Source organism: Oribacterium sp. P6A1, assembly GCF_000702885.1.
Classification (GTDB): domain Bacteria; phylum Bacillota; class Clostridia; order Lachnospirales; family Lachnospiraceae; genus Oribacterium.
The window spans coordinates 1-57,671 of record NZ_JNKO01000016.1 but is presented as its reverse complement, the minus strand read 5'-3'; the positions used below and the strand labels follow the sequence as shown (position 1 = coordinate 57,671).

The window sequence follows — 57,671 nt, the reverse complement described above, 5'->3', positions numbered from 1 at the left end:
ATCACCTGTAAATATCTCCACCGTCCTGGGAGCTTCAGTCGTTGCCTTATCCAGCTCCAGCTTATCCACTATATATTTTCCCATAGCTTCTCCAACATGATAATCATCATATCCGAAAAGATAATTAACTCCTGAAGTATTCATGGGTAAATGATCAAGGGCTATAATATAAATTCCGCTGTTTTTCACTTCAGTAAGGAGACTGCCCAGCTCGGATGATGTAACATCTACCGGAGCAACAAATATAATCTTCGCACCTTCATCCGCCAGCTCTCTGATATCCGAAATCTGCTGTGAAACAGCATCACCGCTGTCAGATTCATCAGCCTGTGTCATTTCCGCATATCTGAATTCAGTATTATACCCGGCATTGGTCATGGTGTCCTCAAAATATTTTTTAAGAAGAATCCATTTCTTACTGCTTTGGTCAGGAAATGAAAATCCTATAATCTCACCGCTCCCGCCTATAATATCAAGATCCTTTATCTCCTTTTCGGGAAATACAAATTCCGCTATAACCGTTTCTTCCTGAGTATCAGCTATTGTAACATTTTCAACCCTCTTTGTCGTTTCCCCGGCAGAAGTGGCTGTCTCCTCAGATCTGTCTTTTTTAAATTGATTTCCTATATTAATACATACAAAAACAAAGACTGCTATTGCAACGATTCCCGCCAGAAAAAAGCACAAAGGCTTAATAAAGGAGCCCTTAAAAAGCTTATGTAAAAAACTTTTCTTTTCCCCTATATTCTGATTTACATTACGTCTGTTCATCCGGATGGGATTATAACTTTCCCAGTGCATTTCGGAATGATCCTTTTCTGTTTTTTTTCCGGATTGCAACTTATTTTGAGTTTTATCGTTATCCAACTTTATCTCCCGTATCTATTCTGGTCAGTTGCTATGATTATATATCGGTTCCCTCAGAGCCCCAAGCTTACACATTTTTCATAAAACATTATAACAAAAGAGGGCGGTTGGATAACCGTCCTCATAAATACTTAAAGAATATGTCAGATTAGGAAAGCGCTGAACTCCCTGCTCCACGATACTTCCTCAATTCTTTGCTTTTTCAGAACCATCTTCGACCATATTTTTTGCTCCGGCCTTCTTTGCAAGCTGCCATACCAAAGACTCACCCTGGGCTATCTCAAGATCAACACCTGTCTTGTTTGGCTCACTGTCATTGAACTTATAATCCTTGCCGGGAAGTATCGCATTTAAGATGATACCAACGAGAGAACCTGTTGCGATTCCTGAGAAATTGATAGTCATTGCGCCAAGAGGAATGATGATCGCACCGGCTGTCGAATAGTTTACACCGATTGAAAGAACAAGAATGAGTGCTGCAATTATTACATTTCTTGTCTGAGAGAAGTCAACCTTGGTCTCAACCACATTACGGATACCTACTGCAGAAATCATACCGTAAAGTACCAGTGATATCCCGCCGACAGTAGCTGAAGGCATTACCTCGATAAGAGCTGCAAACTTAGGACAGAAGCTGAGTATGATGGCTATACATGCGGCAAGGCGTATTACCATAGGATCGTAAACCTTGGTAAGTGTAAGCACTCCTGTGTTCTCACCGTATGTTGTATTTGCAGGTGCGCCGAAAAGTGAAGCCAGAGCTGTTGCAGTTCCATCACCTGTCAGTGTTCTGTGGAGTCCGGGCTCCTTGATGAAATTCTCGCCTACGGTAGATGATATAGCAGATATGTCTCCGATATGCTCCATCATTGTGGCAAATGCTATAGGTACGATAGTTATCACTGAAGTGATAAGAAGTGAAGTATCAAGTGTTCCGTCTGTAAATAATGAGAATACTGTTCTGCTGTAGTTCACGGGCACTCCGAACCATGCAGCGTTCTGAACTTCAGAAAAATCGATAAATCCGCATACTGCCGCAACTAAGTAGGAACCCATTACGCCGAGAAGTATAGGTATGATTTTCACCATGCCTCTTCCCCATATATTACAAACTACAACTATTACGATAGCAACAAGAGCGATGGGCCAGTTGCTTGAACAGTTTTCGATAGCTGACTTTGAAAGGTTAAGACCTATGGCTATGATGATGGGGCCTGTAACCACAGGAGGGAAATACTGCATTACCCTTGACTCGCCAAATGCCTTGAATGCTGTTGCAAGAACAAGATAAACAAGTCCGGCACAGGCTACACCAAAGCAGGCATATCTCAGAAGATCAGGCTCTCCGTTGGGAGCGATAGCTGCATAGCCCGCAAGGAATGCGAAGGATGAACCTAAAAATGCAGGTACCTTCTTCTTGCTTATCAGGTGAAAAAGTAAAGTTCCCAGTCCTGCCCATAGCAATGTTGTTGAAACACTGAGTCCGGTCAAAAGAGGAACCAGAACTGTTGAACCAAACATAGCAAACATATGCTGAAAGCCAAGAATAAGTACCTTTCCTGTTCCCAACTGTCTGGCATCATAGATCCCTTCTTCACCAATCTTTATTCTTTCGTTACTCATTATAAACCCCTTCCTTGGTTTAAGGATTTGATTTAAGGCTGTAATATTTCTATGGAAATACAGCTTGCTTAAAACTTTGTGCTGTTACATTCATTCACAGAAAAAAAGCACGCATAGGAGGAAATAATCCCTCCCTGCGTGCTTTAATATCTATATCCTTTTCCAAATGAAAATACTCATCTCAAACTGAATCCCTTACATAATTTTTTATTATTTTATCATCGTTTTTTTCTTCGTCAATACCGAAAATTAAATATAGAGAATAGTGAAATTTAGTTTATGACCATATCTGATTTAATAAAAAATTTTTATTTCAGTAATTGCTTACAATTAAATATTTATATATACTATTCCATGCTTTATCTAGTTTTGAACGGAGAGAATATGGAAATAAGACAACTTAATTCATTTGTCAAAATAGTTGAAATGCAGAGCTTCAGTAAAGCTGCCGAGGCCCTGGGATATACTCAGGCTGCCGTGACCATACAGATCAGACAGCTGGAACAGGAATTCAATACCAAATTTTTCGACCGTGTCGGAAGACACGTGGTTCTTACTCCTCCGGGACGTGAGTTCCTTCAATATGCCAATGAGATACTGAGACGTGTGGATGATGTCCACACAGCTTTGGGCAATCCTCAAATGCAGGAGCATAAGCTTCGCATCGGATCTCTTGAGTCTCTTCTTACCTATAAGATTCCGAATGTTGTGAAGTATTTCTATGACAATCATCCGGAGATAACATTGGAAATAAAGACCGGCTCTCCCAAGGAACTTATTGATATGCTTGAGCATAACCTGATTGATATGGTCTATTTCCTGGACAGACGTGTATATGATTCCGATTGGATCAAAATACTCGAGGAACCTGAACCAATCATATTCGTTGCAAGCCCTGATCTTGAAATCCCGGGAGAGAATCGAAAAACAGGTCATGTTCACATGAGTGAACTCATCAAGGTACCTTTCTTCCTCACAGAGCAGAACTCCAACTACAGATACGCACTTGAGCAGGATCTTGCGGCAGACCGTATGCAGATCAGACCTTTCTTTGAAACAGGAAACACGGAAGTTCTTATCCGTCTCGTAAAGGAGAATAAAGGTGTTACCTTCCTGCCGGCCTTCTCGGTTCAGGAGTCCATCAAAAACAAAGAGCTTCGTGAAATAAATCCTGTGGACTTTGATATGACCATGTACCGTCAGATTTTTTATCATAAAGACAAGTGGGTCACAGAAGAAATGAAAGAACTTGAAAAGCTGGTCAAAAAAGGATTGCTTTAAAATCAAGAGTCATTCACACATATCAATTGTTTTCGATATGTGTGAACGACTCTTTTAGTTATACATAAAATCAATTCTCAACCGGATACATATTATGAGCCAATTAAATCTGCATCTGTATGTCAGAAATAAACGGCGAAAAACATGCATTTATAGAGGAGTATATTACGGCACTCAAATCTGTTTAATTCAGTGCCTGATAGTAGTACCATGTCTGCTTTCTGGTTGTTGCTGTCTCACTGACTCCGTCTGAGTTCCAAAGTCCGAAAGCATACCCCTGGGCCACCTCACTTGGAGCATCCACAAGCCGGCTTAACAGAAAGGCTTCCACATAAGGATTCTCCTTAACCTTTTCCCAGGCCTGCATAAGCGCCAGAGCCTGAGCATCCTCTCCCATTACCGAGCTGAAACCCTGTTCCGAAAGTATAAGGTGACGGACTGTTCCGTTTGGACTGAGCATACCCTCCTGCTGCATGTAATCTGTCAGTACATGCAGATTCTTGAGATTTACTATAGGTGAATTCATATCATCTGTTGCAAGATTGGAAGTATTCATAAAGTCAGGATTTGAAAGATCCTGGGGGTAAGGATGCCATGCGATTCCATAATCTGTATCAGCAAGATAGACATTAAGAAGATCAAGCACATCCCGGGATCCGTAATACATGCTCCCGCCATTCTGGGTCCAGTTATAGTCAAAAGGTATGAATACTCTTGCATCCGGATTATATGCCTTTATGGCATTGTAAAAAATACGGAAGCTGTCCGCATAGGCCTTAACATAAGTGTTGATATCATCAACTCCGAGATAGTTCCATTCTCTCTGATTATTAATCTCGTTACCTATGACCCAATTGGAAACACTATCCTTGTATCTGTAAGCAAGAGACTCTGCAACCTGCATGGTTCTGGCCACGCCTCCCTCAGTCAGAGTATTAAACTGATATAGATTTGATGCAGGTGTCTGAACGGGAACTATCTCGTCCCCCTCCTGAAAGTCATTCATAACTCCCATGGTAACAGTGAGGTCTGCAGCATTGTAAGCATCTATAAGCGCATCGTAAGCCTTCATCTGCTGCTCATTCTTTACAAAACTGGCGTTAAACTGGAAAATGACCTGTTTGCATCCGAGAGACACCATGTCATCTATCATATTTATATGTGAAGAATGTATACCCTTTATACTTTCAGGTGTATTGTAAAAAGCAAAAACATTGACTCCCATTGACATAGTCAGAACACCTGTCAAAGCCACAGTTATGAACTGTTTTATTCTCTTTAATTTCATTTGTTTCCTCTCATACATAAAAAAATATTTGCCCTCCATTACAGAATCTACTCTGTTGGACGAATGATAGTTGCATATCTCATACTTGATTATATTTTCAGTATATCTCATACTGCAAAATGTTTTATTACTATATCTGATTCAAAAAATTTACATTTTTTCTTTCAAAAACTCTCCAATAAAATACCGGGATTTATACCAAACAATCCCTTACCCGAAATTACCTTCAACTGTAACTATATTTGCTCCACAGTGCATTTTCCCGAAATTCCTTGCTTTTATAAGGCTCCTCGGATATAATTCTAAAGGTTAATGACATTTAAGAGCGGCTTCCGAGCCACTCTTTTTTTACATATTGATACAAGAAAAGGAGAAATTCATGATTGCAGCAAACAATATAACCTTTCGTGTAGGCAAGAAGGCACTCTTTGAAGATGTCAACATTAAGTTTACCGAAGGTAACTGCTACGGCATCATCGGTGCCAACGGTGCAGGAAAGTCAACCTTCCTTAAGATCCTCAGCGGTGCACTTGAGCCCACAAGCGGTGAGATCACGAAGACCCCGGGACAGCGCTTAAGTGTCCTTGAGCAGGACCAGTTCAAGTATGACGACTGCACAGTTATCGATACTGTTATCCGCGGTAACCAGCGCCTTTATGACATTATGAAGGAAAAGGATGCTATCTATGCAAAGCCTGACTTCTCAGACGAGGATGGTATGAGAGCAGCCGAGCTTGAGTCGGAGTTTGCACAGATGGACGGCTGGAACGCAGAGGCTGATGCAGAAACCATGCTTAACGGTCTCGGAATCGGTACAGATCTTCATTACAAGCTTATGAGTGAGCTCAAGGGCTCAGAGAAGGTTAAGGTTCTCCTTGCCAAGGCTCTCTTCGGAAACCCTGATATCCTTCTTCTGGACGAGCCTACCAACCACCTTGATCTCAACTCTATCGAGTGGCTTGAGGAGTTCCTTATAAACTTTGAGAACACAGTCATCGTTGTATCCCATGACCGTTACTTCCTTAATAAGGTATGTACCAACATCGCAGACATCGACTACGGAAAGATAACAGTCTTCGCAGGAAACTACGACTTCTGGTTTGAGTCTTCACAGCTTATCGTCCGTCAGCAGAAGGAAGCAAACCGCAAGAAGGAAGAGAAGATCAAGGAGCTGCAGGAATTCATCCAGCGTTTCTCTGCCAATGCTTCCAAGTCAAAGCAGGCAACATCCCGTAAGCGTGCTCTCGAGAAGATCGAGCTTGATACCATCAAGCCATCCTCAAGACAGTATCCTTACATCGTATTTAAGCCAAACAGAGAAATCGGAAACGATGTACTTGAAGTAAAGAATCTTTCAAAAACAATTAACGGCGTAAAGGTTCTCGATAACATTTCCTTCATCGTAAACCGTACCGATAAGATCGCTCTTGTAGGTCCTAACGAGCTTGCAAAGACAACTCTCATGCAGATTCTTTCCGGTGAGATGGAGCCTGACAGCGGTGACTACAAGTGGGGCGTAACCACAAGCCAGTCCTACTTCCCTAAGGACAACACACCTGAATTCAAGTCTGAGGATACCATCGTTGAATGGCTCACCCAGTACAGCCCTGACAAGGACACACAGTTTGTCCGCGGCTACCTCGGACGTATGCTTTTCAAGGGCGATGACGGTCTTAAAAAAGTAAACGTTCTCTCCGGTGGTGAGCGTGTAAGATGTATGCTCAGTAAGATGATGATCTCAGGTTCCAATGTTATCATCCTGGACGAGCCTACCGATCACCTTGACATGGAGTCTATCTCCGCTCTTAATGACGGTCTTAAGAACTTCCCGGGTGTCATCATCTTCTCATCCCGTGACCATCAGGTTGTTGAGACAACAGCCAACCGTATCTTTGAGATCATAGACGGCCACCTCATCGATAAGATGACAACCTATGACGAGTACCTTGCTTCTGACGAAGAGATCAAGAAGAGATTCACCTTCACTCTTTCCGAGGATGATGCAAGCGATAACTGATTTCTGTTTAAGGGTATAAAAAAACTCCGTTTCCCAAAGAACCGGCTAAAGCCTAAAGCTTATCCGACTCTCCGGAAACGGAGTTTTTATATTAGTGAGTATTTACCCTGTAAAATTCCTGTAGTACATTTACTTATCCAATCCGGCAATGCCCCATATATGCTGACAAAGCTTTTTCGGGGTAAATTTTTTCTGCTCTCTTAACTGTCAGATTCCAAGCTTTTCAAGAGCATATCTCTTCATTTCGTTCACCCAGTATATATAATACTGATAGTTGTAATGTATCTGCTTATCGATGCTCCACTCATCAGGAAGGTTTCCCGAACCATCACTCATTATATCCTGAACATCTATAAATCCCCAGCCGTTATTCGCGCACTTTAACTTCATGGCTTCATTAAGCGTGCGAACTTTATCATTATTATACTCTTTATTCTGGAAGCTCTTTGTCATATAAGTCGTACTGATGACTGTGATATCCGCCTCCGGATTTGCAGCCTTTATCTCCTGAAGCAGTCTCTCGTAATTATCCGCAGCCTGCACATCATTAAGATCCTTATATCCAAAGAAACTGTACACATGCTTTGCCCCTGTCATATTGACAGCCTCAGGAAGACGATATCTCTTACCCTGTATCATTGGATGGATATTTGAACCATCATTCGGAAGCAATGCCTTCTTTATACTGTAGCCTGCCACTGCAAGGGAAGTGAAGTTGTTGCACACCACATCTCCTGCTCCTGTAGACATATTGTACCGCTGAAAATTCTCAGCCACAGAATCACCTATGATCACCGAATTTTTGAAGAACTCATCCAGAATACCAAGATGTTCTGCATCAAGCTGGGAAACATCAAGATTTTTATAGTAATCCTCTGTATGACCCGTTTCTTCCTCTGCTGGAGAGCCTGCCAAAGGTCCTGATACAGTTTCTGTTACTGCCGTAGAAGAATCTGCGGAATTTACTGCAGTACTTTCCATTGCGGCAGTATAATCCGGATTTCCAACTGCAGGTCCCATCTGAACTGTTCCTTCTGTTATAGCTTCTACTCCGGAAGCCTTAACTCCTGCAAGTGCTGGCACACTCATATTTGCCGCCATCACCACTGTAAGTACAGCAGAATAAAATTTAAGTCTCTTACTCATATCAACCACCTTTAAATAGACATTTATAGCGGAATTATAACATTAATCGGGCTGATTTTTTATATCGGAGTAATTACAATTAATGTCATTATTTATAACAATTGTCATATCAGCCGATATATAAGTAGTATTTTTTGGTACAATTGATTTATATCAACCACAAAGGGGATCGTTATGAAAAAGTGTTTTAAGAATTGTCTCACTTCACTGTTGCTTACTGGCCTCATAAGCCTGTCCGGTTTTTCAGCATTTGCCGATGTAAACTCTTCAGCGCTTACTCCATCAGCCGCTGCAGGAGATATATCTGTTTCAGCTGCAGTAGCAGCTTCAAATCCCACAGGTACTTATTTTTATGCAGAAACTCCTACTTTGGAGCAGAATGACCTTCTGTACAAGTACTTCAAAAATTCCGTTATCGTAGGAGATTCCATAGGATGCGGCTGGGGACTTCAATGCTTAAAGAACTCTTCTGATCCGGTGATGGGTAATTTTCAGAGTCTTGCCTACCCCGGTTTCTGTGTACACTCCGCTTTTGATGCTTCCATAGAAGATGCCGGAACTCCCATGTATAAAGGTGCCAAGCGTCCTGTCTGGGAATCACTTCAGCTCATGGCAGCAGATCATCCGGGTGAAACAACCCATATCTATTTACACTTTGGATATAAAGACCAAAAGTGGAGCGATACTCCGGAGCTCTATGTAAAACTTATTCAGACGCTTCAACAGTATGTTCCTGATTCTGACGTAACCATCCTTGGCGCCAGCTACATGTATCCGGGAAAAAACGGAGCCCCCTATACCAGCGCCAACATAAAAGCTCTCAACATGAAAATGCAGAACTATGCCGCTGCTTATGGATGGGGATATATAAATCTGGGGGATCTTTTAGCCAACAGTAACGGTGATCTTGAACCTTCCTACTGCAGTGACGCTTTTATGCACCTCACTCCGGAAGCTTATGACATATGGAAAAAAGCAATGATTGGATATGCTTTTACAAGAATGTCAGCCGCAGGAATCTGCTGAACCGCTTATCCCCAGACTAAGATCAATCCGGTAATTGTCAGTCAATATTATCTCAGGCAGAACCTACTCTAAATTTAACCATAAGATAATGCAGGCGAAAATCGCCTGCATTATCTCATGATAAATGTTTATTTATAATATCGTTAAATATCTATAAATATCGAAAAATATCTATTTTTATTTTAAATCCTCAGTATATCACTTCAAATTTGTAATTCTCAGGTAGCGTCAATTTCGGATGCTTTTTCACATACTCAATAAGAAGATCCTGAACATTGTCTGCAGAAGAGAAAACCGTCTTTGAATTTCCGATCATTTCATATCCGCCGGTTCCTGTAGCTCTGTAATTTGATGTTACAAGTCTGTACTTCTTTCCGGGTACAAGTTCTGTTCCGTCAAGCATCCTCAAACGTACAACCCTGTCACCAACGGGTCTTCTCAAATCAAAAGCATAATCCAGTCCTGCGTAAAAATCATAGTTATAATGCTCTATCTTAGGCTTCATAAAAACATCGGAAATATATGGATTTCCATTCTCATCAAGTTCAAGATACTGAGCACATCTCTCCAATGCTTCTTTCAGTACATCTAATGTTATCTCTTTCACCTGGGAAGTATTTGAAAATGGATACGCTGCATAAATATCTCTTATGCTGACCTGTTTCTTGAAACCGATTTCCGTATTTCCTATACTTGTACAGGAAATATCAGCTGCAACGGATTCTAGCTGTACCTGATTAAAAAGAGCTGCAACCTTACTTCCGTGAAGGGCTATCTCCAGCTTGTTTTCCGGAACTATACATTCATCAAATTCACCTACAGGCTTATCAAGCCATTTCTCCACACTCTCCTCAAGAGGCATTATACTTTCAGCAACCTTTGCCGCTGTCTCTTCACCTGTCGCAACCAGCTTAGACCGGCACAAAAGTCTGTTATCTTCGTATTCTCCCTCAAGATGAATATACTGTTCCGCATTGGCCGGAGGCTGGACACTCCAGGTACCGGATAACTCTATTCCATCAACAGGCATATGCTGATGTCCTGTAAGAAGTATGTCAAATTTCAGCTTTTCAGCAATTTCACATGCAACATTTTCTCTTGTATCGGAAAGGCTTTCGTGAGTAACCAGATCTTTCTCATAGCCTCCGTGATAGATGCACACGGTTATATCACAGCCCTCAGCCTTCATCGCCTTATACATCTCACCGGCAGCTTCAATGGGATCTGAGATTCTTAATTCTGTAAGATGCTCCGGAAGCTCCCAGATATTAACATAGTCTGTGACTACTCCGGTCACTCCTACTCTGAGACCGTTTTTCAATGTACATATAACATATTTTTTATGACTGATCTCTCCCCTTAAGTCCAAAACATTGGCCATAAGAAGAGTTCCGTCCATAGCTCTGACATAATCTCTTATCACGTCATAACCGAAGTTGAAATCATGATTGCCCAAAGTATAAAAATCAAGTCCCATGGCATTAAATGCTGCGGCTACAGGATGCACAGAAAACTCATCCTTGTGTTCAAGGTAATAAGCAATCATTGGGGTACCCTGAAGGCTGTCTCCACCATCCATAACAAGAATATCCGAATCCTCTTCATCCCTCTTCCTCTGAAGTTCTGAAGCTATATTCAACAACCCGCAGGCTTTTTTCTCCCCCGTTGCATAGTCAACCGGCAGTACCTTTCCGTGGGTATCCGATGTATAGTAAATCTCAAATTTTTTCATAATAAGTAAAAATCTCTTTTCCGGTACGAGTTTCCCATAGACATCCTGAATGCCCCGGCTGGCTCAATACCTTATACAGTCTTCTGTAAAATATATCTTAAATTGTCAAAGGACGGAGAATAATCTCCGTCCTTTATCATAAACATTAACCTCTTGTCAGCTTGACACGAATCTTTGTACTGATCCACTCAACTATGAGAACCAGCACTACAAGTCCTATAAGTATGGAACCTGCCTCATTCCAACGATACGCATTCATGGCGAAGATAAGCGGTGCACCTATACCACCTGCTCCTACAAGTCCAAGAACTGTTGCATCACGAAGGTTTATATCGAAACGATAAATTGCTGTTGATGCAAAATTCGGCATAAGCTGTGGGAGTATTCCGTACAATATCTTCTGCCATGTGGAACATCCCATAGCATCAAGAGACTCAAGTATCTTTGTATCCAGATCCTCAATAGCCTCAATATACATTTTGGAAACCATACCTATGGATGTAACGGACATGGTCATAAGACCTGCAAAAGGTCCCGGGCCGGTGACTCTGATAAACATAAGGCCATAAACAAATGCCGGCACTGTACGAATGATCATAATGAGAATACGACCGATAAAGGCGATTGGCTTCGGTGCCAGGTTATTTGATGACAGAAAAGCCAACGGAACCGAAAAAATCGCTCCCACTACCGTACCCATAAATGCGATACATATAGTCTCAAGAAGAAGATATAAAACACCTTCCTTACCGAGATTGAAAAGCAGCTCAGTATCCGGGTGAACGATACCGTTAAGTATGCTGAGAGCCATCTTTCCGCCATTCTTGGTGGAACCTGATGTCTCCATGGCGCCTAAACTCCAGATGAGAAGCCCGATCACAACAACTGCGATGGCAACATGCCATACCCAGTCCTTAGGACGGCTCTCATATGCTTTTTTTATTCTTTCATTCATATGAGCACCTCCTTAAACAAGCTTCTTACGAGCCCAGCGGCTGACTGACTCGATGATAAATACAGTAACGAACAGTACAAGAAGAATCATTCCAACATTGGGATACTCTCTCCATCCAAGCTGCTCATTTAAAATAAGACCGATACCACCGGCTCCTACATATCCGAGGATTGCGGCATATCGAACATTACCCTCAAAATTATAAAGGCTGTTAGACATAAATGCAGGCATGACCTGAGGAACTATGGCATGAATAAAGGCCATAGTTTTTGTGAAGCCCATAGCTTCCATTGCCTCAAATGCTCCCATATCAACAGTCTCTATCTCCTCATACATTATCTTTCCGATATATGAAAAGGAGAATACAGCGATGGCGGTTGTTCCGGCTATAGTTCCCAGTCCGAATACAAAAGTTGCAATCAAAGCACTGACAAGAGTAGGCAGTGTACGTACTATACTGAACATAAGTCTCATGGCAGCCACCACCACACGATTCTTACAGACGTTTGTTGAAGCAAGCATCGCAAAAGGCAGGCAAAGCAAAGATCCTATGGCAGAGCCAAGAAGTGACATCTTAATAGTGTCCAGTATAGGAGTGACTATAGAACCAAAGTAAGATGGCTCAGGCGGGAACATTCGATTAAGAATTACGAAGAACTGATTTCCTCTGGTAGCCAGCGTCTTGGGATCAAATCCTGTTACATTGATGGAAACAATGCTCATGATCAGGATAATTATCACGTAGATAGGTGCTCTTGATCTCTTCTGCTGTACTTCTTTTCCGTTGTCCAGAGTGTATTTCTTGGGCGGGAAGATTTTGTCGTATATACTCATACCTCTTCCTCCTGTCCTCCCTGATAGATCTGATTGAGAATATCCTTATCTACTTTATCGGAAGGTCCGTCATAAACGATCTCACCTGCACGGATACCGATGACTCTTGTGCAATACTGAAGAGCCAGATCCACATGATGGATGTTGATGAGGATACTGATATTCATATCCTGATTAATGCGCTTGAAATCATTCATAACCTGATTTGCAGTTACAGGATCAAGGGCTGCTACAGGCTCATCCGCAAGAATAATCTGAGGGCTCTGTGCAAGAGTTCTTGCAAGGGCAACTCTCTGCTGCTGTCCTCCGGATAACTGGTCAGCACGTACAAATGCCTTATCAAGGATACCTACCTTATCCAGTGCCTCAAGGGCTTTCATCTTCTCTTCCTCATTGTAAATTCCGAAAAGAGAACGATACCATGGCATGTCAGGAACAAATGCTGTAAGAACATTTCTGATAACAGTAGTACGTGTAATAAGATTAAATGACTGGAAGATCATACCGATCTTTCTGCGGAAACGACGAAGGCTGTTGCCTGAAAGTGACATTACATCTGTTCCGTCTACTGTAAGACTTCCACTGGTAACATCATGCATACGGTTAATGGTTCGGATCAATGTAGACTTTCCGGCGCCTGACAGACCGATGATTGCTACAAACTCTCCCTGTCCGATTTCAAGATTTATATGCTTCAGACCCTCATAGCCATTAGGATATTTCTTCCCTACATCTTCAAACTTAATCATTACTTTTTCCTTTTCCTGTTTTTGATTATATATATGAGCAAAACTCAATGTTTCATGTGAATGTTTAATGGCTTAAGCATTCGCATACAATATTGAATTTAATATGCATTTCGGCTCAGTTCCTCTTCAGATAACCTGAAATGTTTATAGGCCTTTCATGTATGCAATAAATGTCTCATCATCTTAAGAGTAAAAGAAAGTCCGCATGAATGCAAGGCATTCAGCGGACTTTCCAAAATTGTTGTACCGCTATATCAGCGTGTTAATCAGTTCTGACCAAGACGAAGTTCCTTGATAAGATTCTGAGCATCACGTGCTGAATCGTAATCGGAATCCTGAGCCTCTACATAACCCTTATGGCTGTAGATATTGATAACTTCCTTACCCTCTTCTGTATTTCCGATATTGATCATGGCCTGCTTGAAAGCAGCCTTGAAATCCTCATCCATCATTACAGCTGATACCTTTGAACCTGAGATAGTATCATTGTAGATTCCCTCTGTTACACCGATGACATTTGTATCATCCCAGATGGAATTCTGCATTGAATACTCTTTGTTCCACTTCTCAACATAATCACGACGGGCATCTGCATATGTGCAAAGTACATCGATCTGTCCCTGAGCAAGACGGGCAAATGCAGTACCGTATGAATCACACTCTACAACATGTGCAAGATCTGTGATGTTCTTTCCAAAGTTCTTCTGAATCCAAAGTGCAGGATATACATAACCTGCCGGTGATGTAGGTCCCATAACACCCCAGTTAAGACCGTCAAGATCCTCCCAGGTAAGCTCTTCACCGTTGTTTACCTTGTCAGCTACAGCCTTACCAGCGTCTGAAGGGCCTGCAACTATAAGTGCACGATAGAATGTTACCTGATTCTCTGTAGGAGCTGTAGGCTTCTGATCATTCCAGTCCTTTGCACTGTCGCTATCGATAGAAAGTCCATCTCTTGTTGCTGTAAGAAGAACCTCAGCGTCATCATCATAAAGGATATATGTGTTTCCCGGAATGAATCCAACGTCAATTGTTCCTGCGGCAAGACCCTCACCTACAGCCTCAAAGCTTGTACCTACAGTTATGTTTACATCCTTGATGTTATAACCAAGTGTAAGCATCTCCTTCTTGATCATCTCCTTAAGTGGCTCTGTGGCAGTAACGATCTCTTCAGGCTCACGTGATGGTACGAATGCAACATTAAGAACGTCAACATCCTTAGCATCTGCGGATGCTGCTGTAGTCTCAGCAGACTCTCCTGCTGCAGCGCTTGTCTCTGATGCAGCTGCTGTTGTTGCTGCGGCTGTTGTTGCTGTTGAGCCTGATCCGCATCCTACAAGTGCTGCGGCTGCCATAACAGCGGAAAGAAGTACAGAAATGGATTTTCTCATGTTTTCCTCCTCGATTGAAGCCAAGGCTTCTTCGTAAAATTACAGCTATTGTGCTGTCTGTCTAAAAACCTAAGAAAGTATATCCGAGGTTTTCAAATGTGGCAAGTAATTACAGATAAATTATATAAAAAAATATTACCTTTGGAATAGTTTTTGGTTATGAAACTTACACAACAAAGTCCCCGCTGCACAAACTTCAGGGTACGCCTTGATTCAAAATCTTAAATCAATCCACTTTTATTGAATTATTAAATTTTATACCGTTTTTCAAGTTATCCACAGATTTTTACACTTTTCCACATTGGTTTTTCCTCAGCTATAATAAAAAAGACCCGATTCTTAATGAATCAGATCTTTTTGGCTATATTACTGGCTGATTTAAGTTTTTTATCAACATTTCCGCCATGTTATATCTTATTATCCTGGTGAAAAATCAAAAAGTTATCCACATTTTAAAGAATATCCTTATACCTTCCCAGGAAAAGCTTCATTCTTTCATTTTCGGAGTTAAATACTTCCTCTGCAGATCCCTGTTCCACTATAAATCCATCTGCCATAAATATAACCTTATCAGAAATATCCCTCGCAAAGGCCATCTCATGGGTAACTATCACCATGGCAATATGAAGTTCCTTTAGTGATTTGATCACCTTAAGTACTTCTCCTGTAAGCTCCGGATCCAGTGCACTGGTTGGCTCATCAAAGAAAAGCACCTTGGGATTAAGTGCAAGAGCTCTTGCTATGGCAACTCTCTGCTGCTGTCCTCCCGATAACTGATAAGGATAATAATCCGCCTTATCAAGAAGTCCCATCTTATCCAAAAGCTCCTTACCTGTCTTTTCAGCTTCGGCTTTGGATTTATTCTGAACCTTAATCACTGCATCCGTAACGTTTCTGAGTACATTCCAGTGTGGAAAAAGATTGAACTGCTGAAAAACAAGCCCGTACACAGATCTTATCTTCTTTATTGTCTTCTTGTCTGCATATACAGCATTTCCGTCATGATCGTTCTTCGCTACTACCACATCCTCATACTTAAGAATTCCTGCGTCCATTTTTTCCAAAAGTGTTGCACAGCGAAGAAGTGTGGACTTTCCCGAACCTGAAGGTCCTATTATGGAAACGATCTCTCCTTCCTCTACTTCGAGACTTATATCTCTGAGAACCTGGAGGTCTCCAAAGTTCTTCTTAACATTTTTCATTTCTAACAGATTCATCACTATCTCCGGTCTGATTTTTTATTTGTCACGATGTCCGGGGCACAGACATTAACCATTGCCCCGTGCGTAATTAAGAAATCCTGTATACCCTTTTTATTTGTAATAATCCAGTTTTTTCTCTGCTTTTTCCATTATGCAGGCAACTATAAAATTGAATACATAATAGAAAACGCCTGCCACTATTAACGGGGTCATTGAAGTCTGGCTGGACGACAGGGCCTTTGCCTTTGTGAACATTTCCATTACCGAAATAGAGAACGCCAGGGATGTATCCTTTACCAGAGTTATGACTTCATTGGTCACTGATGGAAGTATACGCTTGATTACCTGCGGCATGATAATGCTGAAAAACGTCTGACTCTTGTTATAGCCCAGTATTTCCGCAGCTTCATACTGCCCCACAGGCATAGACTGAATCCCGGATCTGTATATTTCTGCAAAATATGCTGCATAATTGATTATAAATCCGATATATACCGCCATATTTCTGTATGTCGGATTCAGCTTGATATTGAAAAGATAATAGGGACCGTAATATACCACAAAAAGCTGAAGCATAAGCGGCGTTCCTCGCATGATTGAAATATATACCTTGGTAATGCTGCTGATGGTACTGTTTTTTGACATCCTCCCCAGAGCCACAGCAAGTCCGAAAGGAAGGCTGAAAAGCAGCGTAATGGCAAAAATCTGAACCGATACTAAAAGTCCTTTAAATAATTCCAATATAATCTGTGAAATTGACACAGTGATTCCTCCGATAAATATATTTGAAAGTCCTTATTCTTTATAAAAGATCAGCATCTGCCGAAAACACTGAATCTATAGATCATCCGGATCTTTCCGCTAACTTTTTCTGATTATACAAAACGCTTTAGCTCAATGCAATGATAAATCATTAAATCAATCACGATAAAAAAACAGCTTTCGGAGCAGTTTGCAGTATCTTTACGATGACTGTAAAAAAACTGCATATCACTCCTAAAGCTGTTGTTTATATCAAAAAATAAATCTTATGTATTCTTCCGAATCCCCGGATCTATTCTTCATTATCTTTATCTTTATCTTCATCCACAAATTCAAGATTTCCCTGCATCCATATCTTGCCCTTGAATCTTCTTCCTACCGCGGGAACACCTTCAAGGTCGGATTCATTGATGGCAACATGGAAGATACAGTCATTGCAGTTTATCTTCATATCCACCACATTCTCATGGGTGTAAACATTTTCCTTCACCCTCAGGGATACGATCTCACCAAGTATGGAATAAATATCGCACTCTACACCCGTAGGCATAAAGCTTGTTTCCACTATGCTGTACAGATCCTCAGTCAAGAGACGATGCTGGGCCTCATTGTACATGTTGATATCTGTCTCTGTAAGTGTATTGATAGCCTCCTGATCACCCTGACGGGCCGCTTCAACCAGGCTTCTGCGTTCATTACTTTTACTCTTGCGGGTCTCCACATCCTCCTTCTTTTCTATAGGAAGAAGTATCTTGCCCTCGCTTGCAAGACCTGTAAGGAATGCCTGACGGGCTTTCACATGCATCTGCATCTTTACAAGCTCTCTGAGCTGAACCGAATTGGTCAGATAGAAAATAAGTGTTATACCGGATCTGAAATCCTCAAGAACTCCCGCATAGGTCTCTTTCTCAAGATGCCTTTCCACAGACCCTGCCTCTGTCAGGGTTCCGTCATAGGATCTCATATACGGGAAATAGTAATTCCTGTGAAATACACCATCAGCTGTCCTCTCACCCACAACAGCTATGCCCATGGAAGGAGCTACCGGCAGCTGATACTGTTCGATCACCGAACCATCTGTGCCGTTTATTACCAATGTCTTATTCTTTTCATTTACAGCACGTTCTATCAGCGGTTCCAGCTGCATGTCTGTTTGAATTTTTGAAAATCCGATTGTTCTCAGAAATTTATGCATGAATACCTCTTTACTGTCTATGCAAACCTCTGTGTTAAACCAACGAAAGTCAGGTGGATGCCCACCTGACTCCCGTATCTTACTATAACCACTTATTAAATGCAATCACTTATACAAGTCCCTGTGCGAGCATAGCATCTGCTACCTTCTCGAAACCTGCGATATTTGCACCTACTACGAAATTGCCTTCGTAGCCGTACTTCTTTGCTGCTGCTGCAACATTCTTGTAAATATTTGTCATGATATCCTTGAGCTTGCCATCAACCTCTTCAAAGGTCCAGCTGAGTCTTTCTGAGTTCTGGGACATCTCAAGAGCTGAAACTGCAACACCACCGGCATTTGAAGCCTTGGCAGGCATGTAAAGGATCTTGGCTGCAAGGTAAGCATCGATAGCATCTGAATCAGATGGCATATTTGCTCCCTCTGCAACAGCCCAGCAACCGTTTGCAAGAAGCTTCTTTGCGTCCTCTCCGTTGATCTCATTCTGTGTTGCGCAAGGAAGAGCGATATCGCACTTAACACCCCATGGTCTCTCACCCTCGTGATACTCTGATCCCGGTACACGCTTAGCATACTCGCTGATTCTTGCTCTCTCTACCTGCTTGATCTGGCAAAGAACATCGAAGTTGATTCCATTTGGATCGTAAACATATCCGTTTGAATCAGAACATGTTACAACCTTTGCGCCAAGCTCTGTTGCCTTCTGGATTGCATACTGTGCAACATTTCCTGAACCTGATACAGCGATAGTTGTTCCCTCAAGAGTCTTACCTGCTGCCTTTACCATCTCGTCTGTAATATATACAAGACCGTATCCTGTAGCCTCAGGTCTTGCAAGAGAACCACCGAAAGAAAGTCCCTTACCTGTAAGAACACCCTCATAAAGACCTGTAAGTCTCTTGTACTGTCCGTAAAGGTATCCAACCTCACGTCCGCCTACACCGATATCACCGGCAGGAACATCTGTATCCTTTCCGATATATTTGAAAAGCTCTGTCATGAAACTCTGGCAGAAACGCATAACCTCTGCATCTGACTTGCCATGAGGATCAAAGTCAGAACCACCCTTACCGCCGCCGATAGGAAGACCTGTAAGAGAATTCTTCAGAATCTGCTCCATACCGAGGAACTTAAGAATAGACTGTGTTACTGAAGGATGGAAACGAAGACCGCCCTTGTATGGTCCGATTGCTGAATTGAACTGCACTCTGTATCCGAGATTTACATGGTTTACACCCTTATCATCAGTCCAGGGTACTCTGAATGTGATGATTCTCTCAGGCTCTACAAATCTCTCAAGAAGAGCATTCTTTCTGTAAACATCCTCGTTCTTCTCTACGATAGGATCAAGAGAGCTGAGAATTCTCTCTGCAGCCTCAAGGAACTCCGGCTCATTTGGATGTTTAGCCTTTAAATTTTCAAATACTTCTGCAACATAAGACATAAGATTTTCCTCCTTCAGGAAACATTTCTTAAAAAAAAATCCGGATGCCAGGACAGACTACGCCCTCTTTCCTGAAAGGCGCCCCCATTGGCTCCGAATCTCTGTGTTTAACACAGCCACTATATCACGTCATAACTTTTGAGTAAATATAAAATATTAGATATGCCCATTTGATATATCTCTTCAGACATACGTCTGCTTTTTATTTATATATTCTCTTATGAAGTTGCTGCTCAGATTAAAAAGCAAAAGAAGAAGTGAAAGCCCTATGGACTCCCACCTCTTCTTTTATATGAACTTGCTGCCACAAGGTTCACGTTTTTTAAAAGATTCTGTTGTCTCTATTCTATCATCCGAGGGTCACAGATATTAACTATCCTGGTCACATTTCAGATCTTACTCAGTGTATTCCTTTACACAATCCATGATTTCCACAGGAGTTTTTTCATTCTTCTCATACTTCTTTCCGTAGAAAGCAAGCTTATACATTTCCTTGAGATCCGAAATCAACGGATAACGAGGGTTTGCGCCTGTACACTGATCATCAAAAGCATTGACACTCATCTCATCAAGAGTCTTAAGGAAATCCTCTTCTGTTACATTGTAATCCTGAATTCTTTCCTTAACACCAACCGTCTTCTTAAGTTCAGTTATCTTTTCACAGAGTTTGTCTACAGCCTTCCTGTCGTCCGCCTCGTTAATGCCTACAAAACGTGCACATTCAGCATATCTTCTAAGTGTATGAGGATACTCATACTGTGGGAATGTACCCATCTTTGGAGGCTGTTCTGAAGCGTTATATCTTATTACTTCGGTGAGAAGCAGAGCGTTTGCAAGACCGTGAGGAATGTGATGATATGCTCCCAGCTTATGGGCCATTGAGTGGCAGATTCCCAGGAATGCATTGGCAAAGGCCATACCTGCCATGCAGGATGCATTGGCCATCTCATCACGTGCCTTGATGTTTGTAGGCTCATTATAGGCTGTAGGCAGATAATCAAATACTCTCTTCATTGCCTGAAGTGCAAGACCATCTGTATAAGGTGTTGCCATCATACTTGCATATGCCTCAAGAGAATGTACCAGTACATCGATACCTGATGCTGCTGTGAGTCCTCTTGGCTGTGTCATCATGTTGTCTGTATCCACAATGGCGATATTAGGAAGAAGCTCATAGTCTGTGATAGGATACTTTGTTCCTGTCTCCTGATCTGTAATAACTGCGAAAGGCGTTACCTCCGAACCTGTTCCGGATGATGTAGGGATGGCTACGAAAAGGGCCTTTGTACCCATCTTGGGGAACTGGTATACCTTCTTTCTTATATCGATATAGCGCATAGCCATATCAGCAAACTTTACTTCAGGATGCTCATAGAGAACCCACATAATCTTTCCTGCGTCCATTGCGGAACCGCCGCCGAAAGCGATGATGGTGTCAGGATTGTAACGTGACATCTGCTCAGCACCCTCTACAGCATTTGCAAGGGTAGGATCCGGCTGTACATGTGAGAATACACGATAATCTATTCCCAGCTCATGGAGCTTGTCTGTAATAGGCTTTATATATCCTGCCGAATCAAGGAAGGAGTCTGTTACGATAAATACCTTCTTCTTGTCATACACATCCTTAAGCTCATTAAGAGCAACAGGCATGCATCCCTTCTTGAAATAAACCTTCTCAGGTGTTCTGAACCAAAGCATGTTCTCTCTCCTCTCTGCAACTGTCTTGTAATTCAAAAGATGCTTGATACCAACGTTTTCCGAAACAGAGTTTCCGCCGTAAGAACCGCATCCCAAAGTAAGAGATGGAGCTACCTTGAAATTGTAAAGATCACCTATACCGCCATGAGAAGACGGCATGTTGTGAAGTATTCTGCAGGCATGCATGGCAACTGCGTGCTTATGTATCTTTTCATTCTCCCGTGGATCTATGAAAAGAGATGCTGTGTGTCCAGGACCGCCATCCATAAGAAGGATCTCTGCATTCTTGATAGCTGCATCAAAGTCCTTTGCCTTATACATTCCGAGAACAGGAGAAAGCTTTTCATGTGCAAAAGGCTCTGCCTTTGTATTGTCAGATACCTCTCCGATGATAACCTTCTTGTCATGAGGAATCTTAACGCCTGCAAGCTCTGCTATCTTCCATGCAGGCTGACCTACTATCTTTGCATTGAGGGAGCCGTTGATAATGATGGTTTTTCCAACCTTCTCACGCTCCTCCTTATTGAGGAAATATGCGCCTCTTAATTCAAATTCCTTCTTTACTTTGTCGTAAACATCTGCCACAACAGTCACAGACTGCTCTGATGCACAGATCATACCGTTATCAAAGGTCTTTGAATGAAGGATAGAGGAAACTGCCATTTGGATGTCAGCCGAAGAATCAATGATACATGGATTGTTTCCTGCACCTACTCCCAAAGCCGGTGTACCTGAGGAATAAGCTGCATTAACCATTCCCGGACCGCCTGTTGCAAGTATGCAGTCAGCCGAACGCATGATCTCGGATGTCATCTCAAGTGAAGGCTCATCTATCCAGCCGATGATGTTCTCCGGAGCTCCTGCAGCCACTGCTGCATCAAGTACGATTTTGGCTGCAAGGCTTGTACACTTCTTGGCTCTTGGGTGCGGACTGATGATGATACCGTTTCTTGTCTTTAAGCAGAGCAATGTCTTGAAAATCGCTGTAGATGTAGGGTTTGTAGTAGGAATTACGGCTGCGATAAGTCCCAGAGGCTCGGCAACTGTCTTTGTTCCGAATGCCGGATCCTCATCGATAACTCCGCAGGTCTGAACATTCTTATACTTGTTATAAATATACTCAGCTGCGTAGTTGTTCTTGATGACCTTATCCTCTACAACTCCCATTCCTGTCTCTTCAACAGCCATCTGGGCAAGCTGTATACGCATCTGATTTGCAGCTGTAGCTGCTGCGTTAAATATCTTATCTACCTGCTCCTGACTGTAAGTGGAGTACTTCTCCTGTGCTTCACGAACCACCTGAATCTTTGCTTCAAGTGTTTCCATATCCTTTACAATTGTCGGATTCTTTACTTTACTCATGTGATTTCCTCTTTTCTGTGGCAACAAAAATTCAACAGTTTCGTTTTTGAAACATTGTTATTTATTTATCAAATTTTGATATTCACAGTATATTCCTTTGACATTTTTTTGTCAATATAATATTGATATTTTTTTATCAATCTGATTTATAAAAAAAGAGACCAATGAAATCAATCATCAATCTCTTAAAAAAATCTGCTTATCCGACTCTGAGCTTGAACTTCTGAACAGCCCGCTCAGAATCCACCATGGCGATATCAGCCCCAAGTGTCTGAAGTTTTTTATCGAAATGTTCATATCCTCTTTGGATATAACCTATCTCGTTTACTGTTGTTATTCCTTCGGCACAAAGTCCGGCTATAACCAGAGCTGCACCGGCTCTTAAATCCAATGCATTGACACTGGCTCCTGTGAAGCCCTTGACTCCGTCAATAACGGAAACATTGCCCTCAACCTTTATGTTGGAACCCATTCTCGCAAGCTCATCAACATACTTAAATCTGTTTTCAAATATAGATTCAATAACCACAGATGTTCCCTCTGCAAGAGCAAGAGTTACAGCCATCTGAGGCTGCATATCTGTAGGAAATCCGGGATAAGGAAGAGTCTTAACATCGGTAGGATGCTGAATCTCGGCACCTATAACCCGTACAGCTTCATCATACTCATAGATGGTATTGCCCATCTCAAGAAGTTTTGCCGATATGGATTCCAGGTGCTTGGGGATGACGTTCTTTATAAGTACATCTCCTCTTGTTGCTGCTGCCGCGCACATAAAGGTTCCCGCCTCTATCTGATCCGGAATCACCGCATAAGTGGTTCCATGCAGCTTTTTCACACCTTTTATACGTATGGTGTCTGTACCGGCGCCCTTGATATTTGCTCCCATTGAATTCAGGAAATTCGCAACATCTACGATATGAGGCTCCTTTGCCACATTCTCCACTATGGTCCTGCCCTCCGCAAGTACGGCGGCAAGCATGATATTGATGGTGGCTCCCACAGAAACCACATCAAGATAGATGTGAGATGCCTTCAGTCCATCCGCTGCTTCTGCATGAACACATCCGTTTTTGATCTCCACATTTGTACCCAGGGCTCTGAATCCCTTAATATGCTGATCTATCGGTCGTGAACCTATAGCACAGCCGCCCGGAAGGGGAACTATTGCCTTACGATATTTTCCAAGCAATGCTCCAATAAAATAGTAAGATGCCCTGATCTTTCGGATGTACTCATCATCGATCGAAACATCCTGAATATTAGACGCATTAATAAGGGCAGTATGTCGGTCAATGCGCTTAACCGTTGCTCCCACTTCTTTGAGAGCCTCCAGCATAACGTTTATATCACGTACGTCCGGTAGATTTTCTATTGTAACATTGTCATCTGTTAAAAGCGCTCCGGCAATAATACCTAATGCGGCATTTTTTGCCCCGCCGATCACGACTTCACCGTGCAGCGGTTTTCCGCCTTTCATGATAAACTGTTCCATAAATCTCCTTGAATTAGCACGCAAATCTGCAGAAGAGCGCACTAAACCTTTTAACATAATCTCAAAGATTATAATTGAAGGCTACTGTTTTTGCAATATCCTTATGTCAATTGCTTATTGCTGATGTATTATGACACAACAATCTCTTAATGTCTCTTAAATTTTGGTTAACAAATCTTTCACGAAAAAACACTGAGGATTTCATCTGAAACTTTCTCTGTTATAGCCTGAACGTTATTGACGAAAATCAGATCCTGTATCCCGTTATCCCTGATAAACTGCGTAAGATTGTCCCTGTAATAACGATAATCCACAACATAAACACTTTGATAATGATCCACAAGGAACGGAACGAAAGCATTGCCATAGGATTCTTTTACAACCACGCAGCTTGAACCGTCGGTGATTTGAGGATTATTTATCACAGTGAAAGCATTGTCCCCCTTAATGAAACAATTATACTTTCTTCCGGCATTGGCTTCGGAAACGTCATTAATGATATTGGCTTTAAAGGTCTGCCCGTTTTCATCCGTAGCCACCATATCATTCGTTCCCATGGGTATCCAGGCTTCAACATGATCAGGATTGGCTTTCAGTGACTCATTTCGATTGGTGGCAAAATAGAAGGTTCCGTAAAATCCACTGTAATCTACATACTGAAAATCACTCAGTTCATGTGGTTTAATCCCCTTTTCCTCACAGAATGTCCTATAGGAATAATATGCTCCAAGCCCAGTCCAGTGATGATCCGTATTAAAGAATATATACTCATCCTTATGAGCATACAGAGTATCAAATACAGAAAGCCTGTGTATTTCAGGGTCCATCATGCTGAAAATGTAGTTAAAGGCATCCTGCATATTTCCGGATCCGAGTTCCTCCTGTAAGGAAGGATCAAGTTCCACACCGAAGCTGTTGGGAACCAGAATATCATATACATTGACCTCCGGAAGCATGGCCTTAACTGTATTCAGTACGGATGCGTACTTAACAGATCCTCCCTGATTGTAATAGAAGATCTCGTAGGCTTTGTTGTTGCTGACATATATATTTCCCGCCTGCTCTCCGGTAACTTCAACCTCTTCCTTCGGCTCAGTATCCACTTTAAGTGTTCCGTCAGCATTGGTCTCTACCAGTGACTGATACATATCCTCAGTCTCTTTCTGTGTTTCTTCCTGGGCTTTTGTTTCCAATGTAACGATAGGCGCAAGGGATTCCGCGGTTTCCGGGATGGTATCCTCTACCACATCGGACTTATTGCCATAGTACGATTCACCCCCCACTCCGTAGAATGCCTCCATCTTTGACTCCATGCCGAGTAGGTTTTCTTTGAATGGAACCGTGTCTGAAAACCATTTTTCAAATTCAGTAAAATAGCTTCCGTCCAGAACTCCGTTTATGGAAAACTCAGGTTTCTCCGCAAGAGCTCTCTTTTCGGATTCTGAATAGGCAGGTCTCGCTGCAAATGCTCCCACCGCAAAAATCCCCGCAAAAACTCCCATGGAAGCTCCCGCCATGAACCTGGCTCCGTTGCTTCTCAATTCCTTTTCAACAGCCTGAAAATCTATCTCTTCATCGGCTTTGCTCTTTGATTCTTCACCGGCATGAATATCGGTTTTTTCATCCTTTGAATCATTTTCTTCCGAAATTTCAGAACTGTCACCGGATATCTCAGGCTCTGTCTCTGCAATATCTTCTTCCGGAGAATCTGCCGCTTCCCCCGGCATATCAAAGTCCACGGATTCCTCTATTATATTTTTGTCATTTTTGTTATCTTCAACCATCTTTTATATTTTTTCACCCTGCAGACTCAGAACTGATTGTATAAAAACGGAGTATAACTGGCTCCAACCATGGATAAAATAGAAATGAACAATAACACCAGCATAAGTATTATACGAACACCGTAATATACAAATTCCAATTTTGTTCTTTCATCTTTTCTTTTTCTGAGCCGCTTTTCAAATCTCGCAATCATACGCTCATGATTTTCAGTGTCCTGCTTACGAACTTCCTCAAGGATATCGCTGCTGTTCTCTGCATATTTCTCTACCAGAACCTGATCCTTATTTACCTCTTGCTCATACAAAGAACTCTCTTTGGCAAGATTTCTCATTTCCCGTACTTCTCTTCTGAAACTGTGATTTAGTCTTTCGCTTATCTTAATTGCCAGCATCTTCCAGACAGGTGTACATGCAGATAAAGCTAAAATCAGGAAGTATATATTACCGCGTAAGGAAAGAATCTCAGAAGTACTGTAAAATGCCCTGCCGCTTCTTCCAATCATAACTCTCAGTACTTCCCAAAGCTTTCCGAAATCCGTGATACGAAACAGTATCCATCCGAAATATACAATTATCAATGTATATATATGTGAAAAAAATGTTGTAAAGCCGTTCTTCTCAACCTTTATTCCCTTGCTTTTTCCATACTTTCGAAAAGCATTTTCCATAACAATAAAGAAATAATAGTACAATCCCCAAAGTATGAAATTGAGACTTGCACCATGCCAGATGCCTGTAAGAAGCCATACTGCCAAAAGATTAAGAAGGAGTCTGAAGAATCCCACCCTGCTTCCGCCTAATGGAATATAAACATAATCCCTGAAAAAACTGCTAAGGGAAATATGCCAGCGTCTCCAGAAATCTCTCACAGTATCAGCCACATACGGATAGTTAAAGTTCTCTGTATATTTAAAACCGATCATCTGACCGAGTCCCAATGCCATGTCAGAATAAGCTGAAAAATCCAGATATATCTGCAACATATAACATAAGGAACCCATATACGCTCCTAACACAGAATACTCTCCGCTTCCGGAAACAGGCAAAAACAACTCCGCAAGCTCTCCGCAGTGATCAGCTAAAAATGTTTTCTTGGCCAGTCCTATGCTGAACCTCCATACACCCTCTGACACAGACTCATATGTAAGACTTCTGTTATTAAACTGTGACGCCATGAGATCATATCTGACTATGGGTCCCTGGGTAACCTGATGAAATATGACCGTGTAAAGCATCACATCCAAAAGACTTCCTGCCTTTACTCTTCTCATATAAACATCAGATATATAGCTGATAAGCTTAAATGTATAAAAGGAAATGCCAAGAGGCATACCCAGTCTGATGATACCTTCCTTAATTCCCCCCAGGGAAGATAAATTAAATTTATTCAGCCAAAAATTGCTGTACTTAAACAGCATAAGAACAGCCACAAATATGAAAACTCCCGCAAAAAGCCATATTCGTGCAGATTTATGGTTTTTTTCATAAGCAGCCTGGGCTTCGGGACTCATAAATTCCTCATCACCTGTCTGGTGATCGGGAGACTCACTGTCTGCCATATCCAGTGCGGACTGTATCTTTTTTCCCGTCGCAAAGGCAAATACCGCCATGATAACGATGAGAATCAGACAGTTTATCCCAAGAAAGGCATAGAAAACCAGTGAAGCTGCCAGCAGCCAGGCATTTCTCGCTCTTATCCCCTGTAGCACATAATAAACCAGTAGAAATACAGGGAAAAATATTGCTACAAAAAACAGACTTGTAAAACTCATCACATACCTCAAAATAGTGGCTTCATTATACCACAGCATTTATACTATTGCCATTTTACCTTTTTTCATGTATACTTCACTTGCTTCGGGGTTGTTTGGGCCCCACGCAATGGGTCCCTCGAACCGTGTCAGGACGGGAACGTAGCAGCACTAAGAGGATCCTCCCATGTGACGTGGATACACCTTTTCAACTCCGGAGTATTTCTTTAAATATAAAGCGACTATTACAGGTTTATAAGATGTAATAGTCGCTTTTTTGCGCTTTAATCATAAAAACGCTCATTACCGCTACGGTATTCTATATACTCTTTTGGCATTTTCCGTGGTGATTCGTATAACTTCCTCCGTACTCATACCCTTAAGCTCTGCAATTTTTTCAGCTACATATACAAGGTTTCTGGGATCATTTCTTGTTCCCCTGTGAGGAACAGGAGCCATATAGGGGCAATCCGTTTCAAGAACTATGTTCTCTATAGACAGATTTTCAACCACTTCTTTTATCTTTTTTGAATTCTTAAAGGTTACGACTCCACCTATTCCCACACACATCCCAAGCTTCCCATAGAGCTTTGCCATCTCCATGGAGTAACCGAAACAATGTATGATTCCGCCATTCCTATAGCCGCCCTCGGAAACTATCATATCGTATGTATCCCTGGCAGCATCACGCGAATGAACATTGATAGGCAGCCTGAGTTCCGCAGCAAGCCTGAGCATGCGCCTGAAGGTTTCTTTCTGTATCTCAGGTTCAGGGTCAGCCCCCAAAAGCTCTTCAGCTGAAGGTTCCTTTCCGGCCTTGCGGGCCGTCTCAATGATGCCATCCCTGGTGTAATGGTAATCCAGACCTATCTCACCGATTGCAACAATTTTATGCGGCCCATCCTCTGTTCCGTTTCTATCCTTTGTCACCATATCACGTATCTCATCGAGATCTTCTTCCTTTAAGACATCGCTGTGATCCGGGTGGAACCCGACCGCCGCAAAAACATTGTCATATTTCCGGGCAAGCTCCAATGCTTTTCGACTGGAAGGCATATCGAATCCGATTTCCGTAAAAGCGGTTATTCCTTCATCACTAAAAGATCTGACAAGACTGTCTCTGTCAGATGAAAAGCTCTCATCATTCAAATGAGCATGTGTGTCAAATATTTTTGTCCCTTCTATCATACGGTAATCATCGCTCCAATATAAATCATCATATAAAACACGGTAAGATGAAGCGGATAATATATGTAATAAAACCACTTCATGTTAAATCTTCCCCTGTATCCGTCATAGAACCATATGGGTATAAAACATAATACGGGAAGAAAATAGGATGACACCGAGCAAAGAGCTGTAACTAAAACGCCGCTTCCTATCTGAAGAATCTTTTCTTTATGGAAATTGTACATTAGCGAGATACTTAAAACGCCCATCAGGCCATACTGAAAATTTGCCAGATATGCTATTCCTGCCCCCGCTATGACCGAAAGCCATTTAAGACCGATATTCTTACGCCATTTATACATAAAATGCATCACTAAAAGTGACAGTGCCAATGTGAACATTGGATTCTGCAGCTCCCAGTTGTAAGTCCGGTTGAACATACACAGGTCGAAGGGAACCTCGGAAATAAGCGCAAAAATAAAAACTCGCAGGAAATATCTCCAGAAATTAGAGGTATTTATAAAACCCTCTACCAGAAGAAAGGCAAAAAACGGGAAACTGAAATGCCGGAATGATATGAGAAAATCGAATAATTTAAGCCATCTGGCGCCTTCTTCAGTAGCTATTGCCATCTGATAATACTCGTCCACATAACCGTAAAGCTTACCGTTTTGGATAATGACGACCGCAAAATAATATGCGGTCATCATTAAAGCAGCTATAAATTTCAGTGCCTCGCCAGAAATGACTATATTCTTTTTTTTACTATTGAGTACACTATGATAAGTTGCCATAATCCAACTATCTGTCTATCAACAGATCACAGAACCTGATGGCATCTTGCTCATAGGTGTCATAAGAGCGATATTTCCATCATTGTCCTCAGCCGCAATAATCATACCCTGTGATTCCTCTCCGGCTATGGCACGGGGCGCAAGGTTTGCAACGATCATCACACGCTTTCCTACCAGATCCTCAGGATTGTATGCCTTCTTGATACCGCTCAGAATAGTACGTGTCTCTGAACCAACCTGAACCTTGAACTTCAGAAGCTTCTTCGACTTCTTGACTTCTTCTGCATGAAGGATCTTTCCTACACGGAACTCAATCTTCGCAAAATCATCGTAAGTTATCTCCGGCTTCTTTTCAAAATCCGAGATTTTTGTATCCGGGGCACAATCACCGTTCTCATCTATCTCTTCAGGCATTCCGTCACCTTCAGATGAATCGGTTTCCTCTGATGAAGCTTCCTCTCCGCCATTCTCCTTTGCCTGGGCAGCTTCAAAAGCAGCTATCTGTGCAGCCTCGATCTTCTCAACCTCCTGCATGACATCCTCTTCCTTTTTACGCTCAAAAAGTGTTGCAGGTTCTGATGTAACCTTTGTTCCGGACTTGTAAAGTCCCCACTTATCCATATCAGAGAGCTCTCGCTTCTCTGCATTTATCTCCCTGAGAATAGACTCAGCTGTTTCAGGCATGAAGCTCTCAAGTACAGATGCACCGATGTTAAGGGCCTCTGTGAGATTATACATAACAGTTTTAAGTCTATCAGCCTTCTCAGGATCCTTTGAGAGTACCCATGGCTCTGTCTCATCGATATACTTGTTGGATCTGCGGAAAATATCAAATACTGCTGTAAGAGCATCAGCAACTCTGAGCTGATCCATCTTCTCTGTAGCAGTCTTTACCGCATTGAGAATAACATTCTTAAGATCCTCATCAACAGGCTCTTTAGCCCCCTTGTCCTCTACAACTCCGTCAAAATACTTATTTGTCATGGAGATAGTACGCTTTACAAGGTTTCCGAGAATATTGGCAAGCATTGAATTGTAACGCTCTACCATAAGCTCCCATGATATAACACCGTCATTTTCGAAAGGCATCTCATGGATAACGAAGAAACGTACTGCATCAACGCCGAACAGTCTTGCAAGATCATCGGCATAGATCACATTTCCTCTTGACTTTGACATCTTGATTCCTTCCTGTGACTTACCTGCTGCAGTAAGAAGCCATGGATGACCGAATACCTGCTTAGGAAGCGGAAGCTCAAGACTCATAAGGAATATTGGCCAGTACAGTGTATGGAAACGGATTATGTCCTTACCGATAAGGTGAAGGTCACAAGGCCAGAACTTGGCGAACATAGCATCATTATTGCCATCCACATCATATCCGAGACCGGTAATATAGTTTGTGAGTGCATCAAGCCATACATAAACCACATGCTTAGGATCGAAATCTACAGGAATTCCCCACTTGAATGAAGTTCTTGATACACAAAGATCCTGAAGACCCGGCTTAAGGAAGTTATTTACCATCTCATTCTTACGTGAAACAGGCTGAATGAACTCAGGATGCTCCTCGATATGCTTCATAAGGCGGTCTGCATACTTGCTCATTTTAAAGAAGTAAGCTTCCTCTCTTGCCTTCTCAACATCTCTTCCGCAATCAGGGCACTTTCCGTCAACAAGCTGTGAATCAGTCCAGAAAGACTCGCAGGGCGTACAATACCAGCCTTCATACTCAGATTTATAGATGTCACCTTTGTCGTACATCTTCTTGAACATCTTCTGAACCTGCTTCTCATGATACTCATCTGTTGTACGGATAAACTTATCATAAGAAGTATTCATAAGATCCCATATAGTCTTTATCTCACCGGCTGTGTTGTCAACATACTGCTTTGGTGTGATACCTGCAGCCTCAGCCTTTAATTCAATTTTCTGACCATGCTCATCGGTTCCTGTCTGGAATCTTACATCATAGCCCTGAAATCTTTTATAACGTGCGATCGCATCTGCAAGTACGATTTCATAGGTGTTTCCGATATGCGGTTTACCTGATGCATAAGCAATTGCTGTTGTAATATAGTACGGTTTCTTTTCCATAATTCACTCTTTCCGGCGGCCCTAATGGAAGGCAGCCTGATCATATATTTTAATGCGTCATGCATATCAATGCCTTAACTTTATAAATATAAATTATGAATCCTTAAAATGCAAGTTTGGCCATATTCTCATGTACTGTTTTGGCAATATTCTCATGTACTGTTTTGGCAATATTCTCATGTACTGTTTGAACACATTCCCATGCTCTGTTCGAAGCTAAAAAAAAGAGACCTTCCTACGCGGAAAGTCCCTTAATCTTAATTTATAAATTTACTGTATTGTTATATCACAGCCTGAAAGCTCAAAGTTGAGTGCAAATGTATCGGCTACAGCCTTCTTTGCAGTCTCCTCATCAAGTCCCTCACCTGCAGAGAAATCACTGAGTACAAGTGTACCCTTCTTGATGGAAACGGTGGATGAATCCGCTCCCGGACCTGCTGCCTGAGTCTCACCTGTTTCCTCTTCTGTAAAGCTTATAAGCTTTGTAGAAGCACCGACTGTTCCGAGCTCTATAAGCTTGTCAAGAAGAGCCTGATCTGTAAGCTCATCCACAGAATCCATAACCTGTGACATCTTATCGTTTACTATGGCATAAACAACTACTGTATCAACAACCGGTGCATTAGGATCCGGCTGCTTTGAAAGCGGAAGTCCGTTCTCAGGATTTGTCTCTTCCATAGTAGTCTCCTGAACAACACTTCCGTCCGGTGCTGTCTCGGTTTTTGCTGAACCTTTATCATCCTTTGTCTTACTACCACAACCAACAACAGCAAGTACAGTAGCTGCAAGCATAATCATAGCAATAAACTTCTTCATAAAAAAATCTCCTCAAATTAACCCGATTAAAGTCAATATATTTCTTGTAATATAAAATGAAAGACCCTCTCGAGCCCCTCAAAAAATACAGTGTGTAATATATCAAAGCTTTATATCAATTTCAAGTATAGTACGTAATTCTTAATCTTTACGCAAAAAAAATCTAGTTTATGTGCTATGCTAAAAAAGCATTATATTAATCAACATTATCCTTAAGGATTTATATTTAGGAGAAAATTATGTCAGGAACACTTTATGTGTGCGCAACACCCATCGGAAATCTTGAAGATATCACCTTCAGAGTCATTAACTGTCTGAAGTCGGTAGACATTATCGCTGCTGAAGATACCAGAAATTCCATAAAGCTATTAAATCATTTTGATATCCATACACCCATGACCGCTTATCATGAGTTTAACAAATATGACAAGGCAAAGGCTCTGGTAAATGATATGCTGAACGGTAAAAACGTTGCCATAATCACCGATGCGGGAACCCCCTGTATCTCTGATCCCGGTGAAGAACTGGTTCATCAGGCTGCTGAAGCCGGTATCACCATTACTTCACTCCCCGGTCCTGCTGCCGCGATCACAGCATTGACCATATCCGCACTTCCCACCAGAAGGTTTGCATTTGAGGCCTTTCTTCCTACCGAAAAGGCCGATAAGAAAGAGCGTGCAAGGATACTTGAGGAACTTCGCACCGAAACCCGCACCATGATACTATATGAAGCTCCCCACAAGCTTCGGGCAACCCTCAAAGATCTGGCAAAGACTCTGGGAGATGACCGCCGCATTTCATTATGTCGCGAATTAACCAAAAAACATGAGGAAGCTATAAGAATCACTCTTGGAGAATCCGTAGCCAGGTATGAAACCGAAGAACCCCGCGGAGAATATGTACTGGTTATAGAAGGCCGTGATCCTTCCGATATAGTTGCGGAGGCTGAGGCCAACTGGAACGAAATGCCTCTGGAGGAACATATGGAGCATTACCTTAAACAGGGAATGTCGGAAAAAGATGCAATGAAGGCTGTTGCCAGGGATAGGGGCGTATCCAAACGTGATATCTACACTAAATTGAAAACCTGACAAAAACTCCATAAAAATCCCCTGAAGCTGACTGATCGGAATCATTGTCATCTTCAGGGGATCTTTCTGATTTCAAGAGATTTTTATTTTGCTTTTATCTTCTTTTTATATATTTTTTTGAAACCGCTATTATATAACTTGCCAAAAGGGAAAGTAAAAATACAGTAGGAATCCGTATCAGTATATGAAGTATTTCTTTTGCCGGGGTATCATATCCGTTTCTTAAATCTATGATTCCGAAACTCCAATCAGGTCCTTTCCTGAAAAAGATCGTATAGTATATTCCATAATGCAGAAGATATATCCAGAATGTATATTTTCCTGCTCTTGCAATAAAGTTCACCAACTTATTCTTATCATAGTCAAAGCTAAGAACAAATATAACAAAAGAGGTACTCTGCACAGTGGCAAAGGCACAATTCCAATACAGATAAAAATCCTGTGTATTGTTCAGGATGAACACCTGCTGCTGAAGGAAAAACCTGAAGACAAAGGCCACTATCAAAATTGCAAGTGATACGATTCTGATACGCTTCCTGCTCTTTTCCATCTCAGGTCTGTTGAAAATGTTTCTCATTCTGTTTATTTCCGCGCCCGTCATAAGCAGCATGGCAGGAGCCGTATAAAGCATGAAAGGTGAAATCTGTACCGGAGAAAAACTGATAAGTCCTGTCATATTGAGATCCATCAGTATCTGATTGATAAAGATAAATCCTATGATGAACCATCTGTATTTCCTGAACCTGTCTTTTTTTCCGCTGTCTATACTCTGCGTATTATCTGTATATAACGGCTTTAATAGCGGATATGCAAGCACCAGCTGAAGATAAGTGAAGATATACCAGAGATGAGCCGCCATACTTTCACGTATGCTTCCTCCCCAGGAAAAAAGGTCGGTTAAAAATCCACAAGTATCGAAATTAAGATGTGTAAAACAGTATATTATTGTCTTTTCACCTCTGATAAACGGAGAAAACTGGTAAGTTATCAGCATGACCGCTATTCCCGGAAACACTATATTTAATAAGGCACGTTTCAGACTCTCTGTAAATCCTTTTCTGAAAAAAAAGAAACCGCTGAGAATAAAAAACAAGGCCACTCCATCAGCAAAAAGTAATCTGATAAAGAGCTTTGTGCCGTCCCCTGTTCCCATAACATCTACATGTGTGCCCACCACAAGTAAACAGGCAACTACTCTGATAAGATCTATTCCGGCATCTCTCACCTTTTTACTGTTTTTTTTTATTTCTTCTGCCATATTCCTCCGCCATAAACATTAAACTCAGATAAAATGTTCAAGAATAAAAACCGTAAGACTGCATATTATGGCCGTAGGAAAGAGTCCTCCTCCGAACCATGCAATGACTATTCCTATAACAAGAGCCGCAAGACCGGCAAAAGGCTCTGCAGTGGCCTGCATGATAGCCGGGAATGTCATAACCGCAAGTGTAACATAAGGAACATAATATAAAAAGGATCTGATTGTATCATTCTTTATTTCTTTTCGAATCAGCGTCAACGGAAGCACCCGGATCAAAAATGATACACCGAACATGACCAGAATATATACATAGTTGTTATGCATTTTTTGCCTCCTTCATCTCCGCTTTTGAAAAAGAAGGCTCTGTTTCTTCCTCTTCTCCGGAATCATCTTTACTCTTCTTATTCAGGCTCTTTTTGATCTTTGAATTTTCTCTGTTCTTTATAGGGAACAGTACTGCTGCAGCACCGGAAATAGCTACAGTAAGAATGATTATTCTGGTTCCGTCACTTAACCCGGAAATAACCGGCATCTTTGAACAAATGAAGCTGGCGGCCATGGAGAAGAAAACAAGTATACGAACTATGACATTTTTCCTTGCAGGAGGAATGATTATGGCAAGAAACATTCCGTAAAGCAAAACTCCCAGAGCACTGACAATGTCAGGAGGTACGATATTTCCCACTATAACTCCTGATCCGGTGCCAAGTGCCCAAAAGCTCAGGGAACAAATTGCAAGACCGTAATTGTAAAACGGATTAAGCTTTCCGGGAACCATGACCGATGCACCGAAAATCTCATCAGTGATCCAAAAGCCCACCAGCAGTCTGTGTGGAAGCTTTGTATCTTCGGGAAGCTTTTGAGAAAGGGCTGCAGACATAAGAAGGTATCTTGCATTAACGATAGCTGTAATTACAGCCATAGTCACATACCCGGCCTTTGATGCTATAACCGTAAAACCGGCATACTCTCCGGCAGAGGCATTGCAAAGAAGACTGGCAAGTGTGGCCTGGAACACTGTAAGTCCCGCATTTCCCGCTGTAAAACCGAGCGCAAAGGAAACAGCAAAATATCCTGCCGCAATAGGCACTCCGTGTTTTAATCCTTTTAAAAACCAATGCTTATTATCGTTCATAATTTTAAGACGCCTTTGTCCTTTCCTTTTCATATCTGGTCATATTAGTATATCTTTAAATTATATAATTGTTAATGCATTTTATATAATGAATAATTATGTCTGAAATTCTGCGGGTTCCATGTACACATGCTATGGGTTTCGCGGCCTTATAGCAAAAAACATGGCGCCTGATGATATATACCATCAAAGCACCATGCCTTTATCTTTTCTTTTATACAGATTTCCACAGGAGACACCGGATTGTTTTATAAAGAAATACTTCCCGGAACATCCCGATTCTCCCATATTAACCGTCAATGATTTGTGCACACACCGTCATTTCCGAAAATATAGGTTTTTCCGTTTATATCCCTGGTTCCGGTGCACATAACTCCGGCATCTGAGCCAACCTTTGACTCCAGATAATACCACGCACCGTTCAGCTCAAGCCAGCCTGTATGCATATAGCTGTCGGCATCAAAATAGTACCATCTGCCATTTATCTGCTTCCATCCCTGATTATACGGAACCCCGTCTACTATGTACTGCCACTTATATGCAGTTCTTTTCCAGAATGCATTGGCGTCCCCTGAACCCAGTGATCCGGCATACACACTGTTATATGTTCCGCTGCTCTTTACATTGGTTGCAAAGTTGCCGTCAACGGTTGATTTGTAATCACTGAGAAAATCCCATTTATCATCCACATCGTAATCACTGGTGTCAGCTACATAGCTTCCGACATTAGCCCAATCCGAAATAGCTATATTGTAATACTTTGCATCATTTCTCTTTGGAATTGCACGAACAGTCACCTTTAGTGTTCCCGTCTGAGCTGAATTGATATACCCGGACACGTCATGACTGGTCTCCTTGGTACGATACTTCCTGGTGATCTTTTTTCCGTTCGCATCTGTATAACTGATGCGAACCTCATATTCATCTGCCAGTGATACATCCATGCCTGTCCATACAGCCTTCCCTGAAGCATCAATGGAGGCATCCACATACCCCTGCTCATCTGTAGGTATGGCTCGTACTGCTACACCAAACTGTCCGTTATAAGCATTGTTAATGGCATTGCTTATATTATAGTAGGTTTTTTCGGTAGTATGATGAAGAGTCTTTACATTGCCGTTTTTATCAAGATAGCTGATAACTACCTCATACTTTCCTGCATACTTCACTTCATCCCACTTTACCTGGGAATTTGCCACATCGATAACCATATTGTCCGGTGCAGTAAGCTCATACATAGGGTAAACCAGAAGCCTTCCCCTGGCCTCCGTGTTATCTACGGATACCACATCCACATACGTGGTTCTGATGCCTGTACCGGTGATTTTCAAATCATCATCAAGTGCACCTGAGCTGCTTGTAATGGTAACATTTATGGTAGCCGGAATCGTAGGATTGTTGTTCTTTATACTTGTGGCATCGGCAACTATCACAGTGTCAATGTCATCCTCGTCACTGACCTCGTACTCCGGAAAAAAGCAGATTCCGGCATCCGGCTCTGAAATTGAATCAAGAACCGCATTGATCTCTACATTTTTCACCATCGCAAATCCGGGAAAGGCAGTGCAAATGCTTACAGCACTGCACAGTCCTAACACTTTTAACAGTCCTTTTTTCATCATAGCCTCCTTACTCAATTCCAAAAACAGAGCAGATTCCGCTCCACAATTTTACGAATACCGCCTTTATTCTCTGAAGAAGTGTCGTTGCAGGATCAGCTATTTCACTGTCAAGAATCTTTGCAGCAGGATCATCCGCAGAGATTTCCTCGGAACGGCATACTATGGATATGGATGTCGGTTCCTGATTATTTGTACTTGTAAGAGAAACCTTCGGAGCATCCGGATCCATATTGAGGAAATTGTTGTCTGCTTCCTCCTCATCCAGCTTATTGTTGATGGTATCTCTCAGCTTCCTTCCTGTAGTCTTCAGGTGCTTTGTACTGTCCACGATATCCTGTGTATTTTCAACCGCCTGTCTTCCCGCTTCAAGACCTGCATCTGCTGCAGCATTGAAATCAGGTTCCGCTGAACGAAGAACATTGTTTACATTTTGAAGAGCAGATGCTGCATCCTGTGATGTCTTCTCCATCTCAACTATAACATTCTCGGAATCCTCAAAGGTTCTTTGTACATCCTCATAGTAAGCATTCATGATTCCTATGAGTCCATCTATATCCGCAATAGTTGTTCTTACTGTATTCAGAGTTCTTGCAGCCTGAAATGCTACCGCTCCGCCGTCGTCCATGATATCGTCAAGATCTGATATAACATTATTTATGGAATCTATCAGTTCATCCGTCTCTTCTGATGTGAACAAATCTCCGTTTGCCTCTCTGATATTTGAAATGGCTTCTGTAAGGGAATGGAGGCTGTCAGCAAGATCATTCACCTCTTTATCTGTTGCAATAGTTTCATTGGCAAGGGTCTTGGTGTTTTTCCTGAGAGATTGTAATGAATCAAGCGTTCCGGAATACCTGCTTGCCGAAAGCTTATTACTATCACTTACATTCTGCATAACATATGCATATTTATTTAATTTATCTACTTTAAGGCCGGTTGATTTTTCAAATGCCTCCTGTGATTCTTTGAGTCCCTGCTGATATTTATTTAATGCAGCCTGGTACATAGCCTTTTTTGCTTCATCACCTTCAGAATTCATAAGAGCTTCGAGATTAGCCATTTCAGACTCTGCCTTCTGAGTTTTCTGAAGCATTTCTTTCAGTTCATTCTCATGGGCACTTATGTATGCTATATACCTTGCTTTTTCGGTATCAGAATCTGATGCTATCTGACTGTCGGTTGAATCAGCAACTGCCAGTATAGGAGCGAGGGTCTTGGCATCAATACTCGGTAAGTTATCACCCATGATTTCAGAAACCGCCGCAATAAGACTCTTCTCTTTAGAATTTAATCTGTCGATTCCCTGACTGTTCGCAGTATCATCAAGAGCGGCATCCGTAATTATTTCTGACGCACTTGCCTTTATCCTGTTTCTGTTGGATTCTGTAGTTGCATTATTGGTAGCCTTGTTTATTCCCGTTACCACATCATCCAGACTGTCAATAGCATTCTTTGCATCATTGCTAAGATCCTCTATATCCAGATTTGAAATACTCGTTCCGCTCATGGATGAACCCAGCTGCTTTAATCTCTTATTCAAAGTACTGAGCTTTGAGCTTGCATCCATGAGATCCTTATCCAGATTATTAAGGTTGGAATTGATATCATATACCATCCACTGTGTGGTCTTTAAATCCTCATTTACAGGTTCAAGTGTACTCTGCAGATCCCTGAGATCCTGTATGGCTACATCGTTTCCGTTAAAGATAACCTGGGCATTGCCGTGAAGCTTATCCTTTCCTGACTGGAGACTTGCAAGCATCCTGTTAGTCAGATCGAGCTGTGTCTGAACATTTGTGACTCCGTCAAGCACATCGTCAAAATCATCCATGATGGCATTGGTATCATCCCTGAAATCATCTTTTATCTCTTTTATTTCTTTTATCTTTGAAAGGTCCCCCACAGTTCCGGGACTCATCATAAAGATAGCTCCCACTGTCTCAAATTTCTCTGTACCAAGTCTTACGGTGAAGTGTCCCTCTTTACCCGGCAGTGCTTCAAAAACTATGCCTGTATACTGTCCAAGAGTTGCTGTCTGTGAATCCGGAGCATCTACTGAATAACATTTCTGCACATCCACAGGAACCGCTACGATGAGCATCATATTGTTCTTCATATAATCAGACACTTTGTCGTTTGGATAAGCATCGATATCCATTTCCACAAGACCAGACTGTCCCGCTATCTTATCTGCATCCGTAACAACACCGTTAAGCTTGTAGGTGATATCAAACTTCCATGGAATCTCTACTGATTCAGGTTTCAGGGTTCCTTCAAAATAGAATTTTCCGGCATTATACTTCTGCCAGGTCACAGAGCCTTTACTGTAATCTGGCTTCTGACCGTCTGACATATTGGTAATGCTTATGTAATCACCAAAATCAGTATAGCTTTCCACTCCATTAAAATTTATGCCTTTAACCACGTTCGCCTTGCTTACCGCTCCATAGTAATCAAGATTCAGATACATGGTCTCATCTACTTCCGCCCTGGCTCTTCCTGCATAGACCGTCATAGGTGCAAATAGTATATTCGTTGAAAGACAGCTCAAAAGCACAGTATAAGCTGCGGTTCTTTTAACCCTCTTTCCTGTCAAATGCTTTCTCATCGTCTTCACTCCTCTTCCATAAAATCATTTTTTCTGTTATGTCTGTTCATTTCTTCCGTAATATCTTCTACTTCTTTATATTTATTCTTTTCAGCATTACGTGCTCTTCTTCTCTCATGCAAATACTCTTTAAATTGTTTTAGCATCTGCTTACGTCTTTCATGTCTTGAAAGGAAGGTGCCCGTTATTAGTCTGTCCGCCATCTTAAGTAATGTAGGCATGAGACATGTAACAAATATCACAGAGAATATAGCTCCTCTTCCAACCAGATGCCCTACCTGACCTATGGCAGGAATTGATGATTTGATACTTATGGCATATCCGCATACTATAAGGATAACTCCCGAAGTGAGTATGGAAGGAAAACTAAGCTCAGTCATCATACGGGCTGAAATCCTCTTATCCGACTCCCTTCCTCTGGACTGCAGATAACTTTCAGTTGAAGAAATCGCATAGTCGATGGTTGAACCAAGCTGAATACAGGACACAACTGCGTAAGCGATAAATATTATTTCATTTCCCTGAAGGTAAGGTATGGACATGTTCACATAAATAGCCATCATGATCGGAACCATGGCAACTATAGGCATCACCACAGACTTGAATGAAATGGCAACAACTATAAATATACTGATCATCGCCAATGCATTTACCAGATTATAATCAGGTATGAGAACCGTCTCCATATCCATAGTAGTTGGTGTATTTCCGGTTATATATGCTTCGCCAGGATAATATCTTTTTATAATGTCCGAAACTTCCTGACTGTATTTGAATGCGGTGGTCGACTCAGGCTTAGTCTTAATATAAATAAGTAATCTTGCATATCCGTCCTTATGGAAAAGTTCCGTAACTGAACCGGGCAGAAAGTCCTCCGGTGTACCATCAGGAAGATAGGATTCCATTCCCATCACTTTCTTTACATACTCCAGATCCTTAAGTTCGTCACAAAGCTCTTTTTCTTTTAAACGGTCTGTATCAGGAAAAATCGCAACCAAAAGATTTGATCTTCCGAATTTTGCATCTATCTCTGCAGAATTCTCATACATTGATGTTCCGGGTCCTGCACCCGTAGCGTCCGGACCATACTTGAAATCATTCATTCCCTGAGCTATATATATCGGTCCTGCGATTAACAGAGAAACGATAAGAAGCACCGGACTTATCTTGTTTACAACGATACTGAGACCATGAAAGCTTGGTAAAAATGGTTTATGCCTGGTTTGATCTATTTTATCGGACCAGCTTAGAAGCAATGAAGGCATAAGGAAAATAACCATGAGCAAGGAACATATGATACCCTTTGACATAACTATTCCCATATCCCAACCGATGCTGAATCTCATGAAAACCAGAACTATAAATCCAAAGAAAGTCGTAAGGGATGATGCAAGAATAGTTGTTATGGTACCCATAAGGCCAACCTTTAGAGCCTCTTCCTTATTGAGACCTGCTTCCCTCTGTCTCTCATATGAGTGAAGTAAGAAAACCGAATAATCCATGGATGTAGCAAGCTGAAGGATATCACTTATGTTGTTCGTAATATAGGATATCTCCCCTAAAAAAATATTTGATCCTTTATTGATCGCTATGGCACATCCTATAACAGTAAGAAACAGTACCGGTTCAAACCATGATGTGGTGGTAAAAAGAAGAATGAAAAAAATAAGGATAACAACGATGACCATTATCTGAGCCATCTCCTTTTTAACATTTTCCTCTATAAATTTATTAGTAGGAGACATACCTACAAGAGAACCCCTGTCTCCTATAAGCTTATCAATGTCACTTATGGCTCTGTGCGTACGCTTTGAGGTATCACCCTCAACAAAGGTGATATCCATAACCGCATATCCGTCTTCATAATAATCATCAATCTTGTCATAATCTATAAATTCAGATGATCCGTAAACCTGAGTTGTTGTATCACACCAAACTACCTGATCTACTCCATCTATCTTTTCAATCTGATTTTTATACTGCTTTGCTTCATACAGCGAAACATCCTTAAGCATCAATCTGCCGGTTCCCGGATATCCAAAAACTTCCCTCATTTTGTTGATTGCAATTTTTGAATCAACATCATTGGGCAGATACTTTGTAAGATCATAATTTACCGATACAAACGGATAGCAGATAGCAAAAATCACTACCAGAACTATGATAAGGTTACGGATCCCTATATTGTGATCCACAATGAAATCTGCAACATTTCCTCTCTTAGCTATCTTGATTGCCTTAACTGCTTTTTCAGCCTTTGAGACAACTGCCTTTTTCTTTCCCTTAAAAAAATTCATACTATCGGACCCTCTGATAAGCCTATTATCTATATAACGCTATCACACATATTGTATCATAATTGAAACAAGTTTGTTTACAAACAATTTTCTGTTTATTGACACATGTTCATTTATGTGATAGATTCATTTTAGAAATAAGTATTCTGATTGGCAATAGTCAATTTTCATCATTTAGTTTGTTTTTGTACACATTTATGATTTCTGTTTATTATCTCACTATTTGAATTGTATTTTTACTTATTTTTTTATTTTTTATATTAGAGAGGTCACTGCTATGACAGTTCCCAAAAAAAGCTCTGATTCCATGGACCGCAGAATCAGAAAGACCCAGTCTGCATTAAAATCCGCACTTGCTCAGCTTATGGAAAAAAAGAGAGTTAAGGATATTTCCGTTAGAGAACTTACGGATCTTGCAGATGTAAACAGAGGTACATTTTATCTTCACTATAAGGATGTATTTGATCTTCTGGAACAATCCGAGAACGATCTTTTAGCCGAACTTCATGAAACCATAAGTGAATTTGATGAAAATACTGTTTCCAATGATCCAACTCGTATTTTTGAGGGAGTTTACAATCTGTGCAAAGAGAATGCCAACTTTGTAAGAATTCTCATAGGAGAGAACGGAGACATAAAGTTCCTGAACAGATTAAAAGAACTGGTAAGAGAAAAGTGTCTCACTGACTGGTCCATCATTGTCCGTAAACAGGGGATCAATCAGTTCGACAGCTACTATGCATTTGTGGTAGGCGGCTGTATCAGCCTGCTGCAGTATTGGTTTTCCAGCGGAATGAACGAAACGCCGCATGAACTGGCCAATATCACAGGTGAATTGCTGAGCGGTGGTCTTTCCATGAAATCCCACTGATCCGGCAAATCCGATTACCGTATTTCTGATCACAACCTTATAATATGACATAAGTGTCAAAAGTCTGTCTCTCGCCCTCCGCGGAAGGTTTCAATGTCTACTTTTGACACTTATACTTTTTAACAAAAAAACTTCGCCGCAGATGATTCATGCGACGAAGTTTTTTGATTCTTTTATTCTAAATAAAATGATCTGATCAATTGCTCTCAGCAACCTCTTCAACCTTACCGTTCTGATACTCCTCATACTCACGAAGAACATCATTAAGATCAGCAGTAAGCATATCACTGTCTATACCGTGAACCATACAAGCCTCCTCAAGTGACTCTGAGATGGAAGACGGGCAGTAGATACATCCCATACCGTTCTGCATAAGAAACGGCGCAATCATCTCATTTAACTGAAGCAGGTCTCCGATTTTCATATCCTTTGTTACTGTAACCATAGTTGTATATCTCCTCACAATCTTTTGCAATACTGGTATTATGTTCTCCAGAATGTTATAACACAAACCCCTCAAACCAGCATCAAATACTTCTCAGCTTCTGCATGGCGTCTGACTCAATGATAACATCATAATGCTCCTTGAAGTATGCTTCATAAAGCTCATTATCCTTAAGCTTTCTTCCAAATTCATTTAACAGATTGGATGCTCTGTTCAATGCACTGGCTTCATCCTCGCCTGCATGAAGTACAAGATAGAAGTTACCTTCTTTGTTATCCTTATACAGAGTATTCTCTCCTGTATAGACTTCTCCCACGGCAGCGGCCGCAGCCATAACGCGGTCCAATGTCTTGAAAACGTAAGCCTTTACCACATCTTCATTCTTTGCTGCAGAGTTTTTAGCTTCATCATTTGTATTTTTTTCGGAACTGTCAAGGCTGTCAGCTTTATCAGGTGAACCGGCATCACCGACACCAAGTCTGTCGCGGCTTCCGCCCTCTTTCATTTCCTTTATAATATCTTGAGCCCCTTCAAGAATTTCACTTGCAAGCTGGGAAATCCAACTGCTCTGTGATGAACCGGACTGCGTGAACTTTGAGAAACGCGTATCCAACTCCTCAGGATCATCAACTTTAGATATAACAAGCTGTATAGAACCGCCCTGAAGCGGAACGGCTTCTATCATCAAAGGTCCGTTATCTGCAATAAACCCTACTTCACTCTGAGCCTTCTGCATCATCTCAGTGAAGAGACGCTTTGCCGCTTCGGAACCATAGGTCATATCACGCAGGTTGATATTTCTTGAGCTAAGATCCAAGCTTGTTAATGTACATCTGATGGAGTTGTCATCTATTCTTTCAATTTTCATAATGGCTCCTCCTTTATATAATCACAGATAATATATTATAGAATTATAAAATGCAAACCCATGAAGGATATTTTATAAAAGTTTAATGTCTGTCTTCATATTTAATTCCGACATATCCATCTATCCCTCATATATTTTTTCGACATCAAATCATCCCTGATAAGCCCTGTCTCTTCCGGAATGATCCTGATTTACAAATCTTGTGTACTGAGGCTGCCATAACAGGGTAACAGTTCCTATAGGACCGTTTCTCTGCTTTGCAATGATTACCTCAGCTTCGTTAGGATGTTCTGTATCCTTATTGTAGTAGTCATCTCTGTACAGGAACATAACTATATCCGCATCCTGCTCGATGGCACCGGATTCACGAAGATCCGAAAGCATAGGTCTGTGATCGGGTCTCTGTTCACAGGCTCTGGAAAGCTGTGAAAGTGCGAGAACAGGACACTGCATCTCTCTTGCGATGGCCTTCAGAGATCTGGAAATTTCAGAAATCTCCTGCTGACGGCTGTCACTTCCTCTTCCGGAACCTGACATCAGCTGAAGGTAATCGATCACTATAAGATCAAGCCCCTTCTCAAGCTTAACCTTTCTGCACTTGGAACGCATCTCCGTAACTGTTATGCCCGGTGTATCATCGATGATGATATTTGCATCCGATACTTTATCCACCGCATTTATGAGTTCTCCCCAATCTTCATCCGTCAAAGAACCCTTTCTGAGCTTATCGGCATCTACCAGTGACTCCATGGAAAGCATACGGTTTACTAACTGCTCACGTGACATCTCCAGTGAAAAAATCATACATGGTTTATGCTGGCGTACACCCACAGTATCCAGAATATTAAGCACAAATGCGGTTTTACCCATAGAGGGTCTTGCCGCAACCAGAATAAGATCCGATTTCTGAAGTCCTGCCGTTTTGTAATCAAGATCATAGAATCCCGTAGAAACACCTGTTACCTGTCCTCCGTTCTTAGCCGCCTCCTGAATATTATCAAGAACCTTAAGAGCTACTGTGGCAATTGATTCGGATTCCCCGGTGTTTCTTGTTTCAAGAAGCTTGAATATCTTTTGTTCAGTCTGACCTAAGATATCATCTACTTCCTCTTCTCCCGCATAACACATATTGGCAATTTCTTCATTAACCCTTATGAGCCTTCGGAGAATAGCTTTCTCTTTTACGATATTACAGTGGGATCTGACATTGGCACTTGTTGCAACCGACACCACTATATCACGTATAACAGAAATATCATAAACCTCGGCAGGAACATTATTACTTTTTAATTTTTCAGATAATGTCACGATATCTACAGGCTGATCATGATTATACAGATCCTGCATGGCATCGAACATCAGGCTGTATTGCTTCTGATAGAAATCATCAGGAATGAGGATTTCCGCAGCTGTGGACACAGCCTCCTTGTCTCGAAGCATGGCACCTATGACGCTTTGCTCTGCTTCCTGACTATGGGGTACTACCCTGGTCAGAATATTTTCATTCATTTCTGCCATTGTTTCTTCCTTACTCTAAATAAAATGAAATCGGTTCCCTTTTGGGGAACCTTTGATAAAACATATTAAAAAAGTGATCAGGCACTGATTACCGACACATGAAGAACAGCTGTCACATCCTTGTGAAGCTTAACATTCACATCATATCCTCCGAGATTTTTCATAGGTACATCTACTGAAAACTTCTTCTTGTCAACATTGATTCCGGACTGACTCTTCAGAGCCTCCTGAACCTCCTTTGTTGAAACAGAGCCGAATGTTCTTCCGTCCTTTCCGGACTTTACTGTAATGGTAAGCTTTATCTGCTCTATCTTTTCCTTAAGTGCCTGAGCCTCAGCAAGCTTTTCAGCCGCAATCTTATCTTCATTCTGCTTCTGAAGCTTTAATGTATTCAAATTCTTATTATCGGCAATCACGCCGGTCTTTGAAGGAATGATAAAATTTCTTCCGTATCCTTCTGATACCTCAACAATATCTCCCTTCTTTCCAAGAGACTTTACATCTTTTAATAAAATAACTTTCATTATGAAGCTTCCCCTTCCTTTATCATTTCATCTATTGCTGCCTTAACGGAGTCCATAGCTTCAGGTATACTGCCTTCTCTGAACTGTGCTCCGGCGATAGTACGATGACCTCCGCCTCCAAGCTTCTCCATGAGCACCTGAACATTCATCTCATCTATAGAACGAGCTGAAACATATATAATATCATTATAAAGAGTAAGTACAATACTTGCCTTTATTCCTCTGATATTCAAAAGCTCATTTGCTGTCTGGGCGCAAACAACTGTAGGACTCTCAAGGCCCTTGGATTCAATAGTACTGAATGCATAAGAATTACGGTATATTTCTGCATTTGAAATCGCCATAGCCTTGGCCTGATAGTCCTTAAAATTCTCTCTGAATACCTTACGTATCCTTGTAATATCCGCACCACAACGTCTCAGATATGCTGCTGCCTCAAATGTACGGACACCTGTCTGATTTGTAAATTCCTGTGTATCTATGACTATACCGCCATACATGGCATCCGCTTCAGGTCCCTTGACCTTTATACCGTCTCCGATATACTGCATCATCTCTGCAATCATTTCACAGGCACTTGAAGCATAAGGCTCACAATAACTCAGTACCGCATTCTGAATGGACTCACTGGCCTGACGATGGTGATCGAACACAACTATGGTCTTGCATACCTTGAGAAGCTCAGGTTCATCTATAATAGACGGTCTGTTACAGTCTACCACAACAAGGACAGTATTGTTATCCACCATTTGAACAGCCTGAGGTCCTGTTATGAACATATCCTCAGGATAATCATCATTCTGCAGGAAACGTTCCTTCAACGGAAGAATGGTAGATGTAATTGTATTCTCAACAATATAGGCTCTTTTACCAAGGGTGGTAGCCATACGGTACACACCTACAGACGCTCCCAGACAATCAACATCACTGTTTGCATGTCCCATGATGATGACCTTATCTCTTGACTCAAGAAGTTCCTTAAAGGCCTGGGCCTTTACTCTTGCCTTTACTCTTGTGACCTTCTCCTGAGTCTGGGCCTTACCGCCAAAGTAAGTAATGCTTTCATTTGACTTTACAACGGCCTGATCTCCGCCTCTTCCCAAGGCCATATCCATGGAAGTTCTGGCATACTCATAGTTCTGGGCATATGTTTCAGCTCCATATCCCAAACCTATACTTATGGTAACTGCAAGCTCATTTCCGATGTTAACCTGCTTAACCTCTTCCATAATCGAAAATCTGTCATCAAGCATCTTTGACAGAAACTGTTCCTTCAATATAAAGAAGTATTTATCTTTTTCTATTTTCTTTGTGAGTCCGCTTACGGATGAAATATAACGATTTATCTTTCTGTCTATAAGAGCGGTAAGAAGAGAACGCCTTACTTCCTCGGTCTGCTCAAGAACCTCTTCATAGTTATCGATATATATTAGTCCGATAACGATATGCTCACGGTCAAGGGCAAATCTCAGCTGAGTTTCCTCGGTCTCATCCCTTAGATAGACTGCAATGGTTTTCATTTCAGGATCATACAGTGACGGCATGTTTCCATTCTCTGTAGTGACCTTGGTTCTGATCAGATCCACAAGATACTTTCTTCCCTGGTAGTCCGAATGAATTTCAAGAGTCACGTCATCCCTAAGAAACATGTCTTCATGGATATTAGGGAACATCTGCATGATATTACTTGCGGCTGCTCTGTCATTTCCGACTATTTCTTCAAATCGTCTGTTCCCCCAGAGAACGTATCCGTTTTCATCAACCATGCAATAAGGTGTAGGCATCTCATTGAAGAGCTCTGAATGAACATCACTTGCTCCCATGGCATAAGCCTGCAGGGCAGCATGTAATTTGGTTTTTCTCGTCACATAAATATATGTTGCCGCAGCTATATATATCACAATAAACGGTGATAAAACAAAAGCTGCATATGGTACTGTAAAGGCCAGAATGATATTGGCGATCACTATGATCATGATCAAAATAAAAGGCCATGAAAAATACCTTTCGATTAAACTCTTCGGATTTTTTATGCTCATTTTTCATCTCCAAATAGTTAACACTTTGGGGAACATTATAACATAAATAACATGATATGAAAATAAGACCATCACATGGTGTAAACCGCTGTGATGGTCTCAATATAGCTTTTCTTATATACCTTATCCGAAGATTTCAAATTCAATATATAATATCAAATCTGAAATTAATCTACCTGATATGGAAGAAGTGCTACATGTCTTGCTCTCTTAACTGCAAGAGTGATAGCTCTCTGGTGCTTAGCACATGTTCCGGTAATTCTTCTTGGAAGAATCTTACCTCTCTCAGAGATATACTTTCTTAATGTAGCTACATCCTTATAATCAATAGGCTTTGCTTTCTCGCTGCAGAATACGCAAACCTTTCTTCTGCTACGGAAACCGCCGGCTCTTCTAGGTCTTGAGCCACTTCTATCTGACTTCTGAAATGCCATGGTTAATCCTCCTTGTAAAATACACAAGGGTTTCCCTACGATCAATTAAACGGGAGTCCCTCGTCCTCTACCCCATCAGGTATATTCATAAAACCATCACCGATTGAGCTTCCGCCCTGCTGTGAGGACATATGGCTTCCGGAATCATAACCTCTGCCACCTGAATAGCTTCCACCGTTTCCGTTTGAAGCATTCTTACTCTCTGCGAACTCCTGATTCTCTACAACAACATCTGTTGTATAAACCTTCTGACCATCCTTATTAGTATAGCTTCCGGTCTGGATTCTTCCCTCAACGGCAATCTTTGTTCCCTGATGTAAATACTTCTCCGCAAACTCAGCGGATTTTCCGAAAGCAACACAGCCGATAAAATCTGCTGTCTGCTGGTCCTGAGCATTTCCATCTCTGCGAACACGACGGTCAACCGCCAGTGTATATCTCGCAATTGCCATGGAGCCTTCACCCTGTGAATATCTCACATCAGGATCTCTGGTTAATCTACCCATTAGGATAACTTTGTTCATTTTTGTTCTCGCTTTCCGCTAGCTTATTCAGCTTTCTCTTCTGCAGCAGCTTCTGGAGCTACAGCCTCTGTCTCAGCTTCTGGCTTAACAACAAGATATCTGATAACTGGTTCCATAATGCGAATGTGGCTCTCAAGCTCATTCGGAGTATTGGAATCACCTGTAAATGGAATGAAATAGTAGAAGCCTTCCTTCATATGCTGAATCTCATATGCAAGTCTCTTCTTGCCCCACTCCTGGATGTTCTCTCCAACAGTGCCACCGAAACGGGTGATATATCCCTTAATCTTCTCGAGAGCAGCTGTTCTCTCCTCATCTTCGAGCTTCGCACTCAGAACAACACATAATTCATATTTGTTCATCTGCTTTACCTCCTTTTGGTCTCTGGCTTCCGCAAATAAGGCGGAAACAAGGAATTTATAGATACAGAACAGAATACTAACAAAGAAGCTGAAATAATGCAAGCTTTTTTATTCTTTAAATTATTTTTTTATTTTTTCTTATTATGAAATTTATTTTATCATGGTCTTCTGACCTTTCTGATCATAGTGCTGACTTTGGATCTAGGTAATAAGAGCATATGGCCACAGCCCAGGCACTTAAGACGTATATCAGCACCGACTCTCAGCACTTCCCACTCTGCAGAACCGCAGGGATGTTTCTTTTTCACTGTAATAATGTCTCCAAGCTCAATATTATCCATACCGAAAATGTACTCCTATCAATTCTGCAAACTTATTCATCTTAATAAAACGGAACTTTTTTGTTGTGTGACTTTATTATTGTCCATATTTATATTTGATTTTTTAAAGTTTTCTTCCTAATTAATATAACATGCTTCAGTATAGCATATCAGCCTTGGATATTCTTGGTATTATGTAATTCTTCTTTTTCTTTTGAATGATTTAAGTGTTATATTTCGCTGGGAGATGCCTTTAATACTATTTTATCCACATTGATTTCTCTGGTAATTACATATGTTATCTGTGATTCTGTCGCCGTATTTTCATTAAATCCGATTCCTGCTGCACGTGCATTGATACTTTTATGCTCCTTTTCCACATAGCTGGCACTTGCACCGCATGTAGACATTAACACTATGTATATTATCAAGAGTATTTTTTTAATATTCATTTTATATTATGGGCTTTCCGGCTCGCTGTTGGCACAAGCTGTGTCTTTTATAAACTCCCATGTAAGATCTTCATCTGTATTTCTATACTGTATTCCGTACACATCAGCTTTCACTTCACATCTGCTGTTCATAAAACTGTTTCCTGCATTAAGGCCTAAAGTAAGATATAAATCCACAGGACTTGATTCTCCTGTTCGAAGAAGACCGTTATTAACTATAAACTTTGCCTTTGTTCTGTTTTCAGTCAGTGACACAAATTTAATATTTGATTCCATCAACTCTTCGATTGTAACATCATCAACATATTCTCCTCCTTCCATTTCAGAACCAACCTGTCTATCCTCATCCATGAGTGTTCCATGTGTATCCTGTATGAACCATTCTACCGTATCATCCATAGGCACAGATGAAATCAGCGTGATTTCAGAAAATACAAGAGCATCCGCATCACCTAAATTTGATACGATATAACTGATTTCTCTTCTGTCACCCGGCAGCATATCAGCAACATTTTCATCACTGAAATTACTGTCATCTATTTCTATATCGAGATTGGAAGTTCTTGCCGATATATCCAGACTCTTCTTATCTGTAAAATAGGCGTATGTTCCTGTTAATGCCGACAACATTGCCAGCATCGTTACTGATACTGCTGCAATTCTTTTTTTATTCATATTAATTTACCTTATATTCCTTACTGATTTGTTTAAAACAATACATATTCCACTGTTCCGATTATATCTTTTTCTTTAATTCTTCCCGGATCCTCGGAGTTATTGGCATCACCCTTTGTAATATATCCATTGGTATCCATTCCTACGATTCGGTGTGTAACATATGTATTCATTCCGTAGTTTTTCTGCTTAAACATCACTATTTCATTAAGCTCAGGCGCATCCTTCTTTTCCTTTACCAGTACTATTTCCCCTGAGGAATAAGTTGGTACCATCGAATCGGATAATACAATTACCGGCTTCCATCCAAACAGAAAAAACGGAGTTCCGTTGCATTGTTCTTTAAAAGAGCAGATTAAAGCATAAACTGCAATCAAAAATAATAGCAGCGTAAACCCTGCAGATACAAATGCAAAAAATGCATTCACATTTTTACCTCCATGAGCCACATACGTACAGAGTCCACTGGATTTCGTATGTGACCGGACAATTAAGTTTGAAAGCTTACCTTCATACTTTCTCAGTCCTCCCATATTATGAAATTTTCTCCTTTCTGATTTATGACCGGTTCATTTCATCAAAATAATTAAAAAGGCACGGGACATATTAAAATCAACGAAAACCGTTCCTTAATATTTCCCATGCCTGAAGCCTAACATATTTGATTTTTCTTGAGAATGTCTGAAAAACGACCATAGTCGCATTTCAGACTACATTTTTCATCATGAAACAGCATAAATACTGACTATTTCATCTGTATAAATATTTTTATCTTTATACACAACAAGCGGCTTTTCCACTGTCAATTGTGTTCTTCCACCCTTCACCGCCTCCAGCAAAACCATATTTGCTTCGCTGTTTGCATATGGATACACCAGTCTCATCCTCTTCGGCTCCAAATGAACCTTACGTAATTCAGTGAATATATCCACAAGACGATTAGGTCTGTGCACCATAAAGAACTTCCCGTTGGATTTCAATGTATACGTCGCGGCATAACACACATCCGCCAAAGTACACATAACTTCATGGCGGGATATAAGCTTTCTGTCTGTGACATTTTTCAATCCTGCATTCATATACGGAGGATTACATGTGACAACATTCATACTTGAATCAAGTCCCATCTTCTTAATATCTCTGAGATCCCCCTGTATTATCTTCATCCGTCCTTCCTGATGATTAAGCTTCACTGATCTTCCGGCCATATCTGCCACATCTGCCTGAAGCTCTATACCTGTCAATTCAGCACATTCGGTCTTTGCAGCTATAAGAAGCGGAACTATTCCGGTGCCGCTGCACAAATCAAGCAATTTAGTTTCACTGTTCACGGATGATAATGCATAATTGGCAAGCAGCACCGCATCCATTCCAAAACAAAACCCATCTGTATCCTGTATTATTCTGTATCCGTTACACTGTAAATCGTCTATTCTCTCAGCCATTGCAAATCAACTCTTCATATCAGCCATACTAAGACAAACGGTAAGCCGGATTATGCCTGTAAAAAGGAGAAATCAATCATCCAGTCCTGACTTTGGATCGCTTCTTTCAAGCTTTTCCAATGCCTCAATATCATCCTCATCACGTGCAGCCGGATTATTTCTTCCGCCCTTACCGCTGTTGTGATTTCCGTTCTTTCCCTCTGACTTCTTATCATTTCCGGTATTGTTCTTTTTACGAGGCTTGAACTTAAGCTCAGATACCTTATATTCCCTAAGCTCTTTTTCATCCTCATTTTCAAGATTAACAATAACCTTAACCTTTTGATTGAGTACAGAAACCGAAGTTACCTCTCCCTTTAAACCATCTGGTGTTGTAACATAATCACCCATGGACGGAAGTCTTGAATTTAAAAATTCGTACACTTCTTCTTCGTTTTTAAGACAGCACATCAATCTTCCGCAAACTCCGGAAATATTTGCAGGATTGAGACTGAGTCCCTGTTCTTTTGCCATTCTTATGGAAACAGGAGCAAAATCCGACAGGAAGGTATGACAGCACAGAGGTCTTCCGCATGCTCCATAGCCACCCAGAATCTTTGTTTCATCACGCACTCCCACCTGTCTTAATTCAATGCGGGTCCTGAAAATTGATGCAAGATCCTTTACCAAAGCTCTGAAATCCACTCTTCCATCTGCAGTGAAGTAAAACAATACTTTTCCCCGATCAAAAGTATATTCAACATCTATGAGCTTCATATCAAGATTGTGCTTGTGTATTTTTTCCTGACAGATCTTGAATGCTTCCTTCTCCTTAAGTTTATTCTCCTCATGAAGAATATCATCCTCTGATACAGCCTTTCGTATAACCGGCTTCAAAGGCTGAATTATCTTTTCATCCTCTGCATTCTTATTTCCCATAACAACAAAACCGTACTCGACTCCTCTTGCGGTTTCTACTATGGCATGATCACCCCTTACAAACTTGATTTCTCCCGGGGCAAAATAATATATTTTTCCGGCTGTTCTGAATCTTACGCCTATTACTTCTGTCATATATTCCTTACTTTCTTTTATACCTATGAATGTAACAATAAAAAAATGTCAGTCTGTATATCCTGACTATTCATTTATGAAATTGTATAAACTAAAAATATCAGTACCAAAATCATAAAACTCCGGTACTGAAATTTTATTATCTTTTAATAATTTTGTCTAAGCTTTAATAAGAAATCTTCAATTAATATTTCCTTATTTACATTTAAAGGAAGATCTCTGAAAGCTTTTTCTATATTGTCACTTGCACATCCCAGCTTCTCATAGCTCATAGATGTAGACATCTTAATGATATCCTGAGCTATCTCCTGACCATATATAAGTTCTATTTTAGACGTGCTTTTATAGCATAACACATCTCTTAAAACAATTTCAATAAAACACAGGAAAGTACTTAAGGGTACTTTCCACTCCTTTATTATCTTATCTGTAAAATCAAGGATCTCTTTACCGTTCCTGAATCCTATTTCAGACAAAAAATGGACCGTTTCTCTGGACCACTCTTCGGATATCATATCACTGATAACTGCTTTTACATCCCGTTCTCCGGCCTTTATCTCGATAACTCTGGACAGAATAGTAGGTAAAAACGCATCCGAATTGGCTGCCAAAAGCATTATGACAACATACTTTGGAGGTTCTTCCAATGTTTTAAGAAGTGCATTTTGTGCCTGCTGGTTCATGCATTCCGCATGTTCGATCACATATATCTTGTATAGTGCTTCATAAGGTCTAATCTCAACTGTTCCGTTGATATTGTTTCGAATATTACCTACCGAAACTGTAGTTGGATTATCTTCAGGCTTGTCCGGCCTTATGATTATAAGATCCGGATGTTCATTGTTACTAACCCTTTTTCTTACACTGTCTTCCCATTCATCTCTGCTTTCATAGCCTCTTTCCTCATAAATAGGCACAGCATCAGAATCCTCATCCGAAGCATCCCTAAGCAACAGCTTTTCTGCAAATTTAATCGCAGATGACTTTATGAGCTCCATGTCCTCACCTTCAATTAAATATGCATTATATATATTATTCTCTGGTATCCTTAATGATTTCATCTATACAATCTTCTATTACGATATTTCTGTAACGTTTCCTTATTCCCGCTTTTTCCAGTTTTTCTTCCGAAAAATCTTTGTTGTCTGCCTCAAAACGTCTCATCATTTCATCCAGTTTAGGATTCTTTTCCAGCATTTCACGTCGTTTTGCTCTTTCAAGCCTGATCTCATCCGGTACTTCTATATATATAGGTCTGATATTTTTTTCTCCGACGTAATCCCTTGTACTTATATAGCTTTCAAGAACTCCTATCATCAGATAATCAGATTCACCGGAAAGCTGTATCTGTCCATCATCCACTGTTCCATATCTCCATGGGCCATATACAGTCTGATACACTCTTTCCTCGATTATCTTACCCTCTTTCCTGAATTGATCCATCTGTTCATTACTTACAAAATGATATTCAACTCCTTCAGTTTCTCCTTCACGAATTGGTCTTGTCGTATAGGGCGTAACTTCCTTCCATTCAGGCTTCAATTCTTTTAGTTTTTTATATATTGTATCTTTTCCACTGGCTGATTTGCCGAATAAATAATATATCATCTGTTCCTCTTGATTATCCTGATTATTTAGTCCATCAATCCAGGACAACAGGACCTCCGTTACTTATCTCAACTCCGCTGTTTGATGACCCGGGACCTTCTGCCTCTGTAGAATTTCCGGCAACAGGCCCCTCTGTTATTATTCCGTTTTCTACATTTTCAGGTATTATACGAGGTTTTTCTGCTTCATCTGTATAATCAGACTCCTCATAATCTCTGTCTTCTATTGTTTCATCAGTACTCTGCTTTTTCTTTTCTGCCTTTGACTCCTTAGTCTCATTCTCAGAATCTTCAATTGTTTCTTCTGATTCCCTGCTTTCTGTTTTCTCTTCCTTACTCTCAGATTCTTCCGCCTCCACTGAAGCCTCGGCTGATTCAATATTTTTTTCAACTTCTTCGGTATCAGCTTTCACTTCTTCGGATTGTGAAACCGTAACGCTTATTTTGCTTGTCTCCGTAACAGACTCTGTCGGAGCCACAGTCACTGTAACAGGTTCACTTGTTTCGGCTATGGTAACTTTTAAATCAGGAAGAGAGAACCCATCAACATTTTTGAAAACAAAAAATGCAATCAATATAGCAACAACCAACATTGATACTGCGAATAGTATTTTGAATAAGTCACCAACAAGTGTTGCTTCCTGCTTTTTCTTTCTCTTTGTACTTCTAACGTTTTTCTCACTCATAATCCTTGCCTCATTACCATTGTATATAATAAATCATATCTGATGTAAGCATCAAAAATCACTGATATCGTTCTATAAAATATCGAGAACAATATTTATCAGATCATTTCGTTTTTATCGTTTATTCTGACCGAAACCTCACCAAATACCAGCGTATTTTTACTTCCGTCAGCTTCAATTATCTCTAAAGTCCCGTCTTTACATATACCCACTGCATGTGCATTACGTACTTTTTGTCCGTCTATAACCAGAATATCATGTCCGGGAACAATGTTTTTCTCTATATATTCAGGTGCCAATGTTCTTTTTTCTGCAAGATCATAGAATTCCCTTATTATTTCTGAAGCCAGTTCATTTCTATCTATCTGCTGACCTTCCGATCTTTTTCCGAGAATGGATCCGGCTTTATTCTTTATATCCTCCGGAAATCCTTCTTCAGGCTCATAAATATTAATGCCTATACCTACAACTATGTATTCCATCTTACCGGACTCCATACTTGCCTGCCCTTCGGAGAGTATTCCGCATATCTTTCTTCCATTGTAATATAGATCGTTTACCCATTTTATCGAAAGCTCTATACCGGTAACCTTCTTTATCGCTCTGTAGACTGCAACCGCCGACTGGGCAGTAAGCATAAGATTGTCAATTACAGAACCGTCGGGTCTAAGCAGCATACTTAAGTACAATCCGGTACCCTTTGGGGAATAGAAACTTCTTCCCATTCTTCCCTTGCCTCCAAGCTGATAATCGGATACTATTGCTGTTCCCTGTGGAGAATGCTCTGTTACAGCCATCTTTTTTAGAACATCATTTGTACTTGTTATTTCCTGGAATACATTTATCTCATATTTTTCATCCAGATATCTGCTTATAGCCTCTTCCGATAATATATCTGAGGTTTCTGACAGTTTATAGCCCTTGTTCTTAATAGAAATTATTTCATATCCGTCTTCCTTAAGCTGATTAACCGCCTTCCATATGGCTGTACGTGAGCAATTTAACTTTTCTGCCAGTTCTTCTCCAGAAATAAATCTGCCCTTATTCTCTTCCAACAAAGCTGTTAATGTTTTCTTTACTGCCATAAAAACCTCCCGGATATGTTACCATCCTATTCTGACTGATAAATAATATCAAATAATAAAAACATATACAAGAAAAGGGACCCTTGCTGCCAGGTCCCTTCTACTGAGTATAACATTTACTTAATGATTAATTTTGTACTCCGATCCACTTAAAGTTTATTTCGTTGTATTTTATGGTTATTCGTCAAAAATAGTGGGTAACCATTGATTCTTTTTCGGAAGTTTAGTTGCGTGACATATGCATGTCAAGGGAGCTTTGCTCCACTT

Annotated in this window: 49 protein-coding genes, 1 other RNA gene and 1 pseudogene (1 of these 51 running past the window's edge); 6 read left to right on the top strand and 45 right to left on the bottom strand. The window is 41.0% G+C overall.

Annotated features, from left to right (window positions below; all coding sequences use genetic code 11):
* On the bottom strand, positions 1-867 hold the 5' portion of the coding sequence (locus T515_RS11085) for a substrate-binding domain-containing protein (protein WP_036611040.1). Its footprint begins 579 nt before the window's first position; the window shows 867 of its 1,446 coding nt (coding positions 1-867); the start codon lies at positions 865-867; its stop codon lies beyond the left edge, outside the window.
* Between the two features lie 186 nt (positions 868-1,053).
* Positions 1,054-2,490 carry a uracil-xanthine permease family protein gene (locus T515_RS11080; protein WP_051671662.1) on the bottom strand — a complete coding sequence of 479 codons (1,437 nt, stop codon included), beginning with the start codon at positions 2,488-2,490 and terminating at the stop codon, positions 1,054-1,056.
* Positions 2,491-2,874: 384 nt separating this feature from the next.
* Between T515_RS11080 and T515_RS11075 the strand changes: the two genes are divergently transcribed.
* Positions 2,875-3,771 (top strand): LysR family transcriptional regulator, encoded by an 897-nt coding sequence (locus tag T515_RS11075; RefSeq protein ID WP_036611038.1) that lies wholly within the window; start codon positions 2,875-2,877, stop codon positions 3,769-3,771.
* A 184-nt stretch (positions 3,772-3,955) separates the two neighbouring features.
* On the opposite strand, the gene T515_RS11070 is transcribed toward T515_RS11075, so the two are convergent.
* Positions 3,956-5,059 carry a DUF5722 domain-containing protein gene (locus T515_RS11070; RefSeq protein WP_051671661.1) on the bottom strand — a complete coding sequence of 368 codons (1,104 nt, stop codon included), beginning with the start codon at positions 5,057-5,059 and terminating at the stop codon, positions 3,956-3,958.
* A gap of 379 nt (positions 5,060-5,438) precedes the next feature.
* On the opposite strand from T515_RS11070, the gene T515_RS11065 reads away from it, so the two are divergent.
* Positions 5,439-7,076 (top strand): ABC-F family ATP-binding cassette domain-containing protein, encoded by a 1,638-nt coding sequence (locus T515_RS11065; RefSeq protein ID WP_036611036.1) that lies wholly within the window; start codon positions 5,439-5,441, stop codon positions 7,074-7,076.
* Between the two features lie 207 nt (positions 7,077-7,283).
* Here the strand turns inward: T515_RS11065 and T515_RS11060 are convergent, their stop codons facing one another.
* Positions 7,284-8,222 carry a GDSL-type esterase/lipase family protein gene (locus T515_RS11060; RefSeq protein WP_036611034.1) on the bottom strand — a complete coding sequence of 313 codons (939 nt, stop codon included), beginning with the start codon at positions 8,220-8,222 and terminating at the stop codon, positions 7,284-7,286.
* Positions 8,223-8,396: 174 nt separating this feature from the next.
* On the opposite strand from T515_RS11060, the gene T515_RS11055 reads away from it, so the two are divergent.
* On the top strand, positions 8,397-9,248 hold the full coding sequence (locus tag T515_RS11055) for a GDSL-type esterase/lipase family protein (protein WP_036611031.1): 852 nt from the start codon (positions 8,397-8,399) through the stop codon (positions 9,246-9,248).
* A gap of 190 nt (positions 9,249-9,438) precedes the next feature.
* On the opposite strand, the gene T515_RS11050 is transcribed toward T515_RS11055, so the two are convergent.
* The 13 genes and pseudogenes from T515_RS11050 to T515_RS10990 form a co-directional block, all read right to left on the bottom strand.
* Positions 9,439-10,980: a bifunctional metallophosphatase/5'-nucleotidase gene (locus tag T515_RS11050; RefSeq protein ID WP_242839368.1), complete on the bottom strand. Its 1,542-nt coding sequence runs from the start codon at positions 10,978-10,980 to the stop codon at positions 9,439-9,441.
* Between the two features lie 145 nt (positions 10,981-11,125).
* A complete protein-coding gene (gene phnE, locus T515_RS11045; protein WP_036611027.1) occupies positions 11,126-11,935 on the bottom strand; it encodes a phosphonate ABC transporter, permease protein PhnE in 810 nt (269 codons plus the stop codon).
* A gap of 12 nt (positions 11,936-11,947) precedes the next feature.
* Positions 11,948-12,769 carry a phosphonate ABC transporter, permease protein PhnE gene (phnE, locus tag T515_RS11040; RefSeq protein ID WP_036611025.1) on the bottom strand — a complete coding sequence of 274 codons (822 nt, stop codon included), beginning with the start codon at positions 12,767-12,769 and terminating at the stop codon, positions 11,948-11,950.
* The gene (gene phnC, locus T515_RS11035; RefSeq protein ID WP_036611023.1) at positions 12,766-13,518 is read right to left on the bottom strand and encodes a phosphonate ABC transporter ATP-binding protein; all 753 of its coding nucleotides are present in this window, start codon (positions 13,516-13,518) and stop codon (positions 12,766-12,768) included. The genes phnE (T515_RS11040) and phnC overlap by 4 nt, the downstream gene beginning before the upstream one ends.
* Before the next feature lie 266 nt (positions 13,519-13,784).
* On the bottom strand, positions 13,785-14,909 hold the full coding sequence (locus tag T515_RS11030) for a phosphate/phosphite/phosphonate ABC transporter substrate-binding protein (protein ID WP_036611021.1): 1,125 nt from the start codon (positions 14,907-14,909) through the stop codon (positions 13,785-13,787).
* A 452-nt stretch (positions 14,910-15,361) separates the two neighbouring features.
* Positions 15,362-16,126, bottom strand: coding sequence for an amino acid ABC transporter ATP-binding protein (locus T515_RS11025; RefSeq protein ID WP_036611019.1), 765 nt, complete (start codon positions 16,124-16,126; stop codon positions 15,362-15,364).
* A 96-nt stretch (positions 16,127-16,222) separates the two neighbouring features.
* Complete coding sequence (locus tag T515_RS11020; protein ID WP_330372664.1) at positions 16,223-16,873, bottom strand: amino acid ABC transporter permease; 651 nt, start codon at positions 16,871-16,873, stop codon at positions 16,223-16,225.
* Positions 16,874-17,165: 292 nt separating this feature from the next.
* Positions 17,166-18,068: a DUF3881 family protein gene (locus tag T515_RS11015; protein WP_036611014.1), complete on the bottom strand. Its 903-nt coding sequence runs from the start codon at positions 18,066-18,068 to the stop codon at positions 17,166-17,168.
* Between the two features lie 109 nt (positions 18,069-18,177).
* Complete coding sequence (gene gdhA / locus T515_RS11010) at positions 18,178-19,512, bottom strand: NADP-specific glutamate dehydrogenase (protein WP_036611011.1); 1,335 nt, start codon at positions 19,510-19,512, stop codon at positions 18,178-18,180.
* 462 nt (positions 19,513-19,974) lie between these two features.
* Positions 19,975-22,575 (bottom strand): annotated as a pseudogene (adhE, locus tag T515_RS11005) (bifunctional acetaldehyde-CoA/alcohol dehydrogenase); the annotation flags it as partial.
* A gap of 199 nt (positions 22,576-22,774) precedes the next feature.
* Positions 22,775-24,070 carry a UDP-N-acetylglucosamine 1-carboxyvinyltransferase gene (locus T515_RS11000; protein WP_036611010.1) on the bottom strand — a complete coding sequence of 432 codons (1,296 nt, stop codon included), beginning with the start codon at positions 24,068-24,070 and terminating at the stop codon, positions 22,775-22,777.
* Positions 24,071-24,249: 179 nt separating this feature from the next.
* The gene (locus tag T515_RS10995) at positions 24,250-25,854 is read right to left on the bottom strand and encodes a DHHW family protein (protein WP_051671660.1); all 1,605 of its coding nucleotides are present in this window, start codon (positions 25,852-25,854) and stop codon (positions 24,250-24,252) included.
* Positions 25,855-25,880: 26 nt separating this feature from the next.
* Positions 25,881-27,626, bottom strand: a complete 1,746-nt coding sequence (locus T515_RS10990; RefSeq protein WP_051671659.1) for an MBOAT family O-acyltransferase — start codon at positions 27,624-27,626, stop codon at positions 25,881-25,883.
* 93 nt (positions 27,627-27,719) lie between these two features.
* Between T515_RS10990 and ffs the strand changes: the two genes are divergently transcribed.
* Positions 27,720-27,818: signal recognition particle sRNA small type (gene ffs / locus T515_RS17140), an RNA gene on the top strand.
* A 96-nt stretch (positions 27,819-27,914) separates the two neighbouring features.
* On the opposite strand, the gene T515_RS10985 is transcribed toward ffs, so the two are convergent.
* From T515_RS10985 to T515_RS16705, 4 genes are all read right to left on the bottom strand, one after another.
* Positions 27,915-28,793: a TatD family hydrolase gene (locus T515_RS10985; RefSeq protein WP_036611007.1), complete on the bottom strand. Its 879-nt coding sequence runs from the start codon at positions 28,791-28,793 to the stop codon at positions 27,915-27,917.
* On the bottom strand, positions 28,790-29,569 hold the full coding sequence (locus T515_RS10980) for a TraX family protein (protein ID WP_036611005.1): 780 nt from the start codon (positions 29,567-29,569) through the stop codon (positions 28,790-28,792). Before T515_RS10980 ends, T515_RS10985 begins: the two co-directional genes overlap by 4 nt.
* An 18-nt stretch (positions 29,570-29,587) precedes the next feature.
* Positions 29,588-31,666, bottom strand: a complete 2,079-nt coding sequence (gene metG, locus T515_RS10975) for a methionine--tRNA ligase (protein ID WP_036611004.1) — start codon at positions 31,664-31,666, stop codon at positions 29,588-29,590.
* Positions 31,667-31,936: 270 nt separating this feature from the next.
* Complete coding sequence (locus T515_RS16705) at positions 31,937-32,482, bottom strand: hypothetical protein (protein WP_051671658.1); 546 nt, start codon at positions 32,480-32,482, stop codon at positions 31,937-31,939.
* A gap of 239 nt (positions 32,483-32,721) precedes the next feature.
* Here T515_RS16705 and rsmI point away from each other — a divergent pair, with 239 nt between their 5' ends.
* The gene (rsmI, locus tag T515_RS10965) at positions 32,722-33,573 is read left to right on the top strand and encodes a 16S rRNA (cytidine(1402)-2'-O)-methyltransferase (RefSeq protein ID WP_036611002.1); all 852 of its coding nucleotides are present in this window, start codon (positions 32,722-32,724) and stop codon (positions 33,571-33,573) included.
* 94 nt (positions 33,574-33,667) lie between these two features.
* Here rsmI and T515_RS10960 read toward each other — a convergent pair whose 3' ends face one another.
* The 6 genes from T515_RS10960 to T515_RS10935 form a co-directional block, all read right to left on the bottom strand.
* Complete coding sequence (locus tag T515_RS10960) at positions 33,668-34,831, bottom strand: acyltransferase family protein (RefSeq protein ID WP_036611000.1); 1,164 nt, start codon at positions 34,829-34,831, stop codon at positions 33,668-33,670.
* A 24-nt stretch (positions 34,832-34,855) separates the two neighbouring features.
* Positions 34,856-35,158 carry an AzlD domain-containing protein gene (locus tag T515_RS10955; RefSeq protein ID WP_036610998.1) on the bottom strand — a complete coding sequence of 101 codons (303 nt, stop codon included), beginning with the start codon at positions 35,156-35,158 and terminating at the stop codon, positions 34,856-34,858.
* Positions 35,151-35,969 (bottom strand): AzlC family ABC transporter permease, encoded by an 819-nt coding sequence (locus tag T515_RS10950; RefSeq protein WP_155988361.1) that lies wholly within the window; start codon positions 35,967-35,969, stop codon positions 35,151-35,153. The genes T515_RS10955 and T515_RS10950 overlap by 8 nt, the downstream gene beginning before the upstream one ends.
* A 296-nt stretch (positions 35,970-36,265) precedes the next feature.
* Entirely contained in the window at positions 36,266-37,588 is a 1,323-nt protein-coding gene (locus T515_RS18210; protein WP_036610996.1) for an N-acetylmuramoyl-L-alanine amidase family protein, read from the bottom strand.
* Positions 37,589-37,598: 10 nt separating this feature from the next.
* On the bottom strand, positions 37,599-40,199 hold the full coding sequence (locus T515_RS10940) for a hypothetical protein (protein ID WP_036610994.1): 2,601 nt from the start codon (positions 40,197-40,199) through the stop codon (positions 37,599-37,601).
* 5 nt (positions 40,200-40,204) lie between these two features.
* The gene (locus tag T515_RS10935; protein ID WP_197026434.1) at positions 40,205-42,496 is read right to left on the bottom strand and encodes an efflux RND transporter permease subunit; all 2,292 of its coding nucleotides are present in this window, start codon (positions 42,494-42,496) and stop codon (positions 40,205-40,207) included.
* A 277-nt stretch (positions 42,497-42,773) separates the two neighbouring features.
* Here T515_RS10935 and T515_RS10930 point away from each other — a divergent pair, with 277 nt between their 5' ends.
* Complete coding sequence (locus T515_RS10930) at positions 42,774-43,367, top strand: TetR/AcrR family transcriptional regulator (RefSeq protein WP_036610992.1); 594 nt, start codon at positions 42,774-42,776, stop codon at positions 43,365-43,367.
* A 196-nt stretch (positions 43,368-43,563) separates the two neighbouring features.
* On the opposite strand, the gene T515_RS10925 is transcribed toward T515_RS10930, so the two are convergent.
* The 18 genes from T515_RS10925 to T515_RS10840 all read right to left on the bottom strand — a co-directional run bounded on the left by T515_RS10925 (position 43,564) and on the right by T515_RS10840 (position 57,404).
* Entirely contained in the window at positions 43,564-43,812 is a 249-nt protein-coding gene (locus T515_RS10925) for a DUF1858 domain-containing protein (RefSeq protein ID WP_036610990.1), read from the bottom strand.
* An 82-nt stretch (positions 43,813-43,894) separates the two neighbouring features.
* Positions 43,895-44,680 (bottom strand): adaptor protein MecA, encoded by a 786-nt coding sequence (locus T515_RS10920; RefSeq protein WP_036610987.1) that lies wholly within the window; start codon positions 44,678-44,680, stop codon positions 43,895-43,897.
* A gap of 150 nt (positions 44,681-44,830) precedes the next feature.
* Positions 44,831-46,189 (bottom strand): replicative DNA helicase, encoded by a 1,359-nt coding sequence (gene dnaB / locus T515_RS10915; protein WP_051671663.1) that lies wholly within the window; start codon positions 46,187-46,189, stop codon positions 44,831-44,833.
* An 86-nt stretch (positions 46,190-46,275) separates the two neighbouring features.
* Positions 46,276-46,722, bottom strand: coding sequence for a 50S ribosomal protein L9 (rplI, locus tag T515_RS10910; RefSeq protein ID WP_036610985.1), 447 nt, complete (start codon positions 46,720-46,722; stop codon positions 46,276-46,278).
* Positions 46,722-48,761: a DHH family phosphoesterase gene (locus T515_RS10905; RefSeq protein ID WP_036610983.1), complete on the bottom strand. Its 2,040-nt coding sequence runs from the start codon at positions 48,759-48,761 to the stop codon at positions 46,722-46,724. The genes rplI and T515_RS10905 overlap by 1 nt, the downstream gene beginning before the upstream one ends.
* Positions 48,762-48,928: 167 nt before the next feature.
* A complete protein-coding gene (gene rpsR, locus T515_RS10900; protein ID WP_036610981.1) occupies positions 48,929-49,195 on the bottom strand; it encodes a 30S ribosomal protein S18 in 267 nt (88 codons plus the stop codon).
* A gap of 41 nt (positions 49,196-49,236) precedes the next feature.
* Positions 49,237-49,719, bottom strand: coding sequence for a single-stranded DNA-binding protein (locus T515_RS10895; RefSeq protein ID WP_036610979.1), 483 nt, complete (start codon positions 49,717-49,719; stop codon positions 49,237-49,239).
* Positions 49,720-49,742: 23 nt separating this feature from the next.
* Positions 49,743-50,081, bottom strand: a complete 339-nt coding sequence (rpsF, locus tag T515_RS10890; protein WP_036610977.1) for a 30S ribosomal protein S6 — start codon at positions 50,079-50,081, stop codon at positions 49,743-49,745.
* 158 nt (positions 50,082-50,239) lie between these two features.
* Positions 50,240-50,422, bottom strand: coding sequence for a DUF951 domain-containing protein (locus T515_RS10885; RefSeq protein WP_036610976.1), 183 nt, complete (start codon positions 50,420-50,422; stop codon positions 50,240-50,242).
* A gap of 209 nt (positions 50,423-50,631) precedes the next feature.
* The gene (locus T515_RS10880; RefSeq protein WP_036610973.1) at positions 50,632-50,853 is read right to left on the bottom strand and encodes a hypothetical protein; all 222 of its coding nucleotides are present in this window, start codon (positions 50,851-50,853) and stop codon (positions 50,632-50,634) included.
* Between the two features lie 6 nt (positions 50,854-50,859).
* Positions 50,860-51,528 (bottom strand): TasA family protein, encoded by a 669-nt coding sequence (locus tag T515_RS10875; protein ID WP_036610970.1) that lies wholly within the window; start codon positions 51,526-51,528, stop codon positions 50,860-50,862.
* A gap of 32 nt (positions 51,529-51,560) precedes the next feature.
* On the bottom strand, positions 51,561-51,956 hold the full coding sequence (locus T515_RS16700; RefSeq protein WP_197026433.1) for a signal peptidase I: 396 nt from the start codon (positions 51,954-51,956) through the stop codon (positions 51,561-51,563).
* A gap of 294 nt (positions 51,957-52,250) precedes the next feature.
* Positions 52,251-52,973 carry a tRNA1(Val) (adenine(37)-N6)-methyltransferase gene (locus T515_RS10865; protein ID WP_036610968.1) on the bottom strand — a complete coding sequence of 241 codons (723 nt, stop codon included), beginning with the start codon at positions 52,971-52,973 and terminating at the stop codon, positions 52,251-52,253.
* 72 nt (positions 52,974-53,045) lie between these two features.
* Positions 53,046-54,026: a PSP1 domain-containing protein gene (locus tag T515_RS10860; RefSeq protein WP_036610966.1), complete on the bottom strand. Its 981-nt coding sequence runs from the start codon at positions 54,024-54,026 to the stop codon at positions 53,046-53,048.
* A gap of 146 nt (positions 54,027-54,172) precedes the next feature.
* On the bottom strand, positions 54,173-55,087 hold the full coding sequence (locus T515_RS10855) for a DNA polymerase III subunit delta' C-terminal domain-containing protein (RefSeq protein WP_036610964.1): 915 nt from the start codon (positions 55,085-55,087) through the stop codon (positions 54,173-54,175).
* Positions 55,059-55,634, bottom strand: a complete 576-nt coding sequence (locus T515_RS10850) for a guanylate kinase (protein WP_036611056.1) — start codon at positions 55,632-55,634, stop codon at positions 55,059-55,061. The genes T515_RS10855 and T515_RS10850 overlap by 29 nt, the downstream gene beginning before the upstream one ends.
* A 34-nt stretch (positions 55,635-55,668) precedes the next feature.
* Positions 55,669-56,319, bottom strand: a complete 651-nt coding sequence (locus T515_RS10845) for a hypothetical protein (protein WP_036610961.1) — start codon at positions 56,317-56,319, stop codon at positions 55,669-55,671.
* Between the two features lie 98 nt (positions 56,320-56,417).
* The gene (locus T515_RS10840) at positions 56,418-57,404 is read right to left on the bottom strand and encodes a biotin--[acetyl-CoA-carboxylase] ligase (protein WP_036610959.1); all 987 of its coding nucleotides are present in this window, start codon (positions 57,402-57,404) and stop codon (positions 56,418-56,420) included.
* Positions 57,405-57,671: the final 267 nt, after the last annotated feature.

Excerpts from the sequence above, each read along its gene's own strand:
- T515_RS10925 (WP_036610990.1), bottom strand. The coding sequence starts at position 43,812 with ATGGTTACAGTAACAAAGGATATGAAAATCGGAGACCTGCTTCAGTTA.
- T515_RS10960 (WP_036611000.1), bottom strand. The coding sequence starts at position 34,831 with ATGGCAGAAGAAATAAAAAAAAACAGTAAAAAGGTGAGAGATGCCGGA.
- phnE (WP_036611025.1), bottom strand. The coding sequence starts at position 12,769 with ATGAGTATATACGACAAAATCTTCCCGCCCAAGAAATACACTCTGGAC.
- T515_RS10865 (WP_036610968.1), bottom strand. The coding sequence starts at position 52,973 with ATGGCTGAGAGAATAGACGATTTACAGTGTAACGGATACAGAATAATA.
- gdhA (WP_036611011.1), bottom strand. The coding sequence starts at position 19,512 with ATGTCTTATGTTGCAGAAGTATTTGAAAATTTAAAGGCTAAACATCCA.
- T515_RS11030 (WP_036611021.1), bottom strand. The coding sequence starts at position 14,909 with ATGAGAAAATCCATTTCTGTACTTCTTTCCGCTGTTATGGCAGCCGCA.
- T515_RS10875 (WP_036610970.1), bottom strand. The coding sequence starts at position 51,528 with ATGAATAAAAAAAGAATTGCAGCAGTATCAGTAACGATGCTGGCAATG.
- T515_RS10935 (WP_197026434.1), bottom strand. The coding sequence starts at position 42,496 with ATGAATTTTTTTAAGGGAAAGAAAAAGGCAGTTGTCTCAAAGGCTGAA.
- T515_RS10840 (WP_036610959.1), bottom strand. The coding sequence starts at position 57,404 with ATGGCAGTAAAGAAAACATTAACAGCTTTGTTGGAAGAGAATAAGGGC.
- T515_RS10905 (WP_036610983.1), bottom strand. The coding sequence starts at position 48,761 with ATGAGCATAAAAAATCCGAAGAGTTTAATCGAAAGGTATTTTTCATGG.
- T515_RS10955 (WP_036610998.1), bottom strand. The coding sequence starts at position 35,158 with ATGCATAACAACTATGTATATATTCTGGTCATGTTCGGTGTATCATTT.
- T515_RS10940 (WP_036610994.1), bottom strand. The coding sequence starts at position 40,199 with ATGAGAAAGCATTTGACAGGAAAGAGGGTTAAAAGAACCGCAGCTTAT.
- T515_RS11075 (WP_036611038.1), top strand. The coding sequence starts at position 2,875 with ATGGAAATAAGACAACTTAATTCATTTGTCAAAATAGTTGAAATGCAG.
- T515_RS10990 (WP_051671659.1), bottom strand. The coding sequence starts at position 27,626 with ATGAGTTTTACAAGTCTGTTTTTTGTAGCAATATTTTTCCCTGTATTT.
- T515_RS10995 (WP_051671660.1), bottom strand. The coding sequence starts at position 25,854 with ATGGTTGAAGATAACAAAAATGACAAAAATATAATAGAGGAATCCGTG.
- T515_RS11015 (WP_036611014.1), bottom strand. The coding sequence starts at position 18,068 with ATGCATAAATTTCTGAGAACAATCGGATTTTCAAAAATTCAAACAGAC.
- T515_RS10850 (WP_036611056.1), bottom strand. The coding sequence starts at position 55,634 with ATGATATATTATTTATTCGGCAAATCAGCCAGTGGAAAAGATACAATA.
- T515_RS11070 (WP_051671661.1), bottom strand. The coding sequence starts at position 5,059 with ATGAAATTAAAGAGAATAAAACAGTTCATAACTGTGGCTTTGACAGGT.
- T515_RS10920 (WP_036610987.1), bottom strand. The coding sequence starts at position 44,680 with ATGAAAATTGAAAGAATAGATGACAACTCCATCAGATGTACATTAACA.
- T515_RS10985 (WP_036611007.1), bottom strand. The coding sequence starts at position 28,793 with ATGATAGAAGGGACAAAAATATTTGACACACATGCTCATTTGAATGAT.
- T515_RS10930 (WP_036610992.1), top strand. The coding sequence starts at position 42,774 with ATGACAGTTCCCAAAAAAAGCTCTGATTCCATGGACCGCAGAATCAGA.
- T515_RS10895 (WP_036610979.1), bottom strand. The coding sequence starts at position 49,719 with ATGAACAAAGTTATCCTAATGGGTAGATTAACCAGAGATCCTGATGTG.
- T515_RS16705 (WP_051671658.1), bottom strand. The coding sequence starts at position 32,482 with ATGAAGAAGTTTATTGCTATGATTATGCTTGCAGCTACTGTACTTGCT.
- T515_RS11080 (WP_051671662.1), bottom strand. The coding sequence starts at position 2,490 with ATGAGTAACGAAAGAATAAAGATTGGTGAAGAAGGGATCTATGATGCC.
- T515_RS10855 (WP_036610964.1), bottom strand. The coding sequence starts at position 55,087 with ATGAAATCATTAAGGATACCAGAGAATAATATATATAATGCATATTTA.
- T515_RS10845 (WP_036610961.1), bottom strand. The coding sequence starts at position 56,319 with ATGAGTGAGAAAAACGTTAGAAGTACAAAGAGAAAGAAAAAGCAGGAA.
- T515_RS11055 (WP_036611031.1), top strand. The coding sequence starts at position 8,397 with ATGAAAAAGTGTTTTAAGAATTGTCTCACTTCACTGTTGCTTACTGGC.
- T515_RS11060 (WP_036611034.1), bottom strand. The coding sequence starts at position 8,222 with ATGAGTAAGAGACTTAAATTTTATTCTGCTGTACTTACAGTGGTGATG.
- T515_RS10980 (WP_036611005.1), bottom strand. The coding sequence starts at position 29,569 with ATGGCAACTTATCATAGTGTACTCAATAGTAAAAAAAAGAATATAGTC.
- T515_RS10880 (WP_036610973.1), bottom strand. The coding sequence starts at position 50,853 with ATGAATATTAAAAAAATACTCTTGATAATATACATAGTGTTAATGTCT.
- T515_RS11025 (WP_036611019.1), bottom strand. The coding sequence starts at position 16,126 with ATGAATCTGTTAGAAATGAAAAATGTTAAGAAGAACTTTGGAGACCTC.
- T515_RS18210 (WP_036610996.1), bottom strand. The coding sequence starts at position 37,588 with ATGAAAAAAGGACTGTTAAAAGTGTTAGGACTGTGCAGTGCTGTAAGC.
- phnC (WP_036611023.1), bottom strand. The coding sequence starts at position 13,518 with ATGATTAAGTTTGAAGATGTAGGGAAGAAATATCCTAATGGCTATGAG.
- T515_RS11065 (WP_036611036.1), top strand. The coding sequence starts at position 5,439 with ATGATTGCAGCAAACAATATAACCTTTCGTGTAGGCAAGAAGGCACTC.
- phnE (WP_036611027.1), bottom strand. The coding sequence starts at position 11,935 with ATGAATGAAAGAATAAAAAAAGCATATGAGAGCCGTCCTAAGGACTGG.
- metG (WP_036611004.1), bottom strand. The coding sequence starts at position 31,666 with ATGGAAAAGAAACCGTACTATATTACAACAGCAATTGCTTATGCATCA.
- dnaB (WP_051671663.1), bottom strand. The coding sequence starts at position 46,189 with ATGAATGAAAATATTCTGACCAGGGTAGTACCCCATAGTCAGGAAGCA.
- rpsF (WP_036610977.1), bottom strand. The coding sequence starts at position 50,081 with ATGAACAAATATGAATTATGTGTTGTTCTGAGTGCGAAGCTCGAAGAT.
- T515_RS10950 (WP_155988361.1), bottom strand. The coding sequence starts at position 35,969 with ATGAACGATAATAAGCATTGGTTTTTAAAAGGATTAAAACACGGAGTG.
- rplI (WP_036610985.1), bottom strand. The coding sequence starts at position 46,722 with ATGAAAGTTATTTTATTAAAAGATGTAAAGTCTCTTGGAAAGAAGGGA.
- T515_RS10860 (WP_036610966.1), bottom strand. The coding sequence starts at position 54,026 with ATGACAGAAGTAATAGGCGTAAGATTCAGAACAGCCGGAAAAATATAT.
- T515_RS11000 (WP_036611010.1), bottom strand. The coding sequence starts at position 24,070 with ATGGAACAGTTTATCATGAAAGGCGGAAAACCGCTGCACGGTGAAGTC.
- T515_RS10885 (WP_036610976.1), bottom strand. The coding sequence starts at position 50,422 with ATGGATAATATTGAGCTTGGAGACATTATTACAGTGAAAAAGAAACAT.
- rsmI (WP_036611002.1), top strand. The coding sequence starts at position 32,722 with ATGTCAGGAACACTTTATGTGTGCGCAACACCCATCGGAAATCTTGAA.
- T515_RS11050 (WP_242839368.1), bottom strand. The coding sequence starts at position 10,980 with ATGAAAAAATTTGAGATTTACTATACATCGGATACCCACGGAAAGGTA.
- rpsR (WP_036610981.1), bottom strand. The coding sequence starts at position 49,195 with ATGGCATTTCAGAAGTCAGATAGAAGTGGCTCAAGACCTAGAAGAGCC.